The following is a 57,671-nucleotide window of genomic DNA, read 5'->3' on the forward strand; positions in this document are numbered from 1 at the left end:
CAAGCAGATTACGACCCGAAATATCGCCGTGCACAAATGCGTTACATGGGTACGGGTGCAACAGGTGTTGCAAATGACGGTAACACTGTTCCAGCAGAAAACTTCACATTTTCCACAATGGTTTTGCCTGCACAGTGTGAAGGTCCTTTGCACATTCACCACGATGTTGAAGAAGTTTTCTTTATGCTTCGCGGCGAAATTGATTTGTTCATTGAGCACAACGGCGAAAAATTTGAAACCCGTTTAAAAGAGCGTGACCTAATTTCAATTCCACCGGGTATTTACCGTGGTCTTTTTAACCCAGGTCAAGAAGATGCCTTGATGTGTGTGATGTTGGGAACAGGTAAACCAACCATTCCGAACTATCCGCCAGAGCATCCATTGTCTCAAATCAAACGTTAATTGTTTGATGAAGTGAATGAAAGGAAAAAGTTAAAAATGATGACACTCATTGAAAAGTTAGCAGAATTTCCAGTGAAAACCATTACTGCTCAAGGTCAGCAGCAAGCTTATCGGGAAGCCGGTCAGGGCGAGTACCTTGTGCTGTTGCACGGCATTAGTTCAGGTTCTGCTTCATGGGTAAACCAACTTGAAGTGTTGTCTCATCATTTTCATGTCATTGCCTGGGACGCACCGGGCTATGGCAAATCAGATGAACTTTTAACTGATCAACCCGATGCTACTGATTATGTAAAGCGTTTGGTTGCATTGTTCGATGTTTTAGAAATTGAAAAAGCAATTGTGGTTGGACACTCATTAGGTGCCTTACAGGCGAGTGCATTCGCTGCACTTTACCCACAGCGAGTAAAGCACTTAGTTGTTGCTAATTTAGCGCAAGGTTACCAGCGCCACGATGAACAAACACAAATTCAGGTTTTTGAAAAAAGACCAAAAATGTTGAAAGAACTTGGTGCTAAAGGCATGGCCGAAAGCCGTGGACCTCATTTGATTTATAAACAAGAGCCACAAGCTTTAGCCTTAGTTTCAGAGGTGATGCAACAGTTGACCCTAAAGGGTTTCACACATGCATCCTACTTACTCGCATATGACGAAATACGTAATTACTTAACTGATTTAAAAGTCCCATGCTCAGTCATTGCAGGGCAGCAAGATCAAATCACTCCTGCGTTAGGTATACAAGAGCTTGCTCAGGAATTGCAGTTGGAAAAGCGCTTCGTCATAGAAGATGCAGGGCATTTAAGTTATGTCGACCAACCGCAAGCATTTAACCAAATTATGTTGACGATTCAGGAACAATCGTAAGAGAGATTAAGGATTATGAGCTTCCAAGTTGAAGGAAAAGTTGCAGTTGTTACCGGTGGCTCATCTGGGATTGGGCTGGCTGCTGTTGAGATACTGGTTGCAGAGGGGGCAAAAGTTGCTTGGTGTGGTCGTGATGAAGAGCGTTTAAATGCTTCTAAGCACTATATTTTAGAAAAATATCCACATGCCCATATTTTTACTAAAGCATGCAATGTATTGAAAAAAGAAGAAGTTCAGCAATTTGCCAAAGACGTCAAACTCAATTTGGGCAATGTGGACATGCTCATTAACAATGCTGGGCAAGGTCGTGTTTCAAATTTTGAAAATACGCAAGATGAAGACTGGATGAAAGAAATTGAGCTGAAATATTTCAGTGTTTTACATCCGGTAAGAGCTTTTCTTGATGACTTAAAACAGTCGGCAAATGCCTCAATTACCAATGTGAACTCGTTACTGGCATTGCAACCGGAACCGCACATGATTGCGACTTCATCTGCACGCGCTGCGCTGTTGAATTTAACCCATTCATTAGCGCATGAGTTTACTCAATATGGCGTTCGTGTGAACTCGATTTTACTTGGAATGGTCGAATCTGCGCAGTGGAAACGCCGTTATGAAACCCGTTCAGATTTAAATCTGTCATGGGAAGAGTGGACTGGCAATATCGCAAAAAATCGTGGCATTCCTATGCAGCGCTTAGGCCGTCCAGAAGAGCCTGCACGTGCTTTAGTTTTCTTGGCATCACCATTGGCATCTTACACCACAGGTTCAGCAATAGATGTCTCAGGTGGTTTTAATAAACATTTATAAATATCAGGTGCTGTCATGAAAAAGTTGATGATGATTGGTTTTGGCGCAATGGCAGCAGAAGTGTATGCCCACTTGCCTCAAGATCTGCAACTCAAATGGATTGTCGTGCCATCTCGCAGCATTGAAAAAGTGCAGTCACAAGTCTCTTCCGAGATTCAGGTAATTTCCGATATTGAGCAATGTGATGGTACGCCGGACTATGTCATTGAGGTGGCAGGTCAAGCAGCAGTAAAAGAGCATGCTCAAAAAGTTTTAGCGAAAGGTTGGACCATTGGTCTGATTTCGGTGGGTACTTTGGCTGATAACGAGTTTTTAATTCAGCTTAAACAAACTGCCGAAAAAAATGATGCCCATCTGCATTTACTGGCAGGGGCTATCGCAGGCATTGACGGTATTTCTGCGGCCAAAGAAGGTGGTTTGCAAAAAGTCACTTATAAAGGCTGTAAAAGCCCAAAAAGCTGGAAGGGCAGTTATGCAGAGCAATTGGTCGATTTAGATCATGTTGTTGAAGCTACGGTCTTTTTTACTGGAACTGCCCGTGAAGCTGCGACCAAATTTCCAGCCAATGCCAATGTTGCAGCAACGATTGCACTTGCAGGACTTGGAATGGACGAAACCATGGTTGAGTTAACTGTTGATCCAACTATCAACAAAAACAAACACACTATTGTGGCAGAAGGTGGCTTTGGGCAAATGACCATTGAATTGGTGGGCGTGCCGTTAGCAAGTAACCCAAAAACATCAACTTTGGCTGCGCTTAGCGTGATTCGTGCTTGTCGCAACAGTGTAGAAGCAATACAGATTTAAGAAGGATTTGATCATGGCAAAGGAAATTTATATTGCAGGTGAATGGCGATTAGGCCGTGGTGCAGTCATTCAAAGCCTGTTTCCGGCAGATCAGTCGGTAAACGCTGAGCTTTCAACAGCAACGCTTGAAGATGTAAATGAAGCAATTGAGAAAGCAGATCAGGCTTGGCGTCAACCAAGCTGGAGAAACAGCTTGCCGCATGAGCGTGCACGTATTCTCTATAAAGTTGCAGAAATTATTGAAGCGCGTGTAGATGAATTAGCAAAATTACAAACACGTGATAATGGTAAGCCTTTAACCGAAACTCGTGGCTTGGTGATGAGCGCGGCGGCAACTGCACGTTATGTTGCTGCAGCATGTGAAACGCTGAACGATGAGCTCACCACTCAACGTGCTCCAGACTTTATGACCATGAGCGTGCATGAACCTGTAGGAGTTGTAGCAGCCATTACTCCTTGGAACTCTCCAATTGCGAGTGAAGTTCAAAAGCTTGCTCCAGCTTTGGCAGCAGGAAATGCCGTAGTATTAAAACCAGCAGAAGCAACTTCACTGATTGCTTTAGAGCTTGCCAAAATTTTTGAAGAAGCAGGTTTACCAAAAGGCTTACTCAGTGTGTTAGTTGGTCGTGGTTCTGTGATTGGTGATGCAATTGCTCAACATCCATTGGTTCGTAAAATTTCTTTTACAGGTGGAACAACTACGGGTCGTCATTTGGCACATATTGCCGCAGATAAACTGATTACTACTTCGCTTGAGTTAGGTGGTAAGTCACCAACCATCGTTTTGCCGGATGCAGACGTTGAATTGGCTGCTAAAGGTGTTGCGTACGGTATTTTTAGCTCGGCAGGGCAAGCGTGTATCGCAGGTTCTCGCTTGTTTATTCATAGTAGTCTTTACGATCAGTTTTTAACACGTTTGGTTGAAATTACCAAAGGCTTACGTGTGGGCCATCCAGAGCAGGCTGGTGTGCATTTAGGACCACTGGTTAATGACAAACATTTGCAGTCCGTTGACCGCTATGTGCAGCTTGCTAAAAGTGAAGGTGGTCAGGTTCTGATTGGTGGTGAGGCACTTACGACTGGTGACTATGCCAAAGGAAGTTATTACTTACCCACCATTATCACGGGCTTAAACAACAGTGCTCAAACCTGTCAGGAAGAAATTTTTGGCCCTGTTTTAGTGGTTATGAAATATGACAACGAGCAAGATTTAATTGCCCAAGCCAATGACAGTTGTTTTGGTCTTGCCGCAGGCATCTGGACTGAAAGCTATCGCAAAGCTTGGCGCATTGCACGTGCATTAGAAGTGGGAACGGTATGGATTAATACCTACAAAAAATTCTCGATTAGTGCGCCGTTTGGTGGCTTTAAAGACAGTGGAATTGGGCGCGAGAAAGGCCGTTTGGGCATTTTATCGTACATGCAACAAAAGAGTATTTATATGGGGCTAAATGAACAGCCTAACCCTTGGTGCGATTAATAAATTCAAGGACTGAAAAAACAAATTTTGAGGAAAAGACATGACTGAACGTGTAAATGTAGGCGAAGCAATCGCAAGAGTTTTAGAAGCGCACCAAGTTGATAGTATTTATGGTGTTATTTCCATCCACAATTTACCGATTGCCGATGCAGTTGGGCGCCGTGAAAAAATGCGCTTTGTCGCAGCCCGTGGTGAAGCGGGCGCAGTCACCATGGCAGATGCACACTCACGCTTTAAAGGCTTAGGTGTTGCGCTGACCAGTACAGGTGCTGGTGCAGGTAATGCGGTGGGGTCACTGATTGAAGCAATGAATGCGGGTAGCCCTGTATTGCATTTAACGGGTCAAGTTGAGCGTGAATATCTTGACCGTGATGCAAGTTTCATCCATGAAACTAAAGACCAACTTACATTCTTGCGTGCATCAAGCAAAGCAGCGTTCCGTATTACCAGTCCAGACAATGCTGTTGGCGTGATTCGTGAAGCCATTCGTGTAGCAACTACAGTTCCAATGGGACCGGTAAGTGTTGAGCTACCTATTGATGTACAGGCAGCAGAAATTGATTTGCCACTTAATCTTGGGCCAGTCAAAGCACTTGGGTTACCACAGGCAGAGCAAGCTGAAATTGACCTTCTTGTCAGTGAAATCAAAAAAGCAAAACGCCCGATTTTCTGGATTGGCGGTGGAACTTTAAATAGCGTTGCCGAAGTTAAAGCAATTGCAGATTTAGGTATTCCGGTAGTGTCGTCTACGCATGGCCGAGGTGTGTTATCGGATGACCACCCACGTAGTTTGGGTGCTTTCCATAACTCAGCAGGTGTTGAGCAGTTATTAAAAGATGCTGACTTAATGGTTGTGGTGGGTTCTCGTTTACGTAGTAATGAAACTAAAACCTATTCGGTTGAGTTCCCTGAAAATATTATTCAGGTAGATGCCAACCCAGTGGCTCAGCAACGTAATTACAAAGTCCGCAACTTCATTTGTGGTGATGCCAAAGATGTCTTAACACGTGTGTTAGAACAGCTTAAAGGAACTTCAAAAATCGATGCCGATTACGATGCTGCTGTAGTAACGGCTAAACAGGCTGCAATTGATGCACTTCGTAAACAAATCGATCAGTACGCATTAATTTGTGATCACTTGCGTGCAGCTTTACCGCAAGACGGTATTTTTGTACGTGACATCACCATGTCGGGTAGCACATGGGGTAGCCGTTTATTCCCTGTACAAGCACCAAACCAAAACATCCACTCACTTGCGGGTGCAATTGGTTTAGGCCTTGCAACAGCAATCGGCGCTTCGGTTGCTAACCCTGACAAAAAAGTAATTGGTTTAGTCGGTGATGGCGGCTTAATGCTTGGTATTGGTGAGATTGCAACCATGGTGCAAGAAAACACCAATATGGTCCTAATGATTATGAATGACGGTGGTTATGGCGTAATGCGTGGCATTCAAAATAACTACTTTGGTGGTCGTCAGTATTTCAATGAATTACATACACCTGACTACAAACTTCTTGGCGAATCAATGGGTGTGAAGAGCTGGAAAGTTGGCAGTGCAGAAGAGTTTAAAACGGTTATTCAAGAGGCTGTCGCTTTTGAAGGACCAACCGTGATTGAACTCGATATGAACTCGATTGGACCATTAAACTTCGCGGGTCCACCGCAAAAGAAACTGTATTAACCAGTTTGGATGGTTTAGTACATATGCGATGGGAGCTGCTAAGCCATCCTTTTTTTAGATAAATTTTTTTGTCTAAAAAACAATAAAAACTAAGTTTTACAGGTAAAACAAATAAAGTTCCAGCAGGACGCTGGAACTCAATAAAGGATGTAGAGATGAAAAAGACTTCATTGATCATGGCATTCATTGCACCGTTTACGCTGGGGGTAAGCGTCAATGCTTTTGCAAAAGATTCATTACTTGAGTGGAAAAGTGATGATGGAACTGAGTCATTAAAGTTGGGTGGGGTGGTTCGGTTAAATCAACGTTACGAAGATTGGGAAGGACCAAACCGTGGTTTTGGTAAGCTCTATTTCGACGTGTTCAGGGTTGATCTGAAAGGTAAGTTTGATGATGCCTACATCAATGCCAGCTATCTGTTTCAAGATCAACAGAAAACTGCCATTGAAAAAGCCTATGTGGGTTATAACTTAAATGCCAATAACAGCATTGAAGCAGGTTTGGTTTATAAACCTTTTACGATTTATCCCTATCCGCAAAATGGTTGGACTTACCACATTCCATTCTTTTTAGGTTATGGCAATAATATTGCACCGGGACTTAACTGGAATTATCACGACAAAGACTGGGATGTAAAACTCGGTTATTACCCACAAATGTTAGAGACCAACTTACGTTATTCACCTGAAAGTGCAACTTATGATGACTTGGCAGGAAATGCATTTCCATCTCAAAAAGCCTATCAAAATGAAAAACGCAATCAGGTGAATACCCGTATTGTGCGCAAGTTAGAAACTGATTTCGGTAAGCAAGAGTTCGGTGTATCGGGTGCAATTGCTCAGTTGCATAATGATATTACCGATAAAGACGGCAAATATTATGCAGTCGGTTTGCACACTGAAAACAACTACAAACGCTTTAATTTACAAAGTTCAGTCATTCACTATCAATACGATGCGAAAAATCCGGATGGTGTAAATAATGACATGACTTTAATGGGCGCGAACGGGCTTACACCTGCTTATTTTATTGCTTCGGAAGGGACGATTGCCAGTTTAAACCTTGCCTATACTTTGCCTGTCACCAATATGGGTAAGCTAAAAGCCATTAAGTTTTATAATGACTATAGTTACCTCGATAAAAAACGCGATGATTGGTCAGATTCGCAAATGAATACCACAGGTATGATGTTTATTGCTTCACCATTTATGGTTTGGGCAGATTATACGTGGGGGAAAAACTCCAACATTATTGGTGGCTCTACAAACTCAACGGGTTATACCTCTGCAACCTCGCCAAACAGCGATAAATGGCTATACCGTATTAACTTTAATATCGGCTTTACTTTCTAAAGTAAGCAGCATTAAAAAACCACGCAATCGGCGTGGTTTTTTATTTAATAAGTTAAAGCGTTTAATACCTGTTTTTTTCGAACTTATTCCAAAACACAAAGGCAGTTACAAAGGCCAAAATGGTGAGCGCGAAAATATAATACATCGCACCAATATCACTATATTGACTGAGCCAATGAACGAGAGGCAGTGTCATACCGCCAACAATCGCATAAGACAAATTATAAGAAAATGAAATGCCCGAGAAACGCACAGGCGCGGGGAACATTTTAACCATACTGCTCGACACCATGCCGACTGTACCAGAGCATAGACCCAACAACATATATAAACCAAAAATGGTTGAATGTGTCGCGTGCCCCAAACTGTTATAAAAAACTGCTGCTGTGAGTGCTACTGCAAGTGCACCGACCATCATCACTTTGCCACAGCCAAAACGGTCAGCAAAATAGCCTGCTAAAATACAACCGACCATTTGCATGATAATGGCGGCACTTTGCATTTCAAAAGTCTGTGCGCGCTCAAAGCCAAATGAACCAATCAATAAATTCGGCATGGCTAAAATCACCACCACCACACAGCCAGTTAAAAACCACGTAAATAACATACCAATCGCAACGGCTGTTTTATGCGTTTTTAACACTTGCTTGACTGGCATTTCTTTTGAAATTTCTTTACGAGCCTGCATGGCTTTAAACACAGGTGTTTCTTTTAAATAAGTCCGTAAATAAAGTGCAACCAGACCAAAAATACCACCTGCAATGAAAGGAATACGCCATGCCCAGTCATGGATTTGTCCTTCACTAAAATTCAGTGAAATCCATAGAGACATGAGCGCACCTAGTAAAATTCCTAGAGACAGTCCGGCAGTGAGTAAACCATTTGCCAGTCCGATTTTTCTTTCAGGTACATGTTCAGACACAAAGGTCCATGCGGCTGGAATTTCACCCCCAATCGCAATCCCTTGTACCACTCGCATAAGCAATAAAAGTAGCGGTGCCAAATACCCAATATTTTCAAAGGTAGGCAAAATCCCGATAAACAGGGTAGGCAGTGCCATCAGCAAAATAGAAAGCGAAAATAGTTTTTTGCGCCCGACCAGATCACCAAAATGAGCCATCACCACCCCACCCAAAGGCCTAAAAAAGTAACCTGCTGCGAAAATGCCGTAAGTGTTAAGCATGGCCCAAAATGGGCTGAGTGTGCTGGGGAAAAACAGGTCGGAAATGATTTTTGCGTAAAACACATAAATCACAAAATCATAAAACTCTAAAGCGCCACCCAATGAAGAAAGGGCCAGCGTTCGTTTATCTTCTTTATTAAGATAGTTCGCATCCTGCAAAGTTAAGTCCTGATCCATTTTTTTACTTAATTGTTGTAATTGAAGTTTGGATATTAATGGAAAAGTGAAGTAAAAGTAAATGGAGGAAATTTGTTCTATCAAGAAGGTTAGATTTTCATTACTCAAATAAAAAGGCTTTAAAACAAAAAATGCATTAGATGAAACAAAAACAGATGTAGGAATGACTTTTCTTTTGGGCTATTCAGCGACACAATAAAACTTGTCATATCGAGCTTAATGAGAGATTCAAAGGATGAGTGTAGTTTTACCAGTCGCAAAGCGTGGTGAAGATATTTTGAAACTGATTGCAGCTCCTGTCTCGGCAAATGAGTTAAACAGTGATTGGCTTTATCAGCTTTCTGCTGCTATGCAAGCAACCATGCTTGAACGCAATGGGGTGGGGATTGCTGCACCGCAAGTTTATATCTCTAAACGCGTCATTATTGTGGCATCTCGTCCAAATCCACGTTATCCCGATGCACCTGAAATGGATGCTGTGGTGATGGTAAATCCTGAAATTTTAGAATTTTCGAGTGAAACGCTTTTGGGTGAAGAAGGTTGTTTAAGTGTGCCAGATGAGCGTGGACAAGTTGAGCGTGCAGAAATGGTCAAGGTCAAATACTTAACGCTTAAGGGGGAGGCTGTTGAAACAATTTTTCATGGTTTTCCAGCTCGCATTGTTCAACATGAAGTCGATCATTTAAATGGAATCTTATTTGTAGAAAGAATAAGCTAATCTTCAGTTTAAAGTTTTGAAAAATCTATAATGAGCTTGAAATGAATAAGACATAGCAATTACAATACTTGTAGCGTGATATTTAAATCATTACAAAAGATATAATTTTAATATTATCAGCAGGTTGTGCTGAAATTTTGCGCGATGTTGTGAATCTCCTCATTTAAGGTTACTGACCATGAAAACCCCTCTCCCAGAATATTTGGCAAATGTTATAGAAGCCTGTGACATCGACAACAGTGGTCATCTCGCCGATTATATTCCTGAGTTGGCAAATGCAAACCCAGATCGATTAGCTTTAGCAATGTCTACGGTAGATGGCGAAATTTATTCGGTTGGTGATGATGATGTCGAATTCACCATACAGTCGATTTCTAAACCTTTTGTATATGCCTATGTTTTACAACAACTTGGCATTGATGCAGTACTTACGAAAGTAGGGGTAGAGCCATCGGGGGAAGCCTTCAATGAAATTTCATTAGGTAAAGACGGACGCCCGAAAAACCCGATGATTAACTCTGGCGCAATTACTGTACATTCCTTGATTCAGGTCAAGCATGGTTTACATAGCGCAGAAATTCTACGTCGTTTTATGAGCGAGCTTGCAGGCCGCGAATTAAGTTTTGATGAGTCTGTTTATGATTCGGAAGTCAAAACAGCCTACCGTAATCTTTCGATCGGTTATATGTTGCGAACTGTCGGAATTTTGGAAACTGACCCTGTAGATATTGTGAATGGCTATATTCGCCAATGTGCGATCATGGTTACAGTTAAAGACTTGGTACGTATGGGCAGTGTACTTGCCAATGGTGGGGTCGACCCTAAAACTGGAAAGCGCTTATTAAACCGGTCTGTGGTTAGACAAGTGCTCAGTGTCATGATGAGCTGTGGTATGTATGATGCCGCAGGTGACTGGCTGTCGACTGTAGGTATTCCTGCTAAGAGTGGTGTAGCAGGCGGTATTTTAGGTGTGCTGCCGGGTCAGGTCAGTATTGCTGCTTTTTCACCTCGTTTAGATGAGCATGGGCATAGTATTCGAGGTATCGATATTTTAGAGCGATTATCTCGTGACATGGGATTACATCTCATGGAAGGTACACCTTCTGCACAAACCATTGTACAAAGTCATTATCGCACAGGAAAAGACGCATCATTAAGTGTGTATGTGCTTCGTGGCGTATTGAAATTTACTGAAGCTGAAATGTTATTGCGTATTTTGCAAGATGAGACCATTGACCAAAGCACAATTGTTATTGATTTAACTCAGATTTCACTTATCCACGATGTGGGTAAACGTATGTTCTTAGAAGGTGTTGATCGTCTGATTGATGATGGACATACGCTTGTTCTAGTTGACCCTGAACAACGATTAGATCATGCCAGAACAGCGAAAGATCGTGAGCTTCATGTCTACCACGATTTTGATGATTTGCTCGAAAAGCATGAGATCCGTACTAAAAAAAAGACTTATAGCGACATCGCGGCACTTCTAAACTGCTGAGGTGTTTTTCCTAGGTGTCGCTTAAACATCGCACTGAACGCGCTGGGGTTTGTGTACCCCAGTGACTCTGAAATTTGAGCAATAGATTCACTATTTGCGATTTTACTCAAGGCGAGTGCAATATGCATTTGTTGCAACCATGCCCGATACGACAGCCCAGTTTCTTTTTGGAACATACGCATTAGAGTTCTGGAACTCGCACCAATTTCATCAGCCCAATCTGTCAAATCTTTTGAATGGTCAGGAGTATGTAATAGCTCTTGGCAAATTTTTAATAACCGTTTGTCTTTCGGCCAAGGAATCTGAATAGGCAATAAATTGGCACGATGAATTTCTTCAAAAATCAAAATTTGTAAAGAACGGGAAAGTTCATGAGATGTCGCTGTATTTGGCGTGTCTTCTCGCTCAATTTCATTTAAACGAATCAAAAGCTCATGCAACAGATTGCTTACCCGAATAATAAAACAATCTTGTCCCATTAGAGCGGCTGCATTTACTTCAACCAACGCCGTATTTAACTTTACGTGACTCAGTGAAATCACGCTGTGCTCTACATGGGCAGGAATCCATAATGCACACATGGGCGGCACAATCCACACATGATTAGGTGTAAACACCTGAATGTTGCCAGTGGACGCATATAAAAACTGCGCACGTGTATGTGTATGGGTAGGCGTGATTTCTCGGTAAGCATGCTCAGAAGATAGCCCAATCACAAGTTCAGACAAATCAGACTGAATAAGAGAATCGGACATAAACTATCCTAAAAATTGTCACTTATACGATGATTATTGGAAGATAACTTTATAAGCGACAATTTACAATAAGCATCTCATTTAAAAATATTGGAGTTATTCAGGTATGACGTCTTCAATACAATTGAAAGATGGTATTGCCAATACCGTTGCAAATGATCAGCCTCAAGGAATGATTATTAAAATTGTAGGCGCCGTGGCAGTCGCACATTTACTGAATGATTTAATTCAAGCGGTGCTACCAGCCATCTATCCAATGCTAAAAGCAAACTTTTCGCTGAGTTTTGCGGAGGTTGGCCTGATTTCGTTTGTATATCAAATAACGGGTTCACTGCTTCAGCCTTGGATTGGACTGTATACCGATAAACATCCAAAACCATATCTTCTCCCTCTCGGCATGATGGTCACATTCTGCGGCATTATTTTGTTGGCATTTTCACCAAGTTTTGCTGTGTTGTTATGTGCATCTGCACTGATTGGGGTAGGGTCTGCCACCTTTCACCCAGAAGCTTCGCGTGTGGCGCGTATGGCATCGGGTGGGCGCTTTGGTACGGCACAGTCGACTTTCCAAGTGGGCGGAAACACAGGTACTGCCATTGGCCCATTATTAGCAGCATTATTGATTGTTCCATTTGGACAGCATGCAGTTGCGGGTTTGGTGATATTTGCACTTTTGGCAATTTGGGTTTTATTTGGTGTAAGCCGTTGGACGGTAAGTCATGCAAAAAGTCAGGTGGTTGCACGTGCTACCCAAGCACATACTAAATTGCATGGTCGTAAGCTGATTATTGCCTTGAGCACAATTAGTTTATTGATGTTTGCCAAATTTACCTACATTGCCAGCATTAGTAACTACTTTACCTTTTACTTAATTCAAAAGTTCCATATCAGTATTCAGACCGCTCAGTTGCATTTGTTTGCATTCTTGGCAGCCGTTGCTTTAGGTACATTTGCAGGTGGCCCAATTGGTGACAAAATTGGCCGTAAAGCGGTGATCTGGGTTTCATTTGTTGGTATGGCGCCGTTCGCATTAATGATGCCGTATGCAAACTTATTCTGGACAACAGTTTTCTCAATTATTGCAGGTTTGGTATTGTCATCGGCCTTTGCAGCGATGGTAGTGTATGCGCAAGAAGCTGTTCCGGGACGTGTCGGCATGATTGCAGGCTTAATGTTTGGTCTTATGTTTGGGGTAAGTGGTATTGCCGCAGCTGGGCTAGGGCATTTAGCAGATATTAACGGCATTGAATGGGTATTTGGTTTATGTTCATTCTTACCATTACTTGGATTTGCCACCGCATTTTTACCCAACACAAAAGTTAAATAAATGAAAAGACTCTCAGTTATATTCAGCTGAGAGTCTTTTTTAGATAAATATAGTGTCAATTCAAAAGACTATTTTTGAATACCAAACTTAAATACGGTGACACTGTTATAAGTTTGATTTGGGTTCAAACGTGTAGAAGGGAAAGATGGTTGATTCGGACTATCTGGAAAATGTTGTGTTTCTAATGCTAACGCATCTGCTTGTCGATAGAGTACGCCATTTGCACCAGCAACATTCCCTAGTAAATGATTGGCTGTATACATTTGAACGCTTGGTTCAGTGGTTAAGACTTGCAGTGTCCGTTTAGATTTTGGGTCAAAAACATGAGCTGCAAGATTTAACTTTCCTTGAGACTTTTGATTAAGTACCCAAGTTTGGTCATAACCATATCCATAGGCCAATTGCTGATGATTCGCTCGAATATCTTTCACAATTGCTTTAGGCTTCCGAAAGTCAAAAGGCGTACCTGCAACTGAAGCAATTTCACCTGTTGGTAAAGAGTTTTGATCGGTTACCAATACACGGTCTGCATTGAGTTGTACCACATGATCGAGCACACCATAAGGGTTGTTGCCAGCACCTGACAAGTTGAAATAACTGTGATTCGTGAGATTGACGACTGTCGGTTGATCAGTTTTGGCTTTATATTCAATTTTGAATTCATTTTGATCTGAAAGACTGTAAATTACTTCCACATCTAATTTTCCGGGAAAACCTTGATCACCATTTGGACTGGTTAACTTAAGCGAAGCTTTAACGGTTTCACCTTTGGAAACGAGGGGCTTAACTTGCCAAACACGTTTATCAAAACCCGGATTACCACTATGTAACGAATTCGGTCCATTATTTTTTTCAAGATTATATGTTTTTCCATCTAAGCTAAATTTAGCGTTGCCAATACGGTTTGCATAACGACCAATCAATCCACCAAAATGAATGCCTTCCTTGGTATCAGTGACTTCATAGCCTTTTAGGTCATCGAAGCCCAAAACGATATTATTTTGTTTACCTTGTGCATCGGGAGTCAAAATTTGTGTAATTACGCCCCCATAACTAATAAAAGAAACTGAGACTCCTTTGTTATTGCTCATGGTATATAGATCAACTTTTTGACCGTCTTGAGTCGTGCCATAGGGTTTTACATTTAATGTGGCTGCATTTGTAAGTTGTGCAAAGCTACAGACTGTGAAACTTAAAATTACTAATTTTTTCATGTTTATACTCTATTTTTTAATCGTGGAATTGGATGAATATAAGATTGATTTTTCATCTTTTTAAAGAGGTTTTTATTATATATAGTGTTAATAATAATCGAGTAGTTAATACTAAGTATTAAACAAACTCACACAGCTTAAGGCTATGAACAAAATAACTCGATTAGTAAAATTCAACGGTAAGCTATTTTTATGAATCATCCCGACTCGGTTTTAAAGTTTTCGCTTGGTCTTAATGGCTTGTCATTTGATTTAGACAACCAGCACATTCAACTCGAACAGGGCTTGGGTTTTGTTGATTCGAACAGTATTCGTCATGACGTTATTGATGAACTTGCTATCGAAAAGATGATTTATTTTATTGAAGAAATCATCGAGTCACAACCACTCAGAAATCTAAAGATAAGTGGTGTAGCTGTTACGTCTGATGCAGTCATGACACAACTTAGCGAGTTATTTTTTAGTGCAAAAAAGAAAATCAGTCGTATTGAGCTTGAGCATGGATTCAATGATTTTATAGAGCGTTTAAGCTACTACACAAACCAAGTGGCTCCAGATCAGCTTTATATTTTTACCTACTTTGTATTTGTTCGAGAAATGATGCATCACTTAAGAGTTGAGGAAATTCAGATCCTTTAAGAAATGACACTAAAAGCGTAAAAAATAGGGAATAACGGATAGTAGAGTACCAATGCCACTAAGCAAGACATTACTTTCAATAAAATACGGGAAAATCATTAAAACTAAACCCACAGTAAAAGGCACAGTCATTTTTTGCTTTTTACCATAAAGAAAATAGCCGAGCCCAATGGAGCTAAAGATTACGCCGAGAAAAAGTTGTGTTGTGTTCATGATGATGTTTCGTGCATTGTTATTCTCTGGCAGATATTATGCCAAGACTCTTAAAAGAATATTTAAAAATAAGAATGTCGTAAGACAACCTTATAACAAGCATTTAAAACTTCCATCGCGTGATTGATGTAGCAATATGACCGATACAGTAGCTATGGCAAATATTACGTCGTAAGCAAATTTTAGGATTACAGTTTTATAGACAAAATCCAATTCTTAATTTTATCGGGAATTTTTATTGCTACGCAGCGAGCCTCGTCATTGAGTGTGATGGTAGACAGCATACTACTGATGAGATAAATTGTTTAAGTAATTGTATTTTATTGATAATTTTGTAATTTTGGTGAAATTGAGAAAAAGAAATGTAGAGATTTAGACAGTAAGTGAATGCTTAAAACAAATTGTTGAAATTTAATTCAATTTTTTATACATTTTTAATTATTAGTATGAGAATCAATGTATGAAAATATTTAAGAAAGAAATTCTAGCGCATAACATTGAGTTAAGTATTTTACATATTGAAAATTTTGATCAAAAATTTCTAGAAAAAATAGACAAAAGTATTGTGAAAATATGTGAGGGAAAATCTGATAGTAGTTGTGATGAAGTAAAAAAAAGAATGGTCAGCTTTTTAAAAGGTAAAGATGAAAAAAAAATTCACGGTTCTATAGCAGAATTTTTTTTGCATTTGTATTTAAATAGTATGAAATACAAACAAGATTGTCTTTTTTTTAATCTTGAAGAGAATAGTGTAAAAAAAGGGTTTGATGGTGTTTACACTAAAAATAATGAAATATATTTAATGGAGAGTAAGTCTGGTAGATTTGATACAAAATCAATATCACATATTTCAAAAATAAAGGAATCATATACTGATTTGGAAAAATATTTATCAGGTACGAGTGCTAAAGGTTTAGGAAATCCATGGATAAATGCTTTTAGTCATGCTAATCAAATTAGTGTTAGAACAAAAAAAAGTGTAAGAGATAAGATCAAGCAAATACAAAGAAATTTTGAGAATAATATTTTTTCATCCGTTAACGATTTTAATATTATTCCATGCTCAACGATTTATTTAGATGGCAATTGGGATGAGAAGTGGTCAAATGAACTAATTAAAAATAAGCATAAGTTGAATGGTCTTTGTGGTAAGCGTATTGAAATTATATCTATAACAAATTTAGATGTAACGAATTTTAAAAAATATATAGGGCTTTAATTTAAATGAGCGATATTTCTGAAATTAAACGTCTGAGTAGTATTGATGGTTTTAGATCAATTGTAGAAAAACTTGTTCTAGATATGGTGTTGGAGCAAGATGAAATAAATTTTATATTATCAGTTGTCGTGGTTCTTATCGAGGAATATGAGGGAAATAAAAATAAATTCTCATATTTGAGTTTTTCATACTTTATTTTATTAAAATTATCACAAGTCAATAATTATTATCAGCCTTTATATGATTTAAGTGTTAATTTGGGGCTATATCCAATTTCTAGATTTATCTTTAAAAATCAATTATTACCTTCACCTTCACTTGAAACAGTCATTAAAGATGTACAAATTGATGAATATAAAAATGGAAATATTGTTGAAATGCATCATCAAAGGAGTAGCAGATTTGATATTTTAATGAGTGAAAATTTAGATAATTCATATATTGCTCCAACATCATATGGAAAAAGCTCATTAGTAAAAGATATTATAAAAAGGTATTCAGATAAAAACATTGCATTAATAGTGCCAAGTAAGTCACTTGTTTCGCAGAATTTAAGTGATCTTAGAAGTGTTTTTTTAGATAGGAAGATTATTTTTCATGATGATATGTTTGATGGTGGAACTAGTAATATTTTTGTTTTAACCCAAGAAAGAGCTCTAAGAATTTTTTCTAAATTTAATTCATTTTACTTTGATTGTTTGATAATTGATGAAGCTCACAATATTTTTGAGAGTGATAGTAGAGCAATATTATTAACTAGATTGATTAGAAGGAATAGACGTCGATTTAAAGATTCTAAACATTATTATTTATCACCATTAATTAATGATTCAGATAATTTGAAAGTAGAGGAGAGTCAATTAATATTTGAAAGAAAAATAAAATTTAATATTAAAGACCCTGATCTTTATGAGTATTTAGATAATGGTAGTTCATATAAATATAATAGATATTTTGATGAATTATATAAGGTTTCTGAGAATGATAATATTCAAGATTATATCTTAAAAAACTCTGAACTTAAGAATTTTATCTATCTTAGGTCACCTAGGAAGGTTGAAGAGTTTTCTAGATTTTTAAGTGAATCATTGAGGTCTAATTCAGAGTTGAATGAGCTTGCAAATCTTATTGCGGAAAATGTGCATGAAGAGTTTTATTGTGTAGATTACTTAAGAAAAGGGTTAATTTATTTACATGGGCGATTGCCAGATTTTATTAAGGATTTTTTAGAGTATAAATTTAAAACAGATAAGAATATAGTCTATTTAGTTGCTAATTCAGTGGTATTGGAGGGGGTTAATTTTCCAATTGATACTTTGTTTATTGCAAATACTTATAAAATGAAACTAAAAGAGCTTAATAACTTGATTGGAAGGGTAAATCGGTTGAATGATATTTTTAGTGAACAAAATTATAATTTGGATAAACTTAGTCCAAGAATTCATTTTTTAAATGATCAATATTTCAGTGGTAAAAATTCTAGAATGTATAATAAAATGAAACTGCTAAGAAATTATGTTTTTGAAGATGAAGTCAAAAACCCTATTTTATTAAAAGGATTATCGGAAGAGAATTCATTTGATACTTCTAGTGGTGGTTTATTAGAGGATTTGGAAGAATTAGGATTTGTAAAAGTTAAGGATATAGAAGATTTTTTAATAGTTAATGAAGATAATGAGGAAAGCTTCTTCTTAAGGATGTTGTTGGAGAATAATATTCATAGTTGTTATAGTTCTTTTAATGAAGTTTTCGAGATATTACAAAGTAAATTAGATTCTAATGATTGGTTAGATTTAGATTTGGTTGATAAAGTTTACTTCTTTTTCATTAAAGATATGGATTACTACCTACAGCTACGTATGGGTAATCTTTTACGATTCAATAGATCTAAAGTCAGAGATTTTTATAAGAATTTTATTGTAAATTCTCACTCTTTGTCCTTAAAAGCACAAATTAATTCTATGGTTGGGTATTTTAACTATCTTAAGCGAAATGACTCTTATATCTATCATTTTTTCTATATTGGTGAAGGATTTGGTGAAATTTCAGGTAGAAATGAAAATGGTAGGAAGTCTTATATTGATCTTTCATTAAAAAGTTATAAAGAGCTCGTAAATATTGCAATAATAAAAATAAAAAATGAAACTGATTTCATTAGTTTTACATTTTCTAATTTTGTAAATGTTCTTCATCAGATTGGTGTGGTTAGTGAGAGTGAATATAATAATTTTATGTATGGGACTGAAGTTAGAGAGAATATTGAATATATAAAAATAGGATTAAGTATTCCATTAATTAGTTTTTTGAAAAATAATGATCAGATAAAAAATTTAAATATTCAAAATGGAAGGTTATCTTATAATAGAGATTTTTTAATATTTTATAAAAATCTTGATGCTCTGAAAAAGTTTGAAATCAGTCGCTTATTCAGACAAGAGTTAAATGTAGACTCGGATTAAATCAGCTAATCCGAGTCTGATTGTGGTTATATTACTGAATCATCTAAATTCGGCGCTAACCAACGCTTCGCTTCATCTAGTGTCCAACCTTTACGTTTTGCATAGTCTTCAAGTTGGTCTTGAGAGATCTTGCCCACGTTAAAGTATTCGCTTTGTGGATGTGAATAATAGAAACCACTTACCGAAGATGGCGGCATCATTGCAAAGTGTTCAGTCAGTTTAGTACCGATTTTGTCGGTAGAGCCTAACCAGTCAAACAACACTGCTTTTTCAGAGTGCTCAGGGCAAGCAGGGTAGCCCGGTGCAGGGCGAATACCGACGTATTTCTCTTTAATCAGTTCTTCATTGCTGAGCTGTTCATCCGCTTTATAGCCCCAGAACTCTTTACGAATACGTTCATGTAAGTGTTCGGCAAAGGCTTCGGCAAAACGGTCAGCCAATGACTGCACTAAAATTGCAGAGTAATCATCACCTTTGGCTTTGTACTCATTTGCCAATTCTTCTGCACCAAAAATAGATACAGTGAATCCGCCTAAGTAGTCTTGTTGCTCACGGTCCTTACGAATGTAATCTGCCAAAGACAAGTTTGGTTTACCTGTCACCTTGTCAGATTGCTGACGTAAGTGCTCAAAAGTATGTGTAACATTTTGACCAGTTTCATCAAATACGCTGACGGTGTCTGCGTCAGTGCGCTGTGCTGGGAACATACCAAATACAGCACGAGCATCAAAACGGTTGTTGTCGATAATATCTTTCAACATTGCTTGAGCTTGGTTGTACAAGTCAGTTGCCGCTTCACCCACCACTTCATCTTCTAAAATTTTCGGGAATTTACCTGCCAAGCTCCAAGAAATGAAGAATGGTGTCCAGTCAAAATAATCTACGAGTGTAGCAAGCGGGTAGTTGGTAAGAACCTGTGTTCCTAAAAGTTTTGGTTTTGGTGGTACATAGCTTTCGTCAATTTTAAAGCCATTCTCAACTGACTCGGCATAAGTCAACTTAGCTGCTTTTGGCTGTTTGTTGGCTAAACGTTCACGGATCTTGGCATATTCAGCACGATGCTCTGCAATAAAGTTTCCACGCATTTCTTTTGAAAGGAGAGTGGTTGCAACACCTACAGCACGTGAAGCATCTGCAACATAAATCACTGCATCGTTTTGATACTGAGGGTCAATTTTTACTGCTGTGTGTGCTTTAGAAGTAGTCGCGCCACCAATCAATAACGGAATGTTAAAACCCTTACGTTGCATTTCTTTCGCAACAAATACCATCTCATCTAAAGATGGAGTAATCAGACCAGACAAACCAATGATGTCACATTTTTCATCAATTGCAGTTTGCAAGATTTTCTCGCAAGGTACCATCACGCCAAGGTCAACAATGTCGTAACCATTACAGCCAAGTACTACGCCAACAATATTCTTACCAATATCGTGTACGTCGCCCTTAACAGTTGCCATGAGGACTTTACCTTTAGATTGGCTGCCTGTTTTTTCAGCTTCAATGTACGGGTTGAGCCAAGCCACAGCTTGCTTCATAACACGTGCAGATTTCACAACTTGCGGTAAGAACATTTTGCCCGAACCGAACAAGTCACCAACCACGTTCATACCATCCATCAAAGCGCCTTCGATTACATCTAAAGGACGTTTTGCTTTGAGGCGAGCTTCTTCTGTATCTTGATCAATGTAAGTGGTAATACCTTTAACCAACGCATATTCAAGACGTTTTTCGACTGACTCATTACGCCATTCAAGGTTCTCGGCTTCTTTGGCAGCACCGCCTTGTCCGCGGTATTTTTCAGCGACTTCAAGTAGTTTCTCAGTCGCAGCTTGACCAGATTCACCTTGGTTTTGGTTTAAGATGACATCTTCAACTGCTTCTTTTAGCTCGGCTGGAATATCATCATAAATGGCCATTTGACCGGCATTCACAATACCCATGGTCATGCCTTGCTTGATGGCATGGTACAAGAACACAGAGTGAATGGCTTCACGAACAGGCTCGTTACCGCGGAACGAGAATGAAACGTTCGACACACCACCAGAAATCATGGCATGTGGTAAGTTTTGTTTAATCCAACCTGTGGCCTCAATGAAATCGACGCCATAGTTGTTGTGTTCTTCAATACCTGTTGCTACAGCAAATACGTTCGGGTCAAAAATAATATCTTCAGCAGGGAAGCCGACATCATTAACCAAAACATCATATGAACGTTTACAGATTTCACGTTTACGTTCAGCAGTGTCGGCCTGACCTGTTTCATCAAAGGCCATCACAATAATGGCAGCACCATATTGACGGCACAGGCGAGCTTTTTCGACAAACTCGTCATAACCTTCTTTTAATGAAATCGAGTTAACAACGGGTTTACCTTGCACGCATTTTAAGCCAGCTTCAATGATTTCCCATTTTGATGAGTCAATCATGATCGGCACACGTGAAATATCTGGTTCAGAAGCTACAAGGTTTAAGAAATGCACCATCGCATTTTGCGAATCGAGCATCCCTTCATCCATGTTAATGTCAATAATTTGTGCGCCAGCTTCAACTTGCTGCTGTGCAACCTCTAAAGCTTCGGCAAAGTTTTCTTCACGAATGAGGCGTAAGAATTTTTTCGAACCTGTAACGTTAGTACGTTCACCAACGTTCACGAAAAGTGAGTCATCATAAATATTAAATGGCTCTAAACCACTCAAACGACAAGCAGGAACAGTTTCAGGTACTTGGCGAGGTGCAATGTCTTTTACTGCATTGGCAATGGCGCGAATATGATCAGGTGTGGTACCACAGCAACCACCAGTAATATTAATTAAGCCGCTTTCTGCAAATTCTTTTAAGAATGCAGCAGTTTGTTCTGGTGTTTCATCATATTCACCAAAAGCGTTTGGTAAGCCTGCATTTGGGTGCGCTGAAACAAACGTATCTGCGACATCGGAAATGGTTTTTACGTGAGGACGCATTGCATCTGCACCAAGCGCACAGTTAAAACCAATCGATAGTAAGTCACCATGACGTACAGAGTTCCAGAACGCTTCGGCAGTTTGACCTGTTAAGGTACGTCCCGATGCATCGGTAATGGTCCCTGAAATCATGATTGGTAATTCATGACCAATTTGTTTAAAGACTTCTTTTACCGCAAAAATCGCAGCTTTACAGTTTAAGGTATCAAATACGGTTTCAATCAGAATGATATCTGCACCGCCTTCAATCAGCGCATGAGTCGCTTCAATATAGTTTTCTTTTAGTTCATCAAAGGTAATGTTACGAAAAGCAGGGTCATTTACATTTGGTGAAATTGAACAAGTACGCGAAGTTGGCCCAAGTACACCTGCTACAAAACGCGGCTTGTCTGGAGTTGAATACTTTTCACAAGCTGCTTTGGCTAAACGTGCTGCTTCACGGTTAATCTCTGGAACAAGATCTTCCATGTGGTAGTCAGACATTGAAACACGCGTACCGTTAAAGCTATTGGTTTCAATAATATCTGCACCAGCATCAAGATAAGCTTCATGAATGCCTTGAATGATTTGAGGTTGTGTCAAAACTAAAAGGTCGTTGTTGCCTTTTAAGTCATGTGCCCAATCGGCAAAACGCTCACCACGGTAGTCGGCTTCTTCTAACTTATGGCGCTGGATCATCGTTCCCATGGCGCCATCAATAATCAGAATGCGTTTAGCAAGAAGCGCTTTTAGGGTGGCAAGCGTAGACATAGAAAACCCCGATCTTTTATATGAATTTAAAAATGCGGCGCTATTGTAACAGAATAGCAGCACAAATGATGACCTACGAAGGTCACGAGTCGATGAGTAAAAATTAGAAAAAAGAGCCGGTTTTATGACAAAAACAAAAGAATTTTCATGAAATATTCATCAAATGATCATGATATTGAAATATTTCATGCCCAATATGCCGAAATATTACAGTTGCTTTGTATGAAAAATAAACATGTGGGTCATTTTATTTATTTTTTTGCTGTAAAAATAAGCACAAAAGGAGCTCATAAATAATGATTTAACTTATTGTATTTTAATAGAAAAATAAAAAATAGCGAGGAAAGGTGCATCAAATGAGGTCAAAATATAAAAAATTGACTTCATCAGGCGGCTCTTTGTCATATAATTGTCATAATTTAATTTAAGAATACAGAGGATTTTATTATCCTCTTACCGTCTGCATGAATTCTAATCTACCCCCTGTTTCGGATTCAAAACTTGCGGCAAACCTGCAAGCAAAATCGACGAATGTACACGTCCCAACACCGAAATTTTTTATGCCGGTGTTTCTGACGATTATTGTTGCAACACTTATTTATATTGGGTTTCAGGTTAGTGCTGATTTAGCGCATGTTCCACCTTTGAGCCTTTATTCGGTTATTCTTTTATCTACTGCGCTTTTCATTGCATTGGGCTTTGAATTTGTAAATGGTTTCCACGACACTGCCAATGCAGTTGCAACGGTCATTTATACAAATGCATTGCCGGCACCAGTTGCAGTCATGTGGGCTGGTTTTTGTAATTTCCTTGGGGTAATGGTCGCAAGTGGTGCTGTTGCTTATGGCATCATTGCATTGCTTCCTGTTGAACTTATCATGAATATGGGTAGCGGTGCTGGCTTTGCAATGGTTTTTGCATTGTTAATCGCTGCAATTCTTTGGAACCTTGGTACTTGGTTCTTAGGAATCCCAGCTTCTAGCTCTCACACCTTGATTGGTTCAATCTTGGGCGTGGGTATTATGAACCATCTATTGAGTGCATCGACTGGCGTAACGACTAGTGGTGTAGATATGGATCAGGTGATTAAAGTAGGTAAGGCATTATTATTTTCACCTTTAATTGGTTTTGCTTTTGCAGCAATCTTATTCTTGTTGGTTAAAACTATTTTTAAGCGCCAATTAGAATTATTTCAGCCACCTGAAGGTAATAAGCCACCACCAGCAATCATTCGTGCAATTTTAATCTTTACCTGTACAGGTGTAAGTTTTGCACACGGTTCAAATGACGGCCAAAAAGGTATGGGACTCATCATGCTCATTTTGGTTGGTTTAGTACCATTAGCTTATTCAATCAATAAAAACCTCGATACACAACAGGTTCAATCATTCCACCAGCTTTCTTCTCAAACTGCTGTTTTGTTAAACCATAATCAGCAAGAATTGACTGATGAAAAAGCGCGTGAAGTTTTAACTAAATATATTCAAACTAAGCAACAAACACCTGAAGTTGTACCTGCATTGGCAAGTATGACTGACCACTTAGGTGCTCGTGTTTCTAGTTATCGCGACTTAAAGGATATTCCTGAAGCTGCGATTAGTGAAATTCGTAATGACATGTATTTAAGCACAACCACGTTTAAACGTTTGGACAAAGCAGATGCTTTACCAAAAATGGATGATTCACAGAAAAAGCTTGTGAAAGATTATCGTGGTAGCTTGGATTCATTCTTACAGTACATTCCAAACTGGGTGAAAGTTGCCGTTGCATTAGCACTTGGTCTTGGCACTATGGTCGGTTGGAAACGCATTGTGGTAACTGTAGGTGAGCGTATTGGTAAGAACCATATGACTTATGGTCAAGGTATGTCTGCTGAGCTTATTGCAATGAGTACAATTGCAGCAGCAGATGGTTTAGGTATGCCAGTTTCAACTACACATGTTTTAAACAGTGCTGTTGCGGGTACCATGGTTGCAAATAAATCTGGTCTAAACTTTAATACTGTTAAAACAATCTTATCAGCTTGGATATTTACTTTACCTGCGACCATCTGTTTGTCTGGTGGTTTATATTGGTTGTTCTTAAAGTTCATTTAAGTTGTCTGTTTAAATCTAAAAAGCCACTATGATTAGTGGCTTTTTTATTGGCATATTTAAAAAAAGATCGCTTTTTTCAGATAAATTCAGTAAAGAATGAATGATTATTGCAAATACTTATTGCTGTGTGACTAGCTCAAAAAATTGATGAAAGGATATAGGATGAAAACGGTTCAACTTGATCAGCTAAAACAACAATTCCCACTCATTCAAACATTACAAGATTACCAAGAAACATTTTGGTTTAACCCGAATCGTTATCCTTTAAAAGATGCACTCGCGAAAGTTGGTCTTAGCGAGCAAGATGTAAAAGACGCCGAGGCTAGGCTAGACCGTTTTGCTCCTTACTTGGCAAAAGTCTTTCCTGAAACTCAAACGCAACACGGAAAAATTGAGTCCGAGTTAGTTGAAATTGCAAATATGCAACACGCCCTATCTGTAAAAGAGCAAAAGGAACTTACAGGCAGCCTTTGGCTTAAAAAAGATAGTCATTTACCGATTTCAGGTTCAATTAAAGCACGTGGTGGTATTTATGAAGTCTTGGCTCATGCTGAAAAACTAGCAATTGAGGCAGGGCTTCTCACGTTAGAAGACGATTACAGTAAACTCGACCAAGATGCATTTCGGACATTTTTTTCCAAATATCAAATTGCAGTAGGCTCTACAGGTAATCTTGGTTTATCTATTGGTATTATGAGTGCGAAGCTCGGCTTTAGAGTGACAGTGCATATGTCTGCCGACGCAAGGCAATGGAAAAAGGATAAATTGCGTTCATTGGGCGTTAACGTGGTTGAATATGACAGTGATTATGGGGTTGCTGTAGAGCAGGGACGTAAAGCTGCAGAACAAGATCCAAATTGCTTTTTTATTGACGATGAAAATTCAACAACATTATTTTTAGGTTATGCCGTTGCGGGAGTACGTTTAAAACAGCAGTGTGAGCAAAAGCAGATTAAAGTCGATGCTGAACATCCATTATTTGTTTATTTACCTTGTGGCGTAGGTGGTGGTCCCGGTGGCGTGAGTTTTGGGCTTAAACTTGCTTTTGGTGAGCATGTACATTGTATCTTTGCAGAACCCACGCATTCACCTTGTATGTTATTGGGTGTGCATACAGGACTGCACGATGAGATTTCAGTAAATGATATTGGTTTAGATAACATTACTGCTGCAGATGGGTTAGCTGTTGGTCGTGCTTCTGGATTCGTAGGGCGAGCTATGGAACAGTTAATTGATGGTTACTACACGATTCATGATGAACGTTTATATGAGCTGATTGCACTTTTAAATCAAACGGAAAATATTCAAGTTGAGCCTTCAGCAGCGGCTGGCATGATGGGATCATATTATGTGCAAACTACTCCTGATTATTTAGCTTTGCATCAATTGTCAGCAGAGAAGTTAAATCAGGCGACACATGTCGTCTGGGCAACTGGTGGCGGTATGGTGCCACCGGATGAAATGCATAAATATTTGACACATAGTCAAAACAAATAATTAGATCAAAAAAGGCCCAATTCGAAAATTGGGCTTTTAATTTCATTATTTTTTAGAGAATTTCTTAAAAGGAAGTTTCTCTGCTGCAAAACCGTAAATAGCAGCAAAAGGGAGAGCTGTTCGGGCTAAATAAGCCACACGCCATAGACCACCGTGATTGGCACCTTCCATCATTAATTCTAGAGGATGATCAAGTACAGTTTCTGGGTTTGCTACAGAGTACTCACTCCTTAAGTCATGAATCCATAGCGCTGCCATAATCGCATTGGTCGTTTCAGGGCTGAATGCTTCAACATCAAAAAGTTCAGCACCATTAAATGCTGCTTTAAGTAGTGGGTTTTTGGTCACCGAGTGAGTTGTGGTAGACGGAGCAATATTAATACTTACACGTTGGCCTTGATGACGAGCAAGTGTTGCACGCCATTGTTGAATGCGTTTTGCCAAAGCATAGTTTGGTCCTTGTTCAACTACTAAGCAGTCTGCAATGCCATAAGTTTTACCATTCTCACTGGTAATTAAATCTTGATAAGGCGCTTGGAAAAAACGTTTAAGTGAAAGAGCAGAAACCCCTTTCGCAGCCATTTTCTGTAGTTGTGAACGCGATTTAAATTTCTCTTGAGCTGCTTCTGCAACTTCTTGAGGTACTGCGTAAACATCGGTTGGAGTACACATAAACATTAAGCTGGTATCTGATTTATGTTCACTCACATATTGCATAATGCTGTCCATTGCCATTGAAACACGGACATGTTTTTCACCGTCTAAATACGCAATAGCAGCTAAATCTAACTTTTGTGGAAATTGAACTAACCACTGTGCAATTTCTGGAAGTTGAGTCAGTAAATTGGCACCTAATTTATCTCTTAACTCAGAGGCTTTTGCTGACGAGTCAACTGATTCAATCGTTGGTGCAATAAGCGTTGCATTTCCATTTTTAATCGTATTTAAGATTTTGCCCCACACTCGTGAATTTGGTAAGTCTATTGCAATAATATTAGCTTTCCATTTTGCCAGCCAAGGTAAGGGGCCAGCTTCTGATGCTGCACCAAACAACACCATAGTACGGTCTGATAAATCAAACCATTCAGGATGTGCGATAGCTTCACGTAATGCGTTTGCATGGCTTGGTTCAATAATTCCTTCATTTTCCCATTTTTGAATTTGGTCAAGGAGACTTTGTCCACTGAGTTTCTGACCTTTATATGGAACATACCATTCCGGTGCCGATTCACTTTCGCCTTTGAACTTTACTGTATTTAAAGGTGCAGATGCAGGAATGCGAAGAGCATCTTTTAAAAGGTAATGTTTGCCATCTCTAAAAAAATCAAAAAGATGGTGTGCCTTATGTAACCCTTGTTTTGCAATGGTGATTGGATTGTTGTTATTAGAAAGTCCATGCTGAACAAGCGATTTAAAGTATGTTGGATAATTTTTCCGCCAGTTTTTTTCAGTCAAAATCTGTTGAGCAGTTTTATTATCTACAATAGATAAAGCTTCTGACAAAATCTCTTGGCCTGTGCGAGAAGTACTTTGCTTTTTTGTTGAAGCGTGTATTGGAAATTGTAGACCTTCTACTTGACTCTGACTGGACATAAAATATCTCACTTGTACGGTATCATTAATATACAGGTGTATACATTATCTATGCCAACGTAAAGAAACGAGTGGCAATAACTGACAAAATGAAAATTAAATTATTTATGTGATAGAGGTGGTTTGAGTGAATTTTTATGATAATTCGATCTCATTTTTACCTCATTTTTTTTCACATTTCTAGAACATTTTTATGGACTTACGTTACATAAATGATTATTTTGTATAGAGCGAATTCATCAGGTCTAAACTGAAGATAAAATGTTCAAAATGTATCAATAAAAAAGATACGATGATGATTAAAAAACTAGACTTTTTTATTAAACGATAAGACTAGTGAAACGGAATAAGAAAGAATTGGGGTGAAACTAGATGGAAGACAACGTAAGATTGTCTTTTAAAAATCTTGGGGATATGGTGATTTTTTTGCATCATAATTTTCTAGTTTCGCCCCATCTAATTTTGGGTGAAACCCTTCACGTGAGCTGTAAGTCATCTTGCTAAAGGGCAAGGTCAATTCGTTACAGTCTACCTAAATCTTTAGCAACGGCCTTTCTTAGCTTGTCCTGGTGGACAGAAGTCTCCTGGATGTCCGTAATGTGGTGAATCTGGATCGACCACAACACTGCCAGCTGGGGTATAAACTGCACAAGCAGATAGTGATAGTGTGAAAATTGCAGCTGCACAAACTAGTAATGTTTTCATATTGTTCTCACTTTTTATCATTTTCCCTTTTACTATCTACTATAAAAATTATTAGATGGTTTTTTGATCTACTTTTGGTTAAGAAATATCAATACTACAAAATAGTTTTAACTTGTTAAGGTGTACGTAAAATTGTTCTAAAACCAACATGTGTAGCAGCTAAATCAAAATCTTGAGGGTAACGGCTACTGTTGCGATAACGTGAACAATAATTTTCAGCACACAAAAATGAGCCTCCTTTAATGACATATTGGGTACTGCTCATTTCTTTTTGTCTTAAATCAGAATAATTACCCATATGCTGATCATGTGCGCCTTGGTAGGGAGAGGATGTCCATTCCCAAACATTTCCAATCATATCGAATAGTTTAAAGCCATTAGGTTTAAAACAGCCAACAGGAGCAATACCAGTAAAATTATCTTGATTCAAATTTTCAAAAGGAAATGCACCTTGCCAGTAATTTGCTTGGGGATGCTGATGCTCATCGGTAGGTGTTTGGTGTAAAGGCGTGTCGGTCTGTGAGTTTGCTTTAGCGGCGTATTCCCATTCAAGTTCTGTGGGTAAATCGCGTCCTAGCCAAACTGCATAATGCTCAGCATCATTTTTTGTCACGTAGCGTACAGGTTCATGAGGGTTGGGGAGTGCGCCATTTTTGCCGTTTGGGGTCTTCCATGTATATCCAGATTTGAGTTGCCACCATTGCTGTGGGTGATGAGGGTTTGGTGAAAAAACAGCAGCCTGTTTTTGTTTTTCAGCATCGGTAATATAACCAGTGGCATTTACAAAACTTGAGAACTGAGCAACAGTGACCTCAGTTTGATCAATCCAGAAACCTTTAACTTCGCGCTGTTTTTTTCCGAAATTAAGCTCATCAGGATAAGCTTTTTCAGAACCAAAATTAAAATGCCCATCTGGAATGAACAACATTCCAGCCGTTGTATTTTTAAGCCAACCTGCAGGAAGGCCTGTATAGCTTTTACATTGTTCAATAGAACCCAAAGCAGCCGATGGGGTGGCTTGCTTTGGTAAAACTGTTTTTGTGTCAGAGCTATGTTCAGACTTACTACAGCCTGTGATGAATAACAGGCTGATTGTAGTGCTTAAAACCAGTTTCAATTTCATTTGGCGTTATATTCCTGTACGCCATTTTGTTCAGTGTATTTTTGATAAACCGAGAGCAACTCTTGTACTTTTGCTGGGTAAAGCTGCGCAACATTGTGATTTTCACCACGATCAGTGGCAATGTTATAGAGCTCCCAAGTACTCGTGCCTAATTCAGGGCGACCTTGAAGCGCAATTTTCCATTCGCCTTGTTTGGCATATTTACTACCATGGAGTTCATCGGCAAAGCTGAAATTTGCTGGACGGATGGTTTGTGATTTATTTTCAAGTACAGATTTCCAAGAATAACCGCTCGGTGTATTAATGGTTCGACCTTTATATTGGCCCTGAGGGACTTGAATATGGGCATAATCTAATAAGGTTGGAAAAACGTCGAGTACAGATGCAAAGCTATGATTGGTTGCTTCTGCTTTTTTCTGATTTGGTAATTTCACAATAGCAGGTGCAGTCGTTGCACCTTCGCCAGCCGTATCTTTCCATAAGTGGAAAGGTGCCGCACTGACCTCGGCCCAACGTGGTCCAATATAGTGGTATGAAGTAGGCGTACCTACGTTTGTTACAGAGTTATCAAAACCAGATTCACTACCATATCCACCACGAATAAAACCTTCTGCGCCATTGTCAGAAACAAAGAAAATTAAAGTATTTTCATAAAGATTATTTTGTTTTAGATATTGGATAATTCGGCCCACGTTGGCATCAAGATTTTCTACCATACCTGCGTAGATTTCCATTTTACGTGCTTCAAGTGCTTTCTGTTCAGCCGTTAACTCATCCCATTTTCCATATTTCTGTGGTGCATTTTGTGTTGCAATTGGTTCTGCTGCTTCAAAGTTTGTCGGAATAATTCCAAGCTGTTTTTGGCGAGCTATACGTGCTTTACGAATAGCATCGTAGCCAACATCATAAACGCCACGATATTTGTCACGGTATTCAGCAGGTGCCTGTATAGGCCAGTGAGGAGCGGTATAGGCAGCATAGGCAAAGAAGGGCTTGCCACTATTTTTGCCTGACTCTAAGTAGCTCAGTAATTTGTCGGTAAAATAGTTGGTTGAGAAGAAGTCATCAGGTAATGCTGAAACAGGAATAATTTGTCCATCTTCGGTATAGGTCGAGTTTCGTTTAAAGGCACTTGGAGCTTGTTTAAAGTGATGGTCTAGACCTTGTAATAAGGTAAATGAATGATCAAAACCTTTGGCATGTGCATTGGTTTCAGGGGTTAACCCTAAATGCCACTTACCACTAATATATGTCCGATAACCATTGTCTTTGAGCACCTGAGCAATCGATAAAGAGCGTTCATTTAAATAACCTTCATAGCCTGGCTGCCCTTTTAAATGGTCTGGTGTAAGCTCAGCCATAGCTCCTATACCTGCTAGATGATGGTCAGTACCAGAAATGAGTTGCGAGCGAGTAGGGGAACAAGTTGGTGCAGTATGATAGTCCGTTAAAAGTCGACCTTCTTGCGCCAGACTATCAATATTAGGCGTATGAATTTCACCACCAAAGGCTCCTAAATCTGAATAGCCTAAGTCATCGGCCATAATGAACAGAATATTGGGTTGCTTTGATATAGTTGCTGCAGTTTCTTGTGAATTATTATCGTTACAGCCAGCTAAAGATAAGCTAAATAATGCAATTGAAAGACTAGATAAAAGAGCTTTGTACTTCATTGTATCATCTGAATTATTAAAAGAATTGTGCACGAGTTTAATCAGATGGTTTTTGCAATCAAAACAAGGAATTGATCAAAGAAAATCAGAAAAATGTCTGAGCATTTATATTCATAAATAAATGAGAAAAAAAGAAAAGCCCGTAATGGGCTTTTCAAAAATATTCAGTTTAAAATGGCAAACGGGTAAGTTGATCTAGGAAATGCGGAACCACTCTTGGTTCAATCAAGATTGTTACAATCACGCCGTAAGCCGCACCCCATAAATGGGCACTATGGTTAATATGAGTATTGCCACGTTTGCCTGCCCAAATGCTATAAGCGACATATAAAACCGCAAAAATAATCGCTGGTACAGGAATAAAAAACACAAAAATCAGCTTCCATGGCTGAAACAGAATATAAGCAAATAGAACAGCAGATACCGCTCCTGAAGCTCCAAGACTTGCCCAGTTTGCATCATTTTTATGTTGTAGATAGCTTGGTAAAATCGCAAAAATTAAACCGCCTAAATAGAACAACACAAAGCCCATGTCATAAAAATATTGGCGATAAAAACTCTCAATAATACTGCCAAAGAAAAACAGGGTAATCATGTTGAACAGTAAATGTGTCCCATCTGCATGAATAAAGCCATGTGTAATGAAGCGATCAAATTGTCCACGTTGCATTGCAGGAGGCCAGAAGATCAGCCGGTTCATCACGTTTTGGTTGCTAAAAGCAATTAAAGAGATAATGACCGTAATAATAATAAGAGTAACTGTATGGTTAAATGGCAAATGCAACATAAGAAATATTTAAAAAATGATCAATACTGGCTCAATAATGCCATTAAAAACTTAAGTTGAAACCCTGTTGTGTATAAATCCGACAAATTTAGTTGATTTTTTTTAAATCCACCTCATCTTCGGTTAATATAAAGGCATCAGCTTGAGGAATATTGTTATGTCGACTGAGAACACCAACACTGCTGTTGCAGAAGAAATTCCGAACCTTTTGATTACACCATCTGCACAAGAGTATTTGCACGAATTATTGGCGAAGCAAAATACTCCGGGAATTGGCGTTCGAATTTTTGTTGAACATCCGGGTACACCACGTGCAGAGTGCTGTATGGCATATAGCGCACCAGAAGAAGTGGTACCAACGGACTATAAACAGGACTATCCTGATTTTCCTGCATACATTGATGCACCGTCTATTCCATATCTTTTAGACGCTGTAATTGATTACAACAAAGACCGTTTCGGTGGTCAGTTAACTTTCCGTGCACCAAATTCAAAAGTGCCACGTGTAGGACCAGATGCTTCAATTGAAGAACGTATTACTTATATTCTTCAAGCAGAAATTAACCCAGGTCTTGCAGGGCATGGCGGTAACTGTAGTTTGGTAGAAGTACAAGACGACCCAGAACATGGTTTAACTGCTGTATTAAAATTTGGTGGTGGTTGCCAAGGTTGTTCTGCAATTGATGTGACTTTAAAACAAGGTGTAGAAACAACCTTGAAAGAAAACATTCCTGAGCTTCAACGTGTGGTTGACCAAACAGACCATACACAAGCTGAAGGCGCTTACTTCAAATAAAATTATTTGAAAAATGAAATAAAAAAGCCTCTATATGAGGTTTTTTTATTATTCAATATAAATAATGATAATTATTATTAATATCATTTGTAATTTTATTTATCTTTGTTACAATGCGAAACTGAAAATGAGAGATGTTTAATAAATCAATATATTGGGAATACTTATGTCGAAGCGTATTATCCAGTCAGTGCTTTCTGTTTCAGTACTGGCAAGTATGATGTCTATGACTTATGCTGCACAAAGCGAGCAAGAACAAGCATTAGAAAAGCCTGCTGAACCTGTGAAATTGGAAACAATTTTTGTAACAGCTGAAGAGCAGGTGAAGCAATCGCTCGGTGTGTCGGTGATTACCAAAGAAGATTTAGAAAAGCTACCTGTTCGTAATGATATTTCTGACTATGTACGTCGTATGCCGGGTGTCAATTTAACTGGTAATAGCGCAACAGGGCAGCGTGGTAATAATAGACAAATTGATATTCGTGGAATGGGGCCTGAAAACACACTTATTTTAGTGGATGGTAAACCAATTAACTCTCGTAATTCAGTTCGTTATGGTTGGAAAGGAGAGCGTGATACACGAGGCGACTCAAACTGGGTACCAGCAGAAGCAATCGAGTCGATCGAAGTTTTACGTGGACCAGCAGCAGCTCGTTATGGCTCTGGTGCTGCGGGTGGTGTAGTCAATATTATTACTAAAAAAGTGACGAATGAAACCCATGGTTCGGTAGAGTTTTATACTTCACAACCTGAAGACTCTAAAGAAGGTGCATCAAATCGTGTTGGTTTTAACGTAAGTGGGCCATTGATTAAAGACGTTTTGTCTTATCGTTTATATGGTAATTACAATAAAACAGAAGCTGACGACGTCGATATTAATAAATCAATAGGTAGTACAGCAGCTGGCCGTGAAGGCGTTAAAAATAAAGATATTTCAGGCCGTTTAGCTTGGCAGGCAACAGACCAGCAAACTGTCTTACTCGATGTTTCTTCTAGCAAACAAGGCAATATTTATTCTGGTGATTCTCAGTTAAATGCAAATGCCCAAGCGGATACGATTCTTTCGCAGCTCATCGGTAAAGAAACCAATACTATGTACCGTGATAGCTATGCATTAACGCATGAAGGGGATTGGTCTTGGGGTAAAAGTAAGCTCGTTGCTCAATATGATAAAACTCACAATAAGCGCCTTCCTGAAGGTTTGGGCGGTAGCACAGAAGGAAAAATTAATAATCTGGATGACAAAGCCACTTCACGCTTAGAAACGCTTCGATTAAATGGTGAAGCCAATATTCCTTTTGAATATTATGTACCGCATGTATTAACAGTAGGTACTGAATGGGTTGAAGACAGATTTAAAGATAATATTTCGACAAATCAGGGTACAGACAGTAGTGGTTCGGGTTATGGCGATCAATTAGCTAAAGGCAATCGCAGTAAAATGGAATCACGTATTGCTTCTGCATATATCGAAGATAACCTAAAATTTACAGACAGCACTGATGTGGTATTAGGTTTACGTTTCGATGATCACAGCAAATCTGGTTCTAACTGGAGCCCAAGCTTAAACATTACTCAAAGACTCAATGATTATTTCACTTTAAAAGGTGGGGTAGCAAAAGCCTATAAAGCACCGAATATGTATCAAAATGCCGAAGGGTATTTGTTAAGTACAAATGGTAATGGTTGTCCAGCTAATATTGATTCACGTTGCTTGTTGCAAGGTAATGGTGATTTAAAACCCGAGACTTCCGTAAACAAAGAGCTTGGTATTCAGTTCCAAAAGGATATCGTGAATGCGAGCTTAACTTGGTTCCGCAATGACTATAAAGATAAAATTGTAGCTGGTACAAATGTTGTTGGAACAGTGGATGGTTCAAGCACCAATGCAAATACAGGCGCTGTGACCAATACCAAGTGGAATATCTTACGTTGGGAAAATACGCCTAAAGCATTAATTCAAGGTTTTGAGGGAAGCTTGGGATTAGACTTCGGTGATATCCGCTGGACTAACAACTTTACTTATATGATGGACTCGAAAGATAAACAGACAGGGAACCCATTATCTTTAGTACCAAACTATACGATTAACTCAATTTTTGATTATGACATTACAGATCAGTTAGATGTGAATTTTGTGTTCACTCAATATGGCCGTCAAAAATCACGCCAGTTTGCCGAGAATAGACTCGAATCGGGGATTGGCTCAGGTGGAGCAAATTCTGCACTTAAGCCAAGTACTGTAAAAAGCTATAGTATTGCTGGAATTAACGTCGGTTATAAATTTTCAGATAATATAAGTACACGCGTTGGTGTAAGTAATCTATTTGATAAACAAATTTTAAGAGATAGTAACTCAATTAGCCAAACTTACAACGAGCCAGGTCGAGCTTATTATGCATCTTTAAAATATTCTTTCTAAACAAGACTTATGGCAAAGGCGCTTCAGGCGCCTTTGTTATTTAAAATATCTAATGCTTTTTCAGAGTAATAAAACTTTTCTAAGTACACACGGGCACGGCGTCTTAAATGTCCTGTTGTAACGAGTTGCTGTAATACGGGTACAAGTAACTGAGTAAGTTCATGTTGTACTAGGCTTTCTTCAATATTTAGGTCTCGCAGTAATAAGTCAAAATTACGTTCTTGGTTACGCGCGTACCACGTATAAATACCATCATGGACTTGTTGTTTTAGATAATCAGTTTGACGAATATGGTCCCAAATTTCATGCCCTAAACCAACCGTTTTGGTTAAATCTTCAGTTTCTATATAATTTTTTAAAACAGAAAGTGGCATCGTTTTAACTTTATGCCAAATATTAGCTTGAAAGTGATAAAGCTTATCATTGTCAAAATGTTGGTTTAAAACACGTTCACTCATTTGGCTGAGTTTTAAAATATTCTTTTGCAAATAATGGTTAATCGTGTCATCGAGATTAGAATCGGTCATGGTTTCTAATACCGATTTGCCCATTTTCATAAAACGACCTACACCTGGTACGCGTTTTGACATAGATTCATCTAAATAATCATGCATTGTTTGCTGAATCAGTTGCGTGAGCAGTGCAGAAAAGGCTGGATTATTTACAATTGTTTTAATGAGTTTTTTACGATGCTGTTCTTTACTTGCAACGTATTGTGCAATTCGGTCAATCGTTAGAACAGGAATAATATCCTCAATAGTTGCTGTATCATTTGCAGGATGAATGAGTGCAAAGCGAATATGCTCTGCAATCTGTTCAATTAGAAAATCAGAAGCTGGTGTATCTAAAATTTGCTTTTGAATAAGATGTTGAATCTGTTCAAAAGTCCACAATTGTTGTAATTGCCGACTCCCCAACCAATGATAAAACTGCTCAAACTCTTGTTGGATGACTTGAGTCTGAGCAAATTGCTCATCTAAAAAATCTAGATGAGCTTCAATAAGTTTTTCAATGATTGGTTGGGTAGACATAAGGTCTCACAAGTCCGAAGTTTTATTTAATGAGAAATCGTTTTTGACGCTTGATTTGTTTCTACTTTAAGTAAAAACGGTACATATTGTTGAATAACCAATTGCTCAGCCTCCAAAATTGGCATATGGCCTACGTTTTCTAAAATGACAGGAGGTTGTGCATTTTTTAAGAGACTTTTGAGCTCACTCGCCACCTCTACATTAATAATTTTATCTTGTTTGCCCCATAAAATGAGTGTGGGTGCATCAATGGTTTTGGTAAGCACTGCAAATGAGCCTGGAGTGTAGACTTTATTAAGTGCGATCAGTTGATCAACTAGTTTTTGTGTTTGTGGTCCCTGATTAATCATCAGTTTTTCCTGAGCTTGTAAGAACTCTTTAGGAATAAATGGAGGATTAAACATGGTTTGTTTTAACAAATAGTTAAAGTCACCTTTTTTAGAGACTAAAAGTTGTTTTAGATAGGTAGGATCTTTGAGATAAATTGTGTTGGCAGAACGGAAAATACCGCCGCTATCAACTAAAAATAGACTCTTAGTTTCAAATGGATATTGTCCAGCATACAGCAAGGCTATGGAACCGCCCAGTGAGTGTCCTGCAATATGGATTGGGCCCTTCAAATTTTCAGCTTCAACAAACCGACGTAATTTTTCAGCTAAGTTGGGAACAGAATAATCGAAATCTTGAGCAACGATTGTTTCGCCACTCCCCGGTAAATCAGGAATAATGACATGATAATTTGTAGTTAAGTAATGTGCTACTCGGTTCCAGTTATCTCGACTACCACCTAACCCATGAATGAGCAGTAAAGTTGGCTTCGTGCTAGAACCACCTTCACTATATGACCAAGTGATATCACCAACTTTTAATTTTTTGCTTTGCAGTCCAGCCCAGCTACGTTCTTGCTGTAATACGGTCTGAAAGTTGATATCAATATTATCGGCTGCCTGTGCTTGAGAAATACTCATCACTGAAAATAAGCTACAAGAAGCTATAGTCAATACAGTAGCAGTTTTTTTCATGGAGGCTTTAATTGATGCAGACAGCCTAGTCATAGTTTTCATCCTTGAAGCTTAAACGAGTTTGAAAAATTATTGAAAAACTTTGCCAATGAGTCATTTGCCAAACGTTTGGAATGAAGAAAATTATAGTCAATCTAGGAACTAAAGTATGTCTATTTTTTCACTAAACAGTAGGGAATTGAGCAGTAATAGCTGATTAAAATCGATTAGGCATTTTTAAATTTTTTCATAACAAAGGATTTATTTTTTGTCAGTGACATTCAAATTTTGACACATTAAAATAATTTCTAACCTTGAAAAAACAATGGAAATATAAAATGCCTACTGCGCAAGAAGTTTTAGATCGTCTGAAAGCTGGTAATCAACGATTTGTAAATGGAAATACTTCCCTTGCAAAAACCTTATCGCACCATGAACGTGCTGAAATGGCAAAGGACCAAAATCCGTTTGCGATTGTATTAGGTTGTTCAGATTCTCGTGTACCAGCAGAAATGGTATTCGATCAAGGTCTTGGTGACTTATTCGTAATTCGTGTTGCTGGTAATGTGGTTGCCCCTTCACAAGTTGGTAGCGTCGAGTTCGCAGCAGAGCGTTATGACTGTCCAGTTGTAATTGTATTGGGACACAGTCATTGTGGCGCGATTCAAGCAACAATTGATACGTTGATGAATCCTGACCACCCACCGTCATCTAACTTAATGTCAATTGTGAACCGTGTTCGTCCATCAGTTGAAATTTTAATGCAAACTGATCTGAAGAATGATTTGAAAAAACTTTCATGTCATGCAGTACGTTCAAACGTTTTTGCTTCGGTCAATCAATTACGTCATGGTTCTGCTGTATTAGAGAGCCTAATCGCAAAAGGCGAATTGATTGTTGTTGGTGCTGAATATTCGTTAGAAACTGGTGAAGTTACTTTTTTTGACTTCTGAGCAGATTGAAAAAATTTAAAACTAAAAGGTGCCTATAGGGCACCTTTTATGTATGGATAAGCCAAATTAAGTAATTTTGTTTGTGCTTGAGCATTTGGATGAATCAAGTCATTTTGCATTAGTTGTTTTTGACCAGCGACGCCATCAAGGAAAAACGGTAGCAGTTTCACCTGATATTTTTGACTTACAGTTTTATAGTTATTCTCGAATGCTTTGCTATAAGCAGTTCCATAATTTGGCGGAATTTTCATACCAAAAAGAATAACCTGCGCTTTTTGTTTTTGGCTTAATTGAACAAGCTGAGACAAATTTTGTTGAATCATTTGTGGGGGTTGCCCACGTAAACCATCATTTCCGCCTAACTCAATAACAACAACCTCTGGTTTATAAGTTTGTAAAAGTTTAGGTAATCTCGCTAAAGCGCCACTTGTAGTTTCACCACTCATGCTTGCATTGACCACCTTATGTTGTTTGGGATACTGTTGGTCTAAGCGTTTTTGTAGTAATTGTACCCAACCTTGTTTAGGGTCTATTCCATAACCGGCACTAATACTATCTCCTAAAATTAAAATAGTTTTTGCCGAGACCAACATGGGCAACATGCTCAATGAGATGAGTAAGAGGTTTTTAGGACCAAACAAATAAGATTTATACATTTGTGTTTCAACTCGAATACTAAACATATAGGACTGTCCACATCATGCCACAACCTATTATTGCTGCCCATAAAGTTACACAAACTATTCAGATTAACCAAAATCAGTTTACGATTTTAAAAAACATTGATTTAGAGATTTATGAAGGTGAGCAGGTAGCAATTACTGGACGTTCTGGCTCAGGTAAATCGACTTTGTTGGGTATTTTAGCGACTTTAGACCAACCGTCGGAAGGAGAGGTGTGGTTATGTGGACAGGCTGTTCATGAGTTAACAGAGGAACAACGCGCTCAGATTAGAATGCAACATATTGGTTTTGTATTTCAGTCTTTCCAACTTTTACCGCAACTAAGTGCGCTTGAAAACGTGATGTTACCGCTTCGGTTGCGTAAAGACTTTGATTATAAAATTGCTGAGCAAAAAGCCTTAAACTGGTTGCATAGAGTAGGGTTGAGTCGACAAGCCGAACAAACGCCTAAAGTCTTATCTGGAGGTGAGCAGCAGCGTGTAGCAATTGCTCGGGCTCTGATTGCCGAACCACAAATTATTTTTGCCGATGAGCCAACTGGGAACTTAGATGGGCAAACAGCTCAAGAAGTTGAAGGTCTCCTTTTTGATTTAAATAAAGAGCTTGGCACTACACTTATTTTGGTTACACATGACCGCGATTTAGCTGGGCTTTGCCAGCGTCATGTTGAACTAGATGATGGTTGTTTAAAGACAGTACAGGGTGGTTAGACTATGCGTAATCTACTTAAACCACTTTTATTACAAAGCTTTCGTACTGGTGGGTTATATTTACTCATTATTGCGCTTTCACTTGCGATTAGTGCAACAACAGCTCTCAAGTTCAGTAATGATCAGGTTAAAAATGCGGTAAGCCTACAAGCGTCACAAATGTTAGCAGCGGATTTAGTTCTGTCGAATAACGAACCTCTAGACACTAAATGGCAGAAAAAAGCAGACCAGCTTGGTTTAAGCCAGACTCATGTGACCATGTTTAGTTCTATGGCACATACTCAAAATCAGTTTGTCATGGTTAATGTCAAAGCAATAGAGCCAGCATTTCCGTTAAGAGGACAGCTTGAGATTGCACCAAATGCACAGAGTATTCAACCCGGCCAAGTGTGGTTAAGTCAAAGAGCAGCCGATTTACTTAAAGTTAAACTAGGCGATACGGTTTCTATTGCAGATGCCGAATTTCGTTTTAGTGGTGTCATTGTACGTGATTCGAATCAGGAACTCGGCTTTTCAGGTTTTTCGCCTACCGTTATTATTCATCAAGCCGATATAGCTAAAACGCATGCAATTCAAACTGGCAGTAGAATCGATTATCGACTATTAATGTCTGGTCAACCTGATCAGGTACAAAACTTTAGCAAGCAATTTAAACAGCAACATAAACCCGTAAATGATCAGGAAGAACCTGCAGGTTTACGCTTACGCGATGCAAGTGAATCCAATAGTAGATTATTACGTCCATTAGAAAACTTAGATACCTTTTTACAACTCGCGAATATTTTAACGATTTTATTATGTGGTATTGCGATTGCTTTAACGAGTCAACGTTATGTTCAGCAAAACCAAGACCATATTGCTTTAATGCGTTGTTTGGGTGCCAGTAAGTTCCAAATTTTATGGGCATATATCGGGCTACTTTTCTTAGTCAGTACAATTTCGATTGTGATCGGTAGCATATTAGGAATAATGATGGGCTATGGATTGCTTGAGCTTATGTTGCAACTCATTCCACAACTAGAGTTAAGTTTCTCGGTAGTCGGTTTCTTAATTGGCCCCTTACCAATTGCTATTTTTACGAGTGTAATTGTGCTACTTGGATTTATTTTGCCAAGTATCTGGGAGTTGTTAAATACACCTCCAATTCGAGTTATTCGAGAGCAAGCAAAATCTCGAAAATCACTATTTTTTATGTTCTTTGCAGGCATTACCAGTCTTGTTATTTTTAGCTTAGTTTTAAGTGAAAACTTGATGCTCAGCATTATGGTGCTAGCTGCAATTATCGTTCTGTGTGTTTTGTTGTATACCGCTGTCTGGGTTTTGCTTCGTAGCTTAAAGAAGATGAAAACCCGTTTATCTTTTTATATTCGTTCACCATCGCAAAGTGCCTTACAAATTACAGCACTGGCTTTGGGTTTAAGCCTTATTACCGTGCTAAGCGTACTCAGGACAGATTTATTAGAGCGTTGGCAACAGCAGTTACCAGAAGGCACACCAAACCAGTTTGTTTATGGCCTACCACCATTTGATTTAAAAGCTTTTGAGCAACAATTAAAACAAAATGATTGGCAAAGTACGCCTCTGTATCCAAATATTCGTGGACGATTACTTGCAAAGAATGATGTTCCTTTTTCTGAAGATGCAATCAAGCAAAATAATTCTTTACGCCGTGAATTAAATTTAACGCAGTCAAACATTTTGCCAAATGATAATGTCATTACAAAAGGACAAGCCACTTTTAATGGCGTGGGACAAGTCTCAGTCGAGGCAAAAACTGCTGAAAGTTTAGATATTCAGATTGGAGATAAGCTGACTTTTAGCATGCCAGACGGTACTTTGCAGGCTAAAGCTGTGAATTTTAGAAGTGTTGAATGGGAAAGTTTTAGTCCAAATTTCTTCTTTATTTTTTCGCCCAAAACTTTAGATGAAAATGCGGGTAGCTACTTGGGTAGCTTTTATGTGCCTAAACAAGATCAGCCTAAAATGATTAATATTATCCAGCAATTTTCAAATACAGTTTTTATTGATGTTGACCGTATTTTGGATGAAGTAAAGCGTTTAATGAATGTATTAGTCAAAATCGTGACTGTACTTGCGGCTTTAGTTGGCTTTTCTGGAATACTCGTTTTAATTGCTTGTCTAAACCTGTTAATGGATGAGCGCCGTCGAGAGGTTGCTTTATTACGTTCATTTGGTTTGTCTAAAAATAAAATGAAGCAAATGCTGAGTTTAGAAATTGGATTTTTAGGGCTGTTAGCAGGCATTGTTGCCTGCTGTTTTGCCGAAGTAATTAGTGCAATAGCAAGTTATAAAATGAATATGGTTATACAGTGGCATATTGAAATATGGTTGATTTTACCACTTGCTATGATGTTGCTTTGTGCTCTCATTGGTCGATATAGACTTGGTTATCTTTGTAATTTACCACCACTACAAAGTTTGCGAGAGCTGAACCAGATTTAAGTTAAGGCAGTATTTCTGGGTTTTGAATTAAAATTTCATGCCAAAGTGGAAGCAATGGTGAGTTCAGCTGATTACAGTAAATATAGAAGCCGACTGTTAATAAGAGTCCTCCCATTAGACCCAAAAATTTTAAGGTCGTACTAAGTTTAGTACGGTAACTTAAATACCAAATCAGCGCGAGTAATGCACCCATAATCATACCGCCGACATGTGCAGCATTATTGATACCTGTGGCAACCAGACCGAATATAAGGTTAATCGCCATAATCATTAATAATGCTTTTTTATCGAGTATATAGGCTTGATGAGGTAGAGGAGGAAATAATGAAAGGACAGTTAAAGCTGCACCTAATCCCATCACAGCACCAGAGGCTCCAGCACTTACATGAGGGAGCAAGCTTTGGTCAAAATGTTGTAGTAATTCATGTCCATTTTGAATATTGATATAGCTACTTAAAAGGCTACCACACAGGCCAGCAAGCAAATATAGGCCGATAAAATATAAACGACCAAATAAAGCTTCAGCGACATTACCGAAAATATATAGGGCCCACATGTTAAGCATAAGGTGAATGATACCAAAGTGAAAAAACATGCTAGTAAATAAACGTTCGGGCTGTCCAGAAAAAGTAAGTGGTGTAAAATCTGCACCCCAGTGAAGAGCATCTTTTATGGCTGGGTCGCTAATGTCGACTCCAGATATAATTTGCCAGATGAACAAACCTACATTGATTGAGATCAGTAGGGCCGTCAGCCACCATGCTTGTACATTGAGTTTACGATTAATGTGCGGAGGCTGAGATTGCGTCATGCTATGCTTTTGTTATATATGAACATGCTTTACAGCTTAACATGAAAAAAGTTGAATACAGGAGATTGGGACGAACATGAAAGCTTTTATTGTTCGCGTGTTGTTAATTTTTATTGGTGCAATTCTCCTAATTCAGCTTTGGATTTTCTCAAGTTTAGTTTGGTGGCGTACTCATGAAGTTGATACTACCATGTTCATGCGAATTGATTATTGGTCAGATACATCTCGGCCGATCATTCATGAATGGCTCGACTATGATGATATTAGCGATAATTTCAAACATGCAATTTTAGCCGGTGAAGATGCAAAGTTTATTCATCATCATGGCTTTGACTGGGATGGTATTCGTTTTGCGCTAGAGCGTAATAATGAAGAGGGCGAAGTGGTTGCTGGTGGTTCCACTGTGTCTCAACAACTTGCAAAGAACTTGTTCTTATACAATAAGCGATCATTTATTCGCAAAGGCCAAGAAACAGTGGCGACATGGATGATGGAGCGTATGTGGTCAAAACGTCGAATTCTTGAGGTCTATATGAACTCTGTTGAATTTGGCAAACATTTATATGGTGTTGAAGCTGCTGCCCAATATTATTATGGTAAAAGTGCTAAAAATCTAACACGCGAACAAGCTGCTTTTTTAGCCGCGTTATTGCCTGATCCAAAATATTATCAAGATCATCGTAATGACCATAAACTACAATATCGAAAACGCGTTATTTTACGTTATATGAATAGCACCCAGATTCCTGAATAACTCTGTCTTAAAGATGTGTTATTTTTTTAGTTTTTATCAAATTGACATAATTTTGCAGCATACTATTTTGCAGAGATTTTGGTTGGAAAGAGATTAAGTTAGACATGAATACAGCGATTACAGCAACGACCCCAACAGAATATAGTTATAACGACCGTTATATTAATCGTGAATTGTCTATTCTTGACTTTCATTTGCGCGTATTGGAACAGGCAGTCGACCCTTTACATCCATTACTTGAACGAATGAATTTCTTGCTTATTTTTTCACGTAATTTAGATGAGTTTTTTGAAATTCGTGTAGCTGGTGTCATGGAGCAATATGCTCTAGGCAATGAAAGCCGAAGTCCAGATGGTTTAACACCTAGACAAGTCTTACAAAAAATCTCTGAGACTGCTCATGCTGCAATTGAACGTCAATATCGTATTTTAAATGAAGAAATCTTGCCTAAACTCCGTGAAGAAGATATTTGCTTCTTACGTCGTGGGGAGTTAACACCAGCTCAATCAGCTTGGGTTAAAAAATATTTTCAGGAACAAGTCGCACCTGTTTTAACACCAATTAGTCTAGATCCAGCTCATCCATTCCCGCGTTTAGTCAATAAAAGCTTGAACTTTATTGTGACCTTAGAAGGTAAAGATGCGTTTGGTCGTCAAATTGACTTAGCGGTTGTACCAGCACCACGCTCATTACCTCGGGTTGTACGATTACCAGATGAGTTGACAGGCGGTAAAGAGCATCATGTCATGCTATCTGCCATTATTCATGAACATGTATCAGACTTGTTCCCAGGCATGACTGCAACGGGTTGTTACCAATTCCGTGTTACCCGTAATGCCGATTTGGCGCTCAATGAAGACGTTGAAGATTTAGCAAAAGCTCTAAAAGGTGAGTTAAGTTCACGCCGATTTGGTCGTGCAGTTCGCTTAGAAGTGACTCATAACTGTCCACAGCATATTTATGAATATTTATTAGAAGAATTCGATTTAACCGATGAGCAACTATACAAAGTTGATGGTCCTGTAAACTTGGCTCGTCTGGTTTCAAACTTTAAACGTCCTCATTTGCGTTATGACTCACATACACCAGTCGTACCAAAAGTATTTAAAAAGACTGAGAGTATTTTCTCGGCTATGCAAAAGCAGGATATTTTGCTTCATCACCCATTTGAATCTTTTGCTCCAGTTATTCAGTTACTCCGCGAAGCAGCACGTGATCCACAAGTACTTGCAATTAAACAAACGCTTTACCGTAGTGGTGTTGATTCGGAAATTGTACAGGTCTTGGCTGAAGCTGCACGTAATGGAAAAGAAGTAACGGCAGTTATTGAGTTACGTGCTCGTTTTGATGAAGAATCAAACATTGAAGTGGCGAATGTACTTCAAGAAGCAGGAGCGGTAGTCGTTTATGGCATTGTGGGTTATAAAACGCATGCCAAAATGATTATGGTAGTACGCCGTGAAAATAATAAATTGGTACGTTATGTTCATTTAGGAACAGGTAACTACCATGCGATGAATGCCCGTATTTATACCGATTATGGTCTCATGACGACCGATAAAGACTTATGTGAAGACGTACACCGTATCTTCCAAGAGTTAACAGGTATGGGCAAAATGGCAAAACTGAAAAAGTTGCTCCATGCACCTTTTACTTTGCATGCTCAGCTCATCAACTTTATTGATGAAGAAATTGCCAATGCTAAGGCTGGTCGTAAAGCTCAAATTATTGTGAAAGTGAATGCTTTAACTGAAGTTCAATTAATCAATAAATTGTATGAAGCTTCTCAAGCAGGGGTGCAGGTAGATCTCATTATCCGTTCGATTTGCTGCTTACGTCCAGGATTACCGAATTTATCGGAAAACATTCGAGTACGTTCAATCGTAGGGCGCTTCCTTGAGCATACGCGTGTTTATTACTTTAGTAATAACGGTGATGCACGTATTTACTGTTCAAGTGCAGACTGGATGGATCGTAACCTATTTAATCGTGTTGAAGCATGTTTCCCAATCGAAGACCCAGCATTGAAGAAACGAATTTATCAGCAAGGTCTTCTTAATTATTTGCAAGATAATCAGCAAGCTTGGTTATTACAAGGTGATGGTACTTGGGTTCGTGCCCAACCTGCTGAAGGTGAAAAATTGCATAATGCTCAAAGGGAATTATTAGAAACATTTAAATAAAACTTAATATTAGAAAACCGACTTTATGTCGGTTTTTTTAATTATATGAAATTCATAGTATTTTAGTCTGAATACTTAAATGGTTGCAGGATATACAATAATAATTTGAAATAACGCAATATGTTTAAAAAATATGTGATTCTTTGCATAAAACTTTGAATATTAAAAATATACAAATCACGAGAAATCTACTTTAATACGCCGCATTAAATATACTTAACTTTGGTAAGTGAATAATATGCAATGCTTTATTAAAAGTTTATTTATTAGAATATTTTTAGGGGTAATGCCAGTGACTGCTTATGCAGATCAAAAGTGTTATGGAGATATTATTGTGTTTCATAAATATGATGATCAAATGATATATCCCTATTTTGTACAGCCGCCTAGGCAGAAAAATAAGAAGATTGAAACACAAAATAAATCTATAAACATTCAAAAAAGAAAAACGACTCAAGATGAGCAGTTAGCAAAAAAGAAGGCCGAAGAGACTCAATCAAAAAAAATAGAAGAAAAGAAAACTCTTGAGAATAAAAAACAGCTTGATGCAGCAGTGGCTAAAGAAATTTTAGAAAATGGTGAAAAAAAATGGATGGTACAAGTCGCATTAGCACCTAATCAAAATAAAGCAAATATGCTCCAGTCACAATTGCACGCCAAAGGATATAAGGTTGTGACTAGTCCAACCACAAAAGGAATACGGGTCATGATAGACCCAGCGAATGATTATGCGATTGCACAAATCATTCGAGAAAAAATCATTTCAGATGAGAATTTAGATTTGAAATCAGCTTGGGTTTTCAAATGGGCATCTTTAACAGTGCAGTAAAAGAAAAAGGAGTCCGAAGACTCCTTTTTTTATTCATGTAAATTTGTTGTGATTTTCTGCATGATTTGCAGGAGTACATCAAATTCGCTTTGTAGTGGTGTACTTTTACGTGTAACGAGTGCCAGAGTACGACTTGGGGCATCTTCAATTGGTTTTGCAGTAATCTGATCATTAAACTTGATCATACTATTTTCAATTGCGATTTCTGGTAAAAGCGTAAAACCTAAATTAGAAGACACCATCTCAACTAAGGTAGGTAATGAACTTGCTTTTAAACGATTATCGTTTTTACGCTCACCAATTGGACACGCACTTAATACGTGGTCACGTAAGCAATGGCCTTCTTCAAGTAAAATCAGTCGTGACAAATCGAGGTCATCTAGAGAGTTTGCTTGAAGCGCATTTGTATCTTGTTTACTGCAAACAAGATACAAATTTTCTTTTGAAATTTCAGCTACTTTTAGACTTCTTGTGTCAAAAGGTAGTGCAAGAACGATCATGTCCAAATTACCATGCTCTAATCGCTCTACAATTTTCTCGCTTTGAGCTTCATGTAAATGCAACTGAATTTTTGGTAATTGGTGATGCACTTCATCAAGTAACCGTGTCAGGATAAAAGGTGCAATGGTTGGAATAACACCCAAATGAAGATCACCAGTTAATGGTTCACTCATTTCACGGCTTAAACGCATTAAATCCTGAGCATCTGCTAGCAATACACGGGCTCGAGCAACGACTTGCTCACCTAATGGCGTTAAACGCACATTCTGACGGTCACGTTCAACCAGAACGCCACCTAGTAGCCTTTCTAGCTCCATAATGCCGCCCGATAAAGTCGATTGGGTAACAAAAGAGCGACGTGCTGCTTCAGTAAAATGCAAAGTTTCCGACAACGTAACTAAATATGATAGCTGTCTTAGTGAGGGTAATGCAGCCATAGTGTCCTAGTATGATGATTTAAAATGATGCGCAAATAAACCGCTAAGCTGTGGAATAAAATGGGCAGGGATATCATGCCCCATTCCATCAATTAATTCAAACTTAGCACCGGAAATTGCTTTTGCTACAGCCTTACCGTGGCTCGGTGGAAGTAAGCGATCACGAGAGCCATGTAAGACTATTGTGGGTTGCTTAATTTCACGGTCCAGTTGCAGTAAGGAACCTGTACATAATATTGCTAAAAACTGTTGAAGTACACCAGCAGGATAATAGCTACGTTGATAAAGTTTTCGTGCGGTTTGAACGGCTTCAATATGGTTAATATAACCAGGAGAACCAATTAACTGGAATAATTTTAAGCTGTGATTAACAATCCCTTCTTCATCACGTGATTCTGGTTTGCCAATCAAACTTAAAAGTTGTTTAGGAAATGGTGGGGGTAAAAACGGTTGATTGTTACTTGTAAACATCAAACCTAACTTTTCTACTTTTTCTGGATATTTTGCAGCAAGAATTTGGGCAATCATACCGCCCATTGATGCACCGACTACATGAGTCTTACTTACGCCTAAACGGTCAAGAAGCATCGAGACGTCGTCAGCCATATCATACAATGTATAAGGTGCGCCCTGATTACTTAACCCTAAAGCAAAACGTCCCATCAATTTCATGGTATTTAAACGTTTACCCTGATGACGTACTTTTGATGAAAGGCCAATATCACGGTTATCAAAACGAATAACACGAAAACCTTGATCAATGAGCGATTTACAGAAAAAGTCCGGCCAAAATAGCATTTGAGCACCTAAGCCCATAATCAGCAAAATGGTCGGGTGTTCTGGTTTTCCACCTACTTCTACATGCAATTCAATACCGTTGCCTAAGTTGACTTTGGTTTCCTGCATAAAAGGAGTATAGGGTGAAATACTAAATTGTAAGGCGCTATTCATGTTATTCATACCTTAAAGGAATACTCTGTAACGAGTATTCCTAATTTAAACTTTATGCTTGGGCAGGAATAAGATCTGGAACAAGCTTAGTTAAAGTTAAACGTTGCTTGCCTGCTGTCGCACCTAACAATACGAAACCACGTAATGTTCCGTCATTATCAAGTGCTTTGGCAAGCATACCATCGTCGAATTCTTCAGTTTCCCAATTTACATCGACATCAACTGGTGCCGGTAAAACTGTAAGTGGTGCAGCCGGGGTTTTTACTGCAACTGGCATTGCAGGGTAATGTACATTTGTCTGTTGGCCGCTTAATGTTTTTGCTAGAGCACGCGCTTGCTGCATAATTGGCATTACATAAGGAAGCAGGGTACCGTTCACTTCTGCACAGTCACCAATCGCATAAATATCTGCTTGATTCGTTTCAAGCAAGCTATTGGTAATTACACCACGGCTGGTTTGAATATTTGCGCTTTGAGCAAGAGAAATATTGGGTTGTAGGCCAATTGCTGAAAGTACGATATCAGCAACTAAAGTTTGACCATTTGCTAATGTAACTGCGTAATCTTCCCCGTTATTGATTTTACTTACTTTTTCAACGGTAGTGCCTAATGCAAATTTAACCCCAGCTTCTTCAAGATTTTCTTGGAAAGCTGAAGCAATGTGTGAAGGTAATAAACGGCCCAATGGTTGAGGTGCTAAATCAATTACCGTTACATCATATTCACTATGAAGTAAGTCATTGGCAAATTCACAACCAATCAAACCAGCACCCAAAATTACAACACGTTTATCTTTACGTTGAGCAAGGTTTTCGCGGAAGGTACGATAGTCAATTAGTGAGTTCACTACATGAATGTCATCACTGCCATCTCCTGCAATTGCAAGACGAATCGGGTTAGCACCAACGGCTAAAATCATTTTTGAGTAGGGTTGATTTGAAGTTACCCCATCTTTCTCCAGAACAAGCTCATGACGCTCAGCTAAAATTTCTTTTACCCATGTAAAAGGTTCAATACGCATATTGAGCTGTGCACTCATTTTTGCAGCATCACCTAAGGGAATTTGTTCCGGAGCCTTTTTACCTGCAAAAGCGTTAGATAACGTTGGTTTTGCATAGTTCACCGCATCATCCGCACAAATCATCACAAGTTCTTGCTCTGGGTTAAGCTTACGGAACTCACGTGCTAAGGTATAACCCGCCATGCCTGATCCGATAATGACGATTGGATGCATTTTTTTCTCCAGAATTAGAATTGTTAATTTAATACGGTGATTGGTGATATATAAAAAAGACCATGTAAATCATGGCCTTTTCATTTAAGACATTAGATTTCGATCATTTCAAAGTCAGCTTTTGAAACGCCACAATCAGGGCAAGTCCAATCATCAGGGATATCTTCCCATTTTGTTCCAGCTGCAATGCCGTCTTGTGGCCAACCTTCTGCTTCATCGTAAATCCATCCACAAACGATACATTGATATTTTTTCATGAGACTCTCCGCACTGATAAGTTTGCTCAAAGCTGCCTTTCAGTAAAACTATTCCATCTATTAATAATGTAACTACGATCCGTTCAATAATAACTAATGTAGCTTTGATCGGGTATCAAATTTTTACGCAGTTCTACATTTAAAGTAAAGCACATAAGGGAGTTTAATCATTCGTAAGCAAAGATGAATGGCATATCGAGACAAATAACTGGTTATTTAGGCAAAACTTCAACATAAACACATAATAAATCATATTTTTTTATTCACTTATTAATCTAATAAGGTTTTAAGTGATATGAAGGGTTACAAAAAGAACAAAGCATTTATATAAATAAAGTTCTTAAAAACATAAGCTGATTAATAAATGGACAGATAAATTGATATTTATATAAAGCGATAAAGTTTGTTGAATACTTGAGTAACAGAGATAAGGAAGTTGAGTATGGAAATTCTATTATATGAAGTAGAGATTAACGCGCCTATAGAAAAAGTATGGAACGTACTCTGGAATAGCGAGACATATAATGCATGGACGAAATTCTTTGCGCCGGATTCTTCAATGCGTACTGACTGGGAAATTGGTGGTAAAACATATTTTCTAGACGGAGAAGGAAATGGAATGGTTTCGACCATTGAAGAAATGAAAAAGCCTGAAGTGCTAATTTTTAAACATTTAGGAATGATTAAAGAGGGTAAGGAAGACTTAGAAAGTGAAGAGGTGAAGGGCTGGAGTGGTTCGCTAGAAAAATATTTTTTAAGCCAAAATGGGAATACTACAACTTTAAAAGTTGAATTGGCCACCTTACCTGAATATATCGGTATGTTAAAAAGTGGCTTTATTCAAGGTTTTGAGGTTGTAAAACATATTGCTGAAGGGAGCTAGTTCATCTTACTCAGTTCGTTGTTTAGGCAAAGTATTTTTTATGAATTTTAGAAATCAGATCATTGAGACGAGAAGGATAAGCAAGACGATGATGGCCTCCGTCATATGTTTCTACTGTCATATAAGGTGAAAGCTTTTCCTGTACTTGATACATATCAAGTTGCTCGTCTCCTAACTCTAAATAAGCCATTTTAGGATGAGAGTGATCAAGATCTTCATCACAAAGGTGAGGATAATCATTACGAAAACTAGGATTAAGGCTTGGGTTGGCAACAATCACCGCTAATTTATGTTGAGCGGCTGTTTTCAATGCCCAGTAGCCGCCAAGACTATGTCCAACCAATAAGTCAGGTTTAATTGTTTCGATCGCTTGGTGATAAAAATCTTTAACTGAAGAGTAGCTTAGGTTTCGATAATCAACATCAATACAAAATTTTTCAGGATGCAAGATGGCATGGAACTTTGTTGATTCACGAGAAGAATCCAAGCCATGTAAAAATAGAATTTTCATTATTTACTACACAATCTCATGGATAAAATAAAAGGCAAAAAAAAGCCTTTTAATATCGAGGTCATTTGGATTTTTTTATATTTTACTTAAAGCAAAAAAAAATGATCTTAGCGATTGGTCTAAGTAATTTTCGTCATTGAATACTGATTTAGTGTGAGTGGTTTGACTTTTTTCATTTTTGTTTTGTTGAAATCTTTCGAAAAACTCCCGCAATCTGTTAGGATATAGCACTTAATTTTTACTTAATCGAGGCAGAGATGACGCAACAAAACGCTCAATCGACTTCTGAACCAACTATTTCCGAAAACGATTTAATCGCACAGCGTCATGCCAAATTAAAGCAAATCCAAGATGTTGCAAAGGATACTGGAAAGAGTCCTTGGCCAAATACATTTAAACGTGAACACTACGCTGGCGATTTACAAGAACAATTTAAAGATCAGTCGAAAGAACAAATTGAAAGCGCTGAACATGTCTATGTAAAAGTTGCTGGCCGTGTCATGTTAAACCGTGGTTCTTTCATGGTGATTCAAGATATGACTGGGCGTATCCAGTTATATGTTGACCGTAAAGGTTTACCAAAAGATATTCTTGAGACCATTAAAGGTTTGGACCTAGGCGATATTATTGCTGCTGAAGGTTATATTGGTCGTTCTGGCAAAGGTGACTTATATGTACACCTTGAAAGCTTTGAACTTCTTACAAAATCGCTTCGTCCGTTACCAGATAAATTTCATGGTTTGAACGATACAGAAGTTAAGTACCGTAAGCGTTACCTCGACTTAATCGTGAATGAAGAAACTCGTAAGACTTTTGAAATTCGTGCCAAAGTTGTTGCAGGTATTCGTGCATTTTTAACAAATGAACGTTTCATGGAAGTCGAAACGCCAATGATGCATGTAATTCCGGGTGGTGCGTCTGCACGTCCGTTTGAAACGCATCACAATGCTTTAGATATGCCGTTATTCTTGCGTATCGCACCTGAGCTTTACTTAAAGCGTTTGGTTGTTGGTGGTTTTGAGCGTGTATTTGAAATTAACCGTAACTTCCGTAATGAGGGGGTGTCAACACGTCATAACCCTGAATTTACAATGATCGAGTTTTATCAGGCATATGCTGATTATAAAGACTTGATGGCTTTAACTGAAAACATGCTTGAAAAGCTAGCTCTTGATATTCTAGGTACAACTGATGTCCCTTACCAAGGTGAAGTGTTTAGCTTTAAAGGGCCATTCAAGAAAATCTCTATGTTTGATGCCATTTTAGAGAATAACCCTCAGTTCACCCCTGAAAATGTTGGTGATCGTGAGTTCCTTGCAAAATTTGTGCGTGAGGAATTAAAAGAGCAAGTTAAACCTGGTTTTGGTTTAGGTAAACTTCAAACAATCGTATTTGAAGAAACAGTTGAAACTAAACTGCGTCAACCTACCTTTATTACTGAATATCCAGCGGAAACGTCTCCACTTGCTCGTCGTAATGATGACAATCCGCACATTACCGATCGTTTCGAATTTTTCATCGGTGGACGTGAATTGGCAAATGGCTTTAGCGAGTTAAATGACCCAATTGATCAGGCAGAGCGTTTCCAAGCTCAGGTTGCTGAAAAAGATGCGGGCGATGATGAAGCAATGCATTACGATGCAGAGTTTGTTGAAGCGCTTGAATACGGTTTACCTCCAACAGCTGGTGAAGGTATTGGTATTGACCGTTTGGTTATGCTTTTTGCTGATGCGCCAAGTATTCGTGATGTAATTTTATTCCCGCATATGCGTCGTAAAGAAGGTTAATTTAATCTTCAAAGTAAAAAAAGGCAGTTTATACTGCCTTTTTTTATTCACTATTTATATATAAAAAACACTAAAATTATAGAAAACTTAAGACCACGTTAAAAAATGTAATTGCACAGTTTAACAATTGCAAATTTGTGATAAAAAAATTAATGTGTTGCTCATAAATAACTTTGAGAATTGTGCTGACATGTTTTTAAGAAAAACACTTTCAATTGCATTATTAACAGCTGCCTCTTCAGCTGTTTTTGCCCAAGGTTTGGTGCTTAATAATGATGATTTGCGTACAGATTTAAATTGGTTGAATCAACAAGGTGTTATTAACATCAGCACTTCTACTTGGCCTTTAAGCGGTGATGAAATTCAGCGCGCACTCTCTCAGGCTAAAGTAACTCATCCAGCTCAACAAAAAGTTATTAATTCAGTTCTTAATGCATTAAAAGCAGATAACGATACAGTTAAAGTAGGTGCTTTTGCAGGCACAGACATCAAAGATATTCCTCAAGCATTTGGAAATAATCATAAATCACAATATGAAGGTTCTGTAGAGTTTAATGCGGGCGGTGAAAACTGGGATGCAAAAATTCGTGTAAACGCTGAAAAAGATCCACAAATTGATAATGGTCATGATGCCAATGTGGAAGGTTCGTATGTCGCTGGTAAAATCTGGAATCAATGGGTGATTGCTGGACAAGTTCCAACCTATTGGGGGCCTGCACATGATGGTAGTTTGATTCGTGGAGATGCAAGTCGTCCTGTGTATGGGGTGACCATGCAACGTGCTGTACAAGACGCTTTTGAAACAAAATGGTTATCTTGGATCGGACCTTGGCAATATCAATTATTTGCCGGCCGATTACAGGATTACGAATCTGATCCTGGAGTTAAATTATTAGGCATGCGTTTGACTGCACAGCCTCTACCTTATCTAGAATTAGGTGCATCTCGAGCAATACAATTTGGTGGTGGTGATCGTTCTGAAAGCTGGGATCGTTTTTGGAAAGCGGTAGTCGGTCATGACAATGTACAAGATGGTAGTCAAGATCCATCAAATCAATTAGGTGGATTTGATGCCCGTTTATCTCTACAGCCTTTATTACAGATCCCTGTAAGTATATATGGGCAGATGATTGGTGAAGATGAGGCAGGGTATTTGCCTGCAAAATGGATGTATCTTGCGGGTACGGATTTTTCATCAGTTTATAAAAATATGCCATATCAGCTGTATGCAGAATGGGCTGATACTCGTACAAATCTCGGAGAGATGACAGGAATTTCTTATACACATTACGTATATCATGATGGTTTTTACCAACAAGGTTTTCCATTAGGCCATGGTATGGGTGGTGATGGTCAAATGTATTCAATTGGCGGTAATATCAGCTTTGATACGATGAATCGTTTAAGTGGACGTGTTCTTTATGCAAAAGTTAATCCATTAAGCCTTACTGTTAATCAGGCGTTTCCTGAGAAAGATACAATTAAAGGCCTAGATTTGACTTGGACACACTATATAAAACCAACACTTCCATTAAAAATTAATGGTTGGATAACAGACTCAGATCGTAATGGTCGAGATAATGGTGTTTCAGTAGGTGTTGAAATTCCGTTAGAACGTAAAATGTTTGGTTTCTAAGAATTAAATAATGCTATAGAAAGAGAGAAGCTAAAATGGCTTCTCTTTTTTTATTGTATTTAAAGAAATTTAAAGATGAGATCGTGATTTGCTTCGGTTAACGATGCGAGCTAGGATGGACATGTTATCTATGCGAATCAGTATTTTACATTTATATTATGAATTTGAATATCAATATGAAAAAACAAGCAATAGAAAACAGTTTTAAATCACTATAATGCATAACTAATGCTATAAGCCTCATAAAGGGCTTGTGGTTGGATTATTTATCACGAAAAATTGGAGTTGTTATGGCACTCGTTCCTCCACATGGTCTTCTAAGTGGTGGTTTAATACCATTTCTAGATTTTATGGGCAAAATGGATAGAGAAGGGCGTGTTCATGACTGAATCAAGACTTACACATCTCAAGCAACTTGAAGCTGAAAGTATTCATATTATCCGTGAAGTTGCAGCAGAATTTGAAAATCCAGTCATGCTTTACTCAATTGGTAAAGATTCGGCTGTGATGCTTCATCTTGCATTAAAAGCATTTTATCCTGCGAAACTTCCTTTTCCTTTATTACATGTTGATACGGGTTGGAAGTTTAAAGACATGATCGCGTTTCGCGATAACATGGCAAAAACCCATGGCTTTGATTTAATTGTTCATCAAAATAAAGAAGGCCGTGAAGCAGGGATTAATCCATTTGATCACGGTAGCTCAAAATATACAGATATTATGAAAACCCAAGCTTTAAAACAGGCTTTGGATAAATATCAATTTGATGCTGCTTTTGGTGGTGCGCGCCGTGACGAAGAAAAATCACGTGCGAAAGAGCGTGTGTATTCATTCCGTGATAGTAAGCATCGTTGGGATCCTAAAAACCAACGCCCTGAACTTTGGAACCTTTACAACGGTAAAGTAAACAAGGGCGAAAGTATTCGTGTATTCCCTTTATCTAACTGGACAGAGTTAGATATCTGGCAATATATCTATTTAGAAAATATTCAAATTGTTCCTCTTTATTTCTCTGCTGTTCGTCCAGTAGTTGAGCGTAGTGGTACGCTCATTATGGTGGATGATGAACGCATGCGCTTAAAAGAGGGTGAAGTTCCACAAATGAAGTCTGTACGTTTCCGTACGCTTGGCTGTTACCCATTAACAGGTGCAGTTGAGTCTGAAGCTGATACATTGCCAGAAATTATTCAGGAAATGTTATTGGCAACAAGTTCTGAGCGTCAAGGTCGTATGATTGACCATGATGAAGCAGGCTCAATGGAAAAGAAAAAGCAAGAAGGCTATTTCTAAGACAGTTTCTAAATTTGTGGAGTTTGAGCAATGTCTCATCAATCAGACTTAATTAGCCAAGACATTCTGGCTTATCTAAAACAGCATGAACAAAAAGACCTTTTACGTTTTTTGACTTGCGGTAATGTAGATGATGGTAAAAGTACTTTAATTGGTCGTTTACTTTACGATTCAAAATTGATTTATGAAGATCAATTGCAAGCTGTAACACGTGATAGTAAAAAAGTAGGTACGACGGGTGATGCACCAGATTTGGCGTTGCTTGTAGATGGTTTGCAGGCTGAGCGTGAGCAAGGTATTACTATTGATGTTGCGTATCGTTATTTCTCGACTGAAAAGCGTAAGTTTATTATTGCCGATACACCGGGACATGAACAATATACCCGCAACATGGCTACTGGTGCATCGACTGCTGATCTTGCAATTATCTTGATTGATGCGCGCTATGGTGTTCAAACACAAACACGTCGTCATACATTTATTGCTAGTTTGCTTGGTATTAAAAATATTGTTGTTGCCATTAATAAAATGGACTTGGTTGAATATTCACCTGAGCGTTTTAATGAAATTCAGATTGAATATGATGCGTTCGTGAGCCAGTTAGGTGAGCGTCGCCCAGCTAATATCTTATTTGTTCCAATTTCTGCTTTAAATGGCGATAACGTTGTAAATCCATCAGCTCATACTCCTTGGTACAAGGGTCAAACCTTGATGAGTATTCTTGAGTCTGTGGAAATTAGCCGCGAATCAAACAAACACGAATTCCGTTTCCCTGTTCAGTATGTGAACCGTCCAAACCTCGACTTCCGTGGTTTTGCGGGTACTGTTGCTTTAGGTGAAATTAAAGTAGGTGACGAAATTGTAGCGTTACCTTCTGGTAAGCGTTCTACGGTTAAAGAAATCGTTACTTTTGACGGTAACCTTGAGCAAGCAGTGGCTGGTCAAGCAGTTACATTAACGTTAAACGACGAAATTGATATTAGCCGTGGTAACGTGCTGGTACGTGCAGGTGAGCAACCATTAATTTCACGTAGCGTTCGTGCTTCTGTGGTATGGATGAATGAGCACCCGCTTGTAAAAGGTAAGTTGTACAACATTAAGATTGGTACACAAACCGTTCCAGCAAAAGTGACGAACATTCACTATCGTGTGAATGTAAATACACTTGAGCATACTCAAGTAGAAGAGCTTGAGTTAAATGCAATTGCCGATGTGGTAGTTGAGTTCGATGCTCCAGTGGTATTTGACCAATATCAAGACTCTCGTTACACAGGTTCATTTATTTTTATTGACCGTTTAAGTAACGTGACTGTTGGCGCGGGCATGGTAGAAGCTGCTGTAGAGTGGACTGCTCATAGCAATGCTGTTACTGCCGAAGACCGTGCTGCTCGTTTAGGTCAAAAACCTGCTGCTATTGGTGTTTCTGCACAATTAATTGAAAAAGCTCAAGTCTTAGAAAGTTTGCTGATTCAGCAAGGTGTAGTTGCGATCGCGAAAGCAAGTTTAACAGCTGAGCAATTGGTTCTGTTACGTGAGACTGGTGTTGTAACTATTACAACTTCT

48 protein-coding genes and 1 pseudogene (2 of these 49 cut by a window edge) are annotated in these 57,671 nt (G+C 38.5%); 30 read left to right on the forward strand and 19 right to left on the reverse strand.

Annotated elements, in window-relative coordinates:
- The 7 genes from AC056_RS09840 to AC056_RS09870 all read left to right on the forward strand — a co-directional run.
- Positions 1–402: the 3' portion of a cupin domain-containing protein gene (locus AC056_RS09840; RefSeq protein ID WP_019456955.1), read on the forward strand. The gene continues 120 nt to the left of window position 1, outside the view; the window shows 402 of its 522 coding nt (coding positions 121–522); its start codon lies beyond the left edge, outside the window; it ends in the stop codon at positions 400–402.
- A 36-nt stretch (positions 403–438) separates the two neighbouring features.
- Entirely contained in the window at positions 439–1,263 is an 825-nt protein-coding gene (locus tag AC056_RS09845) for an alpha/beta fold hydrolase (RefSeq protein WP_077163519.1), read from the forward strand.
- 15 nt (positions 1,264–1,278) lie between these two features.
- Positions 1,279–2,073, forward strand: coding sequence for an SDR family oxidoreductase (locus AC056_RS09850; protein WP_077163520.1), 795 nt, complete (start codon positions 1,279–1,281; stop codon positions 2,071–2,073).
- A gap of 15 nt (positions 2,074–2,088) precedes the next feature.
- Positions 2,089–2,880, forward strand: coding sequence for an aspartate dehydrogenase (locus AC056_RS09855; RefSeq protein WP_077163521.1), 792 nt, complete (start codon positions 2,089–2,091; stop codon positions 2,878–2,880).
- A 13-nt stretch (positions 2,881–2,893) separates the two neighbouring features.
- Positions 2,894–4,360: an aldehyde dehydrogenase gene (locus tag AC056_RS09860; protein WP_077163522.1), complete on the forward strand. Its 1,467-nt coding sequence runs from the start codon at positions 2,894–2,896 to the stop codon at positions 4,358–4,360.
- 40 nt (positions 4,361–4,400) lie between these two features.
- Entirely contained in the window at positions 4,401–6,041 is a 1,641-nt protein-coding gene (locus AC056_RS09865; protein ID WP_077163523.1) for a thiamine pyrophosphate-binding protein, read from the forward strand.
- A gap of 155 nt (positions 6,042–6,196) precedes the next feature.
- A complete protein-coding gene (locus AC056_RS09870; RefSeq protein ID WP_213033484.1) occupies positions 6,197–7,393 on the forward strand; it encodes a hypothetical protein in 1,197 nt (398 codons plus the stop codon).
- Positions 7,394–7,454: 61 nt separating this feature from the next.
- Here the strand turns inward: AC056_RS09870 and AC056_RS09880 are convergent, their stop codons facing one another.
- A complete protein-coding gene (locus AC056_RS09880) occupies positions 7,455–8,753 on the reverse strand; it encodes an MFS transporter (RefSeq protein ID WP_077163524.1) in 1,299 nt (432 codons plus the stop codon).
- A 235-nt stretch (positions 8,754–8,988) separates the two neighbouring features.
- Between AC056_RS09880 and def the strand changes: the two genes are divergently transcribed.
- Positions 8,989–9,471 (forward strand): peptide deformylase, encoded by a 483-nt coding sequence (gene def / locus AC056_RS09885; RefSeq protein WP_077163525.1) that lies wholly within the window; start codon positions 8,989–8,991, stop codon positions 9,469–9,471.
- A gap of 178 nt (positions 9,472–9,649) precedes the next feature.
- Positions 9,650–10,972 (forward strand): glutaminase, encoded by a 1,323-nt coding sequence (locus tag AC056_RS09890; protein WP_019456963.1) that lies wholly within the window; start codon positions 9,650–9,652, stop codon positions 10,970–10,972.
- Here the strand turns inward: AC056_RS09890 and AC056_RS09895 are convergent.
- A complete protein-coding gene (locus AC056_RS09895) occupies positions 10,939–11,727 on the reverse strand; it encodes an AraC family transcriptional regulator (protein ID WP_077163526.1) in 789 nt (262 codons plus the stop codon). The genes AC056_RS09890 and AC056_RS09895 overlap by 34 nt on opposite strands.
- A gap of 106 nt (positions 11,728–11,833) precedes the next feature.
- Here AC056_RS09895 and AC056_RS09900 point away from each other — a divergent pair, with 106 nt between their 5' ends.
- Entirely contained in the window at positions 11,834–13,054 is a 1,221-nt protein-coding gene (locus tag AC056_RS09900) for an MFS transporter (RefSeq protein ID WP_077163527.1), read from the forward strand.
- A 68-nt stretch (positions 13,055–13,122) separates the two neighbouring features.
- On the opposite strand, the gene AC056_RS09905 is transcribed toward AC056_RS09900, so the two are convergent.
- On the reverse strand, positions 13,123–14,268 hold the full coding sequence (locus AC056_RS09905) for an aldose epimerase family protein (protein WP_077163528.1): 1,146 nt from the start codon (positions 14,266–14,268) through the stop codon (positions 13,123–13,125).
- 192 nt (positions 14,269–14,460) lie between these two features.
- On the opposite strand from AC056_RS09905, the gene AC056_RS09915 reads away from it, so the two are divergent.
- Entirely contained in the window at positions 14,461–14,907 is a 447-nt protein-coding gene (locus AC056_RS09915) for a hypothetical protein (protein ID WP_077163529.1), read from the forward strand.
- A 9-nt stretch (positions 14,908–14,916) separates the two neighbouring features.
- Here AC056_RS09915 and AC056_RS09920 read toward each other — a convergent pair whose 3' ends face one another.
- On the reverse strand, positions 14,917–15,120 hold the full coding sequence (locus AC056_RS09920) for an amino acid transport protein (RefSeq protein ID WP_077163530.1): 204 nt from the start codon (positions 15,118–15,120) through the stop codon (positions 14,917–14,919).
- A gap of 136 nt (positions 15,121–15,256) precedes the next feature.
- Between AC056_RS09920 and AC056_RS19870 the strand changes: the two are divergent.
- From AC056_RS19870 to AC056_RS19345, 3 genes and pseudogenes are all read left to right on the forward strand, one after another.
- Positions 15,257–15,416, forward strand: a pseudogene (locus AC056_RS19870) (endonuclease domain-containing protein); the annotation flags it as partial.
- Positions 15,417–15,580: 164 nt separating this feature from the next.
- The gene (locus tag AC056_RS09930) at positions 15,581–16,339 is read left to right on the forward strand and encodes a hypothetical protein (RefSeq protein ID WP_077163531.1); all 759 of its coding nucleotides are present in this window, start codon (positions 15,581–15,583) and stop codon (positions 16,337–16,339) included.
- A 5-nt stretch (positions 16,340–16,344) separates the two neighbouring features.
- A complete protein-coding gene (locus tag AC056_RS19345; protein WP_077163532.1) occupies positions 16,345–18,798 on the forward strand; it encodes a DEAD/DEAH box helicase family protein in 2,454 nt (817 codons plus the stop codon).
- Positions 18,799–18,824: 26 nt separating this feature from the next.
- Here the strand turns inward: AC056_RS19345 and metH are convergent, their stop codons facing one another.
- Complete coding sequence (gene metH / locus AC056_RS09940; protein ID WP_077163533.1) at positions 18,825–22,511, reverse strand: methionine synthase; 3,687 nt, start codon at positions 22,509–22,511, stop codon at positions 18,825–18,827.
- 464 nt (positions 22,512–22,975) lie between these two features.
- On the opposite strand from metH, the gene AC056_RS09945 reads away from it, so the two are divergent.
- The gene (locus tag AC056_RS09945; protein WP_004703132.1) at positions 22,976–24,607 is read left to right on the forward strand and encodes an inorganic phosphate transporter; all 1,632 of its coding nucleotides are present in this window, start codon (positions 22,976–22,978) and stop codon (positions 24,605–24,607) included.
- 162 nt (positions 24,608–24,769) lie between these two features.
- Entirely contained in the window at positions 24,770–26,104 is a 1,335-nt protein-coding gene (locus tag AC056_RS09950) for a D-serine ammonia-lyase (RefSeq protein ID WP_077163534.1), read from the forward strand.
- Positions 26,105–26,149: 45 nt separating this feature from the next.
- On the opposite strand, the gene AC056_RS09955 is transcribed toward AC056_RS09950, so the two are convergent.
- From AC056_RS09955 to AC056_RS09975, 5 genes are all read right to left on the reverse strand, one after another.
- Entirely contained in the window at positions 26,150–27,697 is a 1,548-nt protein-coding gene (locus tag AC056_RS09955; RefSeq protein ID WP_077163535.1) for a hypothetical protein, read from the reverse strand.
- 540 nt (positions 27,698–28,237) lie between these two features.
- A complete protein-coding gene (locus tag AC056_RS09960; protein WP_077163536.1) occupies positions 28,238–28,402 on the reverse strand; it encodes a hypothetical protein in 165 nt (54 codons plus the stop codon).
- A gap of 115 nt (positions 28,403–28,517) precedes the next feature.
- Positions 28,518–29,525, reverse strand: coding sequence for a formylglycine-generating enzyme family protein (locus AC056_RS09965; protein WP_213033485.1), 1,008 nt, complete (start codon positions 29,523–29,525; stop codon positions 28,518–28,520).
- Complete coding sequence (locus AC056_RS09970; RefSeq protein ID WP_077163537.1) at positions 29,522–31,198, reverse strand: arylsulfatase; 1,677 nt, start codon at positions 31,196–31,198, stop codon at positions 29,522–29,524. The genes AC056_RS09965 and AC056_RS09970 overlap by 4 nt, the downstream gene beginning before the upstream one ends.
- Before the next feature lie 169 nt (positions 31,199–31,367).
- The gene (locus tag AC056_RS09975) at positions 31,368–31,985 is read right to left on the reverse strand and encodes a rhomboid family intramembrane serine protease (protein WP_039253347.1); all 618 of its coding nucleotides are present in this window, start codon (positions 31,983–31,985) and stop codon (positions 31,368–31,370) included.
- Between the two features lie 157 nt (positions 31,986–32,142).
- Here AC056_RS09975 and nfuA point away from each other — a divergent pair, with 157 nt between their 5' ends.
- Both nfuA and AC056_RS09985 read left to right on the forward strand, forming a co-directional pair.
- Positions 32,143–32,781, forward strand: coding sequence for a Fe-S biogenesis protein NfuA (nfuA, locus tag AC056_RS09980; RefSeq protein ID WP_004703125.1), 639 nt, complete (start codon positions 32,143–32,145; stop codon positions 32,779–32,781).
- A 166-nt stretch (positions 32,782–32,947) separates the two neighbouring features.
- Positions 32,948–35,203, forward strand: a complete 2,256-nt coding sequence (locus AC056_RS09985; protein ID WP_077163538.1) for a TonB-dependent siderophore receptor — start codon at positions 32,948–32,950, stop codon at positions 35,201–35,203.
- Positions 35,204–35,226: 23 nt separating this feature from the next.
- On the opposite strand, the gene AC056_RS09990 is transcribed toward AC056_RS09985, so the two are convergent.
- Both AC056_RS09990 and AC056_RS09995 read right to left on the reverse strand, forming a co-directional pair.
- The gene (locus AC056_RS09990) at positions 35,227–36,234 is read right to left on the reverse strand and encodes a hypothetical protein (protein ID WP_077163539.1); all 1,008 of its coding nucleotides are present in this window, start codon (positions 36,232–36,234) and stop codon (positions 35,227–35,229) included.
- Between the two features lie 26 nt (positions 36,235–36,260).
- Positions 36,261–37,289 carry an alpha/beta fold hydrolase gene (locus AC056_RS09995; protein WP_077163540.1) on the reverse strand — a complete coding sequence of 343 codons (1,029 nt, stop codon included), beginning with the start codon at positions 37,287–37,289 and terminating at the stop codon, positions 36,261–36,263.
- 284 nt (positions 37,290–37,573) lie between these two features.
- Between AC056_RS09995 and AC056_RS10000 the strand changes: the two genes are divergently transcribed.
- Positions 37,574–38,188, forward strand: a complete 615-nt coding sequence (locus tag AC056_RS10000; RefSeq protein WP_019456843.1) for a carbonic anhydrase — start codon at positions 37,574–37,576, stop codon at positions 38,186–38,188.
- A 32-nt stretch (positions 38,189–38,220) separates the two neighbouring features.
- Here the strand turns inward: AC056_RS10000 and AC056_RS10005 are convergent, their stop codons facing one another.
- Positions 38,221–38,844 carry an arylesterase gene (locus AC056_RS10005; protein WP_077163562.1) on the reverse strand — a complete coding sequence of 208 codons (624 nt, stop codon included), beginning with the start codon at positions 38,842–38,844 and terminating at the stop codon, positions 38,221–38,223.
- Between the two features lie 44 nt (positions 38,845–38,888).
- Here AC056_RS10005 and AC056_RS10010 point away from each other — a divergent pair, with 44 nt between their 5' ends.
- Together AC056_RS10010 and AC056_RS10015 are read left to right on the forward strand one after the other, a co-directional pair.
- A complete protein-coding gene (locus AC056_RS10010; RefSeq protein WP_004703117.1) occupies positions 38,889–39,581 on the forward strand; it encodes an ABC transporter ATP-binding protein in 693 nt (230 codons plus the stop codon).
- Between the two features lie 3 nt (positions 39,582–39,584).
- The gene (locus AC056_RS10015) at positions 39,585–42,044 is read left to right on the forward strand and encodes an ABC transporter permease (RefSeq protein ID WP_077163541.1); all 2,460 of its coding nucleotides are present in this window, start codon (positions 39,585–39,587) and stop codon (positions 42,042–42,044) included.
- A gap of 1 nt (position 42,045) precedes the next feature.
- Here the strand turns inward: AC056_RS10015 and AC056_RS10020 are convergent, their stop codons facing one another.
- Positions 42,046–42,855 carry a rhomboid family intramembrane serine protease gene (locus tag AC056_RS10020; RefSeq protein WP_077163542.1) on the reverse strand — a complete coding sequence of 270 codons (810 nt, stop codon included), beginning with the start codon at positions 42,853–42,855 and terminating at the stop codon, positions 42,046–42,048.
- A 76-nt stretch (positions 42,856–42,931) separates the two neighbouring features.
- Here AC056_RS10020 and mtgA point away from each other — a divergent pair, with 76 nt between their 5' ends.
- The 3 genes from mtgA (at position 42,932) to AC056_RS10035 (ending at position 46,621) form a co-directional block, all read left to right on the forward strand.
- Complete coding sequence (gene mtgA, locus AC056_RS10025; RefSeq protein WP_004703111.1) at positions 42,932–43,609, forward strand: monofunctional biosynthetic peptidoglycan transglycosylase; 678 nt, start codon at positions 42,932–42,934, stop codon at positions 43,607–43,609.
- Positions 43,610–43,713: 104 nt separating this feature from the next.
- Positions 43,714–45,792: a polyphosphate kinase 1 gene (ppk1, locus tag AC056_RS10030; protein ID WP_019456848.1), complete on the forward strand. Its 2,079-nt coding sequence runs from the start codon at positions 43,714–43,716 to the stop codon at positions 45,790–45,792.
- A 238-nt stretch (positions 45,793–46,030) separates the two neighbouring features.
- On the forward strand, positions 46,031–46,621 hold the full coding sequence (locus AC056_RS10035; protein WP_139344645.1) for an SPOR domain-containing protein: 591 nt from the start codon (positions 46,031–46,033) through the stop codon (positions 46,619–46,621).
- Between the two features lie 29 nt (positions 46,622–46,650).
- Here the strand turns inward: AC056_RS10035 and oxyR are convergent, their stop codons facing one another.
- The 4 genes from oxyR to rubA form a co-directional block, all read right to left on the reverse strand.
- Entirely contained in the window at positions 46,651–47,559 is a 909-nt protein-coding gene (oxyR, locus tag AC056_RS10040; RefSeq protein ID WP_004703104.1) for a LysR family transcriptional regulator OxyR, read from the reverse strand.
- A 6-nt stretch (positions 47,560–47,565) separates the two neighbouring features.
- Positions 47,566–48,510, reverse strand: coding sequence for an esterase EstB (gene estB, locus AC056_RS10045; protein ID WP_004703103.1), 945 nt, complete (start codon positions 48,508–48,510; stop codon positions 47,566–47,568).
- A gap of 52 nt (positions 48,511–48,562) precedes the next feature.
- Positions 48,563–49,744, reverse strand: coding sequence for a rubredoxin reductase RubB (gene rubB, locus AC056_RS10050; RefSeq protein WP_039253369.1), 1,182 nt, complete (start codon positions 49,742–49,744; stop codon positions 48,563–48,565).
- 92 nt (positions 49,745–49,836) lie between these two features.
- Positions 49,837–50,001, reverse strand: coding sequence for a rubredoxin RubA (rubA, locus tag AC056_RS10055; protein ID WP_000760495.1), 165 nt, complete (start codon positions 49,999–50,001; stop codon positions 49,837–49,839).
- 442 nt (positions 50,002–50,443) lie between these two features.
- On the opposite strand from rubA, the gene AC056_RS10060 reads away from it, so the two are divergent.
- On the forward strand, positions 50,444–50,884 hold the full coding sequence (locus AC056_RS10060) for an SRPBCC family protein (protein WP_077163543.1): 441 nt from the start codon (positions 50,444–50,446) through the stop codon (positions 50,882–50,884).
- Positions 50,885–50,906: 22 nt separating this feature from the next.
- Here the strand turns inward: AC056_RS10060 and AC056_RS10065 are convergent, their stop codons facing one another.
- Positions 50,907–51,395, reverse strand: a complete 489-nt coding sequence (locus tag AC056_RS10065) for a YqiA/YcfP family alpha/beta fold hydrolase (protein ID WP_004703099.1) — start codon at positions 51,393–51,395, stop codon at positions 50,907–50,909.
- Between the two features lie 257 nt (positions 51,396–51,652).
- Here AC056_RS10065 and lysS point away from each other — a divergent pair, with 257 nt between their 5' ends.
- The 5 genes from lysS to cysN form a co-directional block, all read left to right on the forward strand.
- On the forward strand, positions 51,653–53,182 hold the full coding sequence (lysS, locus tag AC056_RS10070) for a lysine--tRNA ligase (RefSeq protein WP_039253375.1): 1,530 nt from the start codon (positions 51,653–51,655) through the stop codon (positions 53,180–53,182).
- Positions 53,183–53,372: 190 nt separating this feature from the next.
- The gene (locus AC056_RS10075; RefSeq protein ID WP_039253378.1) at positions 53,373–54,818 is read left to right on the forward strand and encodes a capsule assembly Wzi family protein; all 1,446 of its coding nucleotides are present in this window, start codon (positions 53,373–53,375) and stop codon (positions 54,816–54,818) included.
- A gap of 257 nt (positions 54,819–55,075) precedes the next feature.
- Positions 55,076–55,207: a hypothetical protein gene (locus AC056_RS19250; RefSeq protein WP_079393586.1), complete on the forward strand. Its 132-nt coding sequence runs from the start codon at positions 55,076–55,078 to the stop codon at positions 55,205–55,207.
- Complete coding sequence (gene cysD, locus AC056_RS10080; RefSeq protein ID WP_000140408.1) at positions 55,200–56,108, forward strand: sulfate adenylyltransferase subunit CysD; 909 nt, start codon at positions 55,200–55,202, stop codon at positions 56,106–56,108. Before AC056_RS19250 ends, cysD begins: the two co-directional genes overlap by 8 nt.
- A gap of 30 nt (positions 56,109–56,138) precedes the next feature.
- Positions 56,139–57,671: the 5' portion of a sulfate adenylyltransferase subunit CysN gene (gene cysN, locus AC056_RS10085; protein WP_039253381.1), read on the forward strand. Its footprint extends 81 nt past the window's final position; only the first 1,533 of its 1,614 coding nucleotides appear in the window; it begins with the start codon at positions 56,139–56,141; its stop codon lies off the right edge, out of view.

The sequence above is a fragment of the Acinetobacter genomosp. 33YU genome, from assembly GCF_001990725.1.
Taxonomy (GTDB): Bacteria; Pseudomonadota; Gammaproteobacteria; order Pseudomonadales; family Moraxellaceae; genus Acinetobacter; species Acinetobacter seifertii.

Coding starts and splice junctions, on each gene's coding strand:
- AC056_RS09845 (WP_077163519.1), top strand. CDS start 439: ATGATGACACTCATTGAAAAGTTAGCAGAATTTCCAGTGAAAACCATT.
- AC056_RS09850 (WP_077163520.1), top strand. CDS start 1,279: ATGAGCTTCCAAGTTGAAGGAAAAGTTGCAGTTGTTACCGGTGGCTCA.
- AC056_RS09855 (WP_077163521.1), top strand. CDS start 2,089: ATGAAAAAGTTGATGATGATTGGTTTTGGCGCAATGGCAGCAGAAGTG.
- AC056_RS09860 (WP_077163522.1), top strand. CDS start 2,894: ATGGCAAAGGAAATTTATATTGCAGGTGAATGGCGATTAGGCCGTGGT.
- AC056_RS09865 (WP_077163523.1), top strand. CDS start 4,401: ATGACTGAACGTGTAAATGTAGGCGAAGCAATCGCAAGAGTTTTAGAA.
- AC056_RS09870 (WP_213033484.1), top strand. CDS start 6,197: ATGAAAAAGACTTCATTGATCATGGCATTCATTGCACCGTTTACGCTG.
- AC056_RS09880 (WP_077163524.1), bottom strand. CDS start 8,753: ATGGATCAGGACTTAACTTTGCAGGATGCGAACTATCTTAATAAAGAA.
- def (WP_077163525.1), top strand. CDS start 8,989: ATGAGTGTAGTTTTACCAGTCGCAAAGCGTGGTGAAGATATTTTGAAA.
- AC056_RS09890 (WP_019456963.1), top strand. CDS start 9,650: ATGAAAACCCCTCTCCCAGAATATTTGGCAAATGTTATAGAAGCCTGT.
- AC056_RS09895 (WP_077163526.1), bottom strand. CDS start 11,727: ATGTCCGATTCTCTTATTCAGTCTGATTTGTCTGAACTTGTGATTGGG.
- AC056_RS09900 (WP_077163527.1), top strand. CDS start 11,834: ATGACGTCTTCAATACAATTGAAAGATGGTATTGCCAATACCGTTGCA.
- AC056_RS09905 (WP_077163528.1), bottom strand. CDS start 14,268: ATGAAAAAATTAGTAATTTTAAGTTTCACAGTCTGTAGCTTTGCACAA.
- AC056_RS09915 (WP_077163529.1), top strand. CDS start 14,461: ATGAATCATCCCGACTCGGTTTTAAAGTTTTCGCTTGGTCTTAATGGC.
- AC056_RS09920 (WP_077163530.1), bottom strand. CDS start 15,120: ATGAACACAACACAACTTTTTCTCGGCGTAATCTTTAGCTCCATTGGG.
- AC056_RS09930 (WP_077163531.1), top strand. CDS start 15,581: ATGAAAATATTTAAGAAAGAAATTCTAGCGCATAACATTGAGTTAAGT.
- AC056_RS19345 (WP_077163532.1), top strand. CDS start 16,345: ATGAGCGATATTTCTGAAATTAAACGTCTGAGTAGTATTGATGGTTTT.
- metH (WP_077163533.1), bottom strand. CDS start 22,511: ATGTCTACGCTTGCCACCCTAAAAGCGCTTCTTGCTAAACGCATTCTG.
- AC056_RS09945 (WP_004703132.1), top strand. CDS start 22,976: ATGAATTCTAATCTACCCCCTGTTTCGGATTCAAAACTTGCGGCAAAC.
- AC056_RS09950 (WP_077163534.1), top strand. CDS start 24,770: ATGAAAACGGTTCAACTTGATCAGCTAAAACAACAATTCCCACTCATT.
- AC056_RS09955 (WP_077163535.1), bottom strand. CDS start 27,697: ATGTCCAGTCAGAGTCAAGTAGAAGGTCTACAATTTCCAATACACGCT.
- AC056_RS09960 (WP_077163536.1), bottom strand. CDS start 28,402: ATGAAAACATTACTAGTTTGTGCAGCTGCAATTTTCACACTATCACTA.
- AC056_RS09965 (WP_213033485.1), bottom strand. CDS start 29,525: ATGAAATTGAAACTGGTTTTAAGCACTACAATCAGCCTGTTATTCATC.
- AC056_RS09970 (WP_077163537.1), bottom strand. CDS start 31,198: ATGAAGTACAAAGCTCTTTTATCTAGTCTTTCAATTGCATTATTTAGC.
- AC056_RS09975 (WP_039253347.1), bottom strand. CDS start 31,985: ATGTTGCATTTGCCATTTAACCATACAGTTACTCTTATTATTATTACG.
- nfuA (WP_004703125.1), top strand. CDS start 32,143: ATGTCGACTGAGAACACCAACACTGCTGTTGCAGAAGAAATTCCGAAC.
- AC056_RS09985 (WP_077163538.1), top strand. CDS start 32,948: ATGTCGAAGCGTATTATCCAGTCAGTGCTTTCTGTTTCAGTACTGGCA.
- AC056_RS09990 (WP_077163539.1), bottom strand. CDS start 36,234: ATGTCTACCCAACCAATCATTGAAAAACTTATTGAAGCTCATCTAGAT.
- AC056_RS09995 (WP_077163540.1), bottom strand. CDS start 37,289: ATGACTAGGCTGTCTGCATCAATTAAAGCCTCCATGAAAAAAACTGCT.
- AC056_RS10000 (WP_019456843.1), top strand. CDS start 37,574: ATGCCTACTGCGCAAGAAGTTTTAGATCGTCTGAAAGCTGGTAATCAA.
- AC056_RS10005 (WP_077163562.1), bottom strand. CDS start 38,844: ATGTATAAATCTTATTTGTTTGGTCCTAAAAACCTCTTACTCATCTCA.
- AC056_RS10010 (WP_004703117.1), top strand. CDS start 38,889: ATGCCACAACCTATTATTGCTGCCCATAAAGTTACACAAACTATTCAG.
- AC056_RS10015 (WP_077163541.1), top strand. CDS start 39,585: ATGCGTAATCTACTTAAACCACTTTTATTACAAAGCTTTCGTACTGGT.
- AC056_RS10020 (WP_077163542.1), bottom strand. CDS start 42,855: ATGACGCAATCTCAGCCTCCGCACATTAATCGTAAACTCAATGTACAA.
- mtgA (WP_004703111.1), top strand. CDS start 42,932: ATGAAAGCTTTTATTGTTCGCGTGTTGTTAATTTTTATTGGTGCAATT.
- ppk1 (WP_019456848.1), top strand. CDS start 43,714: ATGAATACAGCGATTACAGCAACGACCCCAACAGAATATAGTTATAAC.
- AC056_RS10035 (WP_139344645.1), top strand. CDS start 46,031: ATGCAATGCTTTATTAAAAGTTTATTTATTAGAATATTTTTAGGGGTA.
- oxyR (WP_004703104.1), bottom strand. CDS start 47,559: ATGGCTGCATTACCCTCACTAAGACAGCTATCATATTTAGTTACGTTG.
- estB (WP_004703103.1), bottom strand. CDS start 48,510: ATGAATAGCGCCTTACAATTTAGTATTTCACCCTATACTCCTTTTATG.
- rubB (WP_039253369.1), bottom strand. CDS start 49,744: ATGCATCCAATCGTCATTATCGGATCAGGCATGGCGGGTTATACCTTA.
- rubA (WP_000760495.1), bottom strand. CDS start 50,001: ATGAAAAAATATCAATGTATCGTTTGTGGATGGATTTACGATGAAGCA.
- AC056_RS10060 (WP_077163543.1), top strand. CDS start 50,444: ATGGAAATTCTATTATATGAAGTAGAGATTAACGCGCCTATAGAAAAA.
- AC056_RS10065 (WP_004703099.1), bottom strand. CDS start 51,395: ATGAAAATTCTATTTTTACATGGCTTGGATTCTTCTCGTGAATCAACA.
- lysS (WP_039253375.1), top strand. CDS start 51,653: ATGACGCAACAAAACGCTCAATCGACTTCTGAACCAACTATTTCCGAA.
- AC056_RS10075 (WP_039253378.1), top strand. CDS start 53,373: ATGTTTTTAAGAAAAACACTTTCAATTGCATTATTAACAGCTGCCTCT.
- cysD (WP_000140408.1), top strand. CDS start 55,200: ATGACTGAATCAAGACTTACACATCTCAAGCAACTTGAAGCTGAAAGT.